The following is a 56,431-nucleotide window of genomic DNA, read 5'->3' on the forward strand; positions in this document are numbered from 1 at the left end:
CAGCCGATCACGGTGAACCTGCCCATGTTGGCGTTCGATGCCGAGGCGCCCGCTGGACGCTCTGCCGAGACGATGGTCAAGGAAAAGAGCCCCGGGGATCACGCCGGGGATCAGGTCGGCAATCACGTCGCCAAAGAGGCGATTTCCCGCGCAATACAACGTGACAATTACCGTTGGCGCCTGGCGGAAGGCAACGACTGTGGCGCAGCGCCGCCGCCCGGCTAACGATCGACGTGGTTGGCGTTCGCTGCCAGCGCGCGTGCATCCACTTCCCTGATACTCGAACAGCCGCACATGGCGAGGCCCTGATCCAGCTCTCGGCGCAGGATCGCCAGGCAGCGCTCGACGCCGGCTTCGCCCGCGTCGGCCAGTCCATACAGATAGGGGCGGCCGATATGCACGGCGTCGGCGCCCAGGGCCAGCGCCCGAAGGATGTCCAGGCCGCTGCGAATCCCTCCATCCAGATGCACCTCGAGACGCTCGCCCACCGCCGCCGCCACCTCGGGAAGCGCCGCGATGGTGGCCCTGGCGGCGTCCAGTTGGCGCCCCCCGTGATTCGACACCACCACGGCGTCGGCCCCCTGCTCGGCGGCCTGGCGCGCCGAGTCTGCGTCCAGTACACCCTTGACGACCAGCGCGCCTGGCCAGCGGGCGCGGACCCAGCCCAGATCACTCCACCCCAGTGAGGGATCGAGCTGGTCGTCGAGCCAACTGGCGAGTGAGGCGATGCCGTCCGGGGCCGAGAGCGGTCCGTCCAGATTGCCCAGGGCGAAACGACGGCTGCGCAGGTGGCGCCACCACCAGCCGGGGTGACGGCCCAGCCCCCAGGCGAGCTTGAGGGCGGTGGCCGGATCGGGCCTGACGTCGTGGCCGAGTCCCCGGTGGTGATCGGCCAGCAGCGGCATATCGATGGTCAGCACCAGTACACGGCAGCCGAGACTCAGGGCATCGTCCATCAGTCGCTCGCTGAGGGCACGATCCTTGAACACGAACAACTGAAACCAGGGTGGGCGCGGGCAGCCCCTGGCGATATGCGCAAGGGGGGCGTTGGACAGGGTGGCGGCGGTGTAGGGGACCCCGGCTCGCGCAGCGGCGCGTGCGGCCAGGCGTTCCCCGTCGGCCCAGGCCAGGCCGCCCAGGGCCACCGGCGAGAGCACCAGCGGCAGCGCGATATCTTCGCCCAGAATGCGAGTACCGAGGGTGCGCCGGCTGACGTCGGCCAGGCGCGGTGCCAGCGCCACTCGTGACATGGCCTGGAGGTTGGCGGCCAGCGCCTGCTCGGCGCCGGAGCCTCCTTCGATATAGTCGAAGACCAGCCGTGGGAGTCGCCGTCTCGCGCCTTGGCGAAGCGCCTCGATGGTGCTGCGGGTCATGGGGCCGACTCCGTTCAGCAGGCTGTTCCTTTGAGCATAGTCTAAGCGGGCTTCGGAGCCGGTTTCGATGGCGGGCTGGCGCGGACCCGGAGCGGGTTCGCGTTGATGGTAGGGGGCGGCGAAACGACACCGCCGCCCGAGGGGGCGGCGGCGCGTGGGTGCCGAACGAGGCGGCCGGGCTAGCCGAACAGACTGTCGGCGATACGAAAACCGGCGATCCAGGTGCCGGCGGCGGAGCCCAGGGTCGCCGTCAGAAACACCAGCAGGGTGCGCGAGACACGGTTCTTCCACCAGCCCTTCACCTGGGTAACGTCGTGACGCAGGGTGGAGAAGTCGCGCACCTTGGGCTTGCGCATGGCCAGTTCCACCCCGGCGGCGACGAAGCCCGCCCCGATGGTCGGATTGAGCGAGGTCAACGGGGCGGCGAACACCGTGGCGATCACCGTGACCGGGTGGGCCAGGGCCAACAGGGTGGCGCCCCCTGACAGCACGCCGTTGATCACGAACCATTCCGCCACCAGCTGCCAGCCGAGCTCGGTGTTGCGCGAAAAGCCGATGGCGAAGCCGGTCAGTACCAGGGCAGTGATCAGCCAGGGCAGCATCTTCCACACCTTCGACGGCGGCCGGGTGGCCTCCAGCGCGGCGATTTCCTCGGCCGGGTCCTCGGCAGGCGGGCCTTCCAGATGCTCGGCCATGCCCTTGAGGTGGCCGGCGCCGATCACCACCAGCACCCGCTTGAACTTGCCAGGTGGGCACTGCTGGGCCAGGCGCATCACCATGTAGCGATCGCGCTCGCTGATCAAGGGGGTGAACAGCGACTGAGACTCGGCGGCGAATTCGCTGAAGGTGGATTCCAGCACGTCGCCCTGCTTGAGCCGCTCGACCTCCTCGGCGGAGACTTCCTGGCGCGACAGCACGCTGCCGAGCAGGCCCGACAGCAGGCTGAAGCGCTGCCACCAGGGCACGTTCTGGTAGATCCGCTTGAGCGTCAGGCCCACGTCCCGGTCGATCAGCAGCAACGGAAGCTCGTGGCGCTGACTGGCCTCCAGGGCGGCGCGCATCTCGGCACCGGGCTCGATGCCGGACTGCTCGGCGATGCGCTGCTGGAAGGCGCCGAGGGCCAGGTTGGCGGCGACCATGCCGGCCTTGCCCTGACGAAAGATCTGGAACAGGTCCTGGTCACCCAGGGCGTCGGGATTGGCCAGGTTGCTGTGGCGGGCGTCGCACAGCTCGATGGCGACGGCGTCGAAGTCGCCGGAATCGATCAGGTCGCGCACCTCGTCGGCGCTCTCGGCGCTGACGTGGGCGGTGCCCAGCAGGGTAAAGGTGGTGTCGCCGACGCGGAGGTCACGTCGGGGGCCGCCTCGGGTCTCGGGCCGCTCGGCCAGCGCAATGTCGTCGATCTCGCTCATGGGGCTCGGGGCCTTGAGAATGTGAAGGATCGATTATCCATGAACGAGGAGGGCAGGCCAAACCCTGGCCTGCCCTCGAGCTGACATTGTCCGGCGTTCAGTCCTGATAGGCGCCAGCGGAATAGGTCAGTTCGTAGCTGTGCGAGTAGATCTCGAGGATGTTGCCGAACGGATCTTCCATGTAGATCATCCGGTAGGGCTTCTCGCCGGGATAGTACTCGCGCACCTTGGGCATGCGCTTCTTGCCGCCGGCGGCGACGATGCGCTCGGCCAGGCCCTCGACGTCGGGATCCTGGACGCAGAAGTGGAACACGCCGGTCTTCCAGTACTCGAAGTTGTTCTCCGGGTCCTCGTGGTTGGCGAACTCGAACAGCTCCACGCCGACCCGGTCACCGGTGGACAGGTGGGCGATACGGAAACTGCCCCAGCCAGGACCGAAGACGTCGGTGCACATCTCGCCGATGGCGGAGTCGTCTTCCTCGATGGTGGTCGGCGCCATGATCTGGTACCAGCCCAGCACCTGGGTGTAGAACGCCACCGCGGCCTCCACATCCGGCACCGAGATGCCGATATGGGAGAAGCTGCGGGGATAACTGTTTGAAGAGTTGGCGGGAGCGTCGTGGTTGGCGTTTGCCAAGGCGTCTTGCTGGCTCATGGAGTGTCACCTCTTGATGCAGGAATGATGAGCACAGTCTGGGCCGGGATCGCTATAATGAAAATCGACGCGACGTTATGGTGATGATAATAGATGCTTATGGCAAATCCGCTCTGGCTACGCTCGTTTCAGGCGTTGGTGGAGCAGGGCAACTTTACCCGCGCCGCCGAGCGCCTTGATCTGACCCAGGCGGCGGTCAGCCAGCATATCCAGCGCCTGGAGGCCGAGCTGGGACTGTTGTTCATTCGCCGGCCTCGGCGGCTCGAGCTGACCCCGGCAGGCCACGCCCTGCTGGACTATCTGAACGAACGTGAACGGGTCGATCAGCGCCTTACCCAGCGCCTGGCCGGTGATCTGGACGATCATGGCGAGATCAGCCTGATGACACCAGGGAGTATCGGGCTTGCGATCTACCCGCGTCTGCTGGCGTTGCAGAAGCGCGCGCCGGGGCTGGCGATTCGCCATCGCTTCGGTCCGACGCGGGAGATCGTCGAGGCCGTCATCGACGGCAAGGTGGAGATGGGGCTGGTGGGCGAGCGTCCCGACGACGCCAGTCTGACGGTCAGCGAGTTTGCCACCGAGGCGCTGGAACTGGTGGTACCGGCCGACACCCGTGTCGAGACGTTCGATGAGCTGATGGCGCTGGGCTTTATCGACCATCCGGATGGCAAGGCCCTGGCCACCCGTCTGCTCAGTCGGCGTTTTCCGGGCTCACCGGGCTACGCCCGCTGGCCGCGCAGCGGCTTTACCAATCAGATTGGCCTGATCCTGGCGCCGGTGGCCCAGGGGCTGGGCTTCAGCGTGTTGCCACGCTTTGCCCGGGAGGCCTTCGAGGACCAGCACGCCATCCGTGTGGTCGAGGGCGCCCCCGAGGTCAGCGATACCCTCTACCTGATCCAGCGCGCCGAGTGGCCACTGTCGGCCCGGGCACAGCGGGCGCTTTCGGTGATGCGAGAGGCGGTGGCGGGTGCAGCCACGGGGCTTTAGCAGCCGGCGCTGATGCCGCCGTCCTGCGAGTTACTTGCGCCAGAAGGCCGGGGTAAACAACACCAGAACGGTAAAGATCTCCAGGCGCCCCATCAGCATCGCCATCACCAGGATCCACTTGGCCATGGTCGGCATGTCACCGTAGTGCAGACTGGCCTCGCCCAGCGCCGGCCCCAGATTGTTGAGCGCCGAGCCCACGGTGGACCAGGCGGTGACCTGGTCGACCCCGGTGGCCATCACCCCCACCAGCATCAGGAAGAACAGCAGCACATAGGCCGAGAAGAAGCCCCACACCGCCTGGGCGATGCCGTCGGGTACGCTGACCTTGCCGATCTTGACCGCGATCACCGCATTGGGGTGGATCAGGCGCATGATCTCGCGCATGCCCTGCTTGATGATCAGGATGATGCGGATGACCTTCATGCCGCCGCCGGTGGAGCCGGAGCTGGCGCCGACGAAGGCGGCGATGAACAGCAAAAGCGGCAGGGCGCCGGGCCAGGCGGAGAAGTCGGCCACCGAAAAGCCGGCGGTGGTGGCTACCGAGACCACCTCAAAGATGCCGTGGCGAAGTCCCACGGTGGTCTCTTCGGTACCGGTCAGCCACAGCACCACCACGGTGATGCTGGCCAGCCCCGTCAGGTACAGCAACAGAAAGCGCGCCTCGGAGTCTTCCCAGTAGTGGCCGATACGGCGTTCGCGCCAGGCCAGGAAGTGCAGGCTGAAACTGAGCGCGGAGATCAGCATGAAGACGATACAGATGGCCTCGATCACCGCGCTGTCGAAGTAGCCGATGCTGGCGTCGTGGGTCGAGAAACCGCCGATGGCCACGGTGGAAAAGCTGTGGCCCAGGGCGTCGAACCAGTCCATCCCGGCGGCCATGTAGGCCAGCATGCACACCACCGTCAGGGTGGCGTAGATGTACCACAGTGCCTTGGCGGTCTCGGTGATCCGCGGGGTCAGCTTGGAATCCTTGAGCGGCCCTGGTATCTCGGTACGGTACAGCGCCATGCCGCCGACCCCCAGGGTCGGCAGGATCGCCACCGCCAGCACCACGATGCCCATGCCACCGAGCCACTGCAGCTGCTGACGGTAGTAGAGGATCGCCTCGGGCAGGAAGTCGATGCCGGTGATCACCGTGGCACCGGTGGTGGTCAGCCCCGAGAACGATTCGAACACCGCGTCGGTGAACGACAGTGCGGTGCTGCCGGTGAGCATCAGCGGCAGCGAACCGAACAGCCCCAGCACCGTCCAGAACATGGCGGCGATCAAAAAGCCGTCGCGGGTGCGCAATTCCCGCCGGGCACGACGATTGGGCAGGAACATCAGCGCGCCGGTCAGCACGGTGATGGCGATGGCGATCAGAAAGGCGTCCCAGGTGCCGTCGCCGAACAACAGCGAGATGGCGATGGGCGGCACCATGGTCAGGCTGAACATCATCAGCAGCAGCCCGAGAATGCGCAGGATCATCCTCAGGCTCATGGCGTCCTGCCTCCTGGCTGACAGCAACAGGCGGGGGACATGTCGGGACGGGTCGTCGTCTCAAGCCCGGTCGGCATCGGACTCATGCGGCGGCTCTCCTTGGTATGGCGGCAGGGGCGAGGGGCGCGCCCATCAGAAAAAGGTCAATCCGACCTGGAACAGGCGTTCGACGTCACGGATCTTGCGCTTGTCGACCACGAACAGGATGACGTGGTCACCGCTCTCCACTACTACGTCGTCGTGGGCGATCAGCACTTCCTTGCCGCGCACCACCGCGCCAATGGTGGAGCCACCGGGCAGGTCGATGTCGCCGATGGCACGACCGACCACCCGGGAGGACTGACTGTCGCCGTGGGCGATGGCCTCGATGGCCTCGGCGGCGCCGCGGCGCAGCGAGTGGACGTTGACGATGTCACCGCGGCGCACATGGGTCAGCAGGCTGCCGATGGTGGCCTGCTGGGGCGAGATGGCGATGTCGATCTCGCCGCCCTGGACCAGATCCACGTAGGCGGCGTTGTTGATCAGGGTGAGCACCTTCTTGGCACCCATGCGCTTGGCCAGCATCGACGACATGATGTTGACCTCGTCGTCGTTGGTCAGCGCGCAGAAGATGTCGCAGTCCTCGATGTTCTCCTCTTCCAGCAGGCGTTTGCTGGTCGCGCTGCCGTGCAGTACCACGGTGCGGTCGAGGCGTTCGGAGAGCTGGGTGCAGCGCTCGAGGCTGTGCTCGATCATCTTGACCTGGTGGCTGTGCTCGAGGTGCTCGGCCAGGCGCTCGCCGATGTTGCCGCCGCCGGCGATCACCACCCGGCGGAAGTCGCGATCCAGTCGCCTCAGCTCGCTCATCACCGCGCGGATATCGCGCCGGGCGGCGATGAAGAAGACCTCGTCGTCGGCCTCGATCACCGTGTCGCCACGCGGAATGATCGGACGGTTGCGCCGGTAGATGGCGGCCACCCGGGTGTCGACGCTGGGCATGTGACGGCGCAGGAAGCCGAGCTCCTGGCCGACCAGCGGACCGCCGTAGAAGGCCTTGACCGCCACCAGCTGGACCAGTCCACCGGCGAATTCCAGCACCTGCAGGGCGCCGGGGTGCTCGATCAGCCGGCGAATATGGTCGGTGACCACCTGCTCGGGGCTGATCAGTACGTCGATGGGCACCGCCTCGTGGGCGAACAGTCCCTTGCGCGCCAGGTAGGCGGTGGCGCGCACTCGGGCAATCTTGGTCGGGGTACGAAACAGGGTATGGGCGACCTGACAGGCGATCATGTTGACCTCGTCGGAGTTGGTCACCGCGATCAGCATGTCGGCGTCTTCGCAGCCGGCCTGGCGTAGCACCATGGGGTAGGAGGCCGCCCCGGAGACGGTGCGGATGTCGAGCCGGGTATGCAGCTCGCGCAGGCGCTCACCGTCGGTGTCCACCACCGTGATGTCGTTCTCCTCGCGGGCCAGGTGCTCCGCCAGGGTGCCGCCAACCTGGCCGGCGCCGAGAATGATGATCTTCATCGTCGTCGTGTCCGAAGAGGGGTTCAGAGCCTATGGTGCGTTGCAGCATTGAGCCAGCATACCCGAGCTCTGAACAGTACAACAGGGCGGGAGAGTCCCGCCCTGTGCTGAAAGGAAACACCGCAGGACTTGTGCAATGCAAGTCCCGTGGGTCTCCGGGTCGAATCAGCCTCGCAGCTCAGTCGAGGGTGAAGCCGACCTTGACCGTGACCTGCCAGTGGGCCACCCGGCCATTCTCGATATGGCCGCGGGTATCGGTCACCTCGAACCAGCGCAGGTCATGCACGGTTTCCGAGGCCTTGGTGATGGCCCGCTGTACCGCATCTTCGATGCTGGTTTCCGAGGAACCGGTCAACTCGATCTGCTTGTAGACGTGTTGGCTCATACAGACTCCCTGTTGGAGAAGCATAGGTCACGGGCGGCCAGGCCGACGTCCTGGTCGGACTAGCGGCCCGCCTTCACCAGTCTGGCATAGAAGAAGCCGTCATGGCTGTCGACCTTCGGTAACAGTTGGCGTCCGGCCCCGGAAACCTGGCCCCAGGCGATGCCGTCGGGCATCTGCTCGCTGGCGTCCGGGGTGCGCGCGAGAAAGTCGCGGATCTGGTCGCGATTCTCTTCCGGCAGCACCGAGCAGGTGGCGTAGAGCAAGGTGCCGCCGGGCTTGAGCAGCGGCCACAGATTGTCGAGCAACGCGCGCTGAAGCTGGGCCAGCTGGGCAATGTCGCTGGGCCGACGCAGGCGCTTGATGTCGGGATGACGGCGGATGACGCCACTGCCGGAGCAGGGGGCGTCGAGCAGGATGGCGTCGAACGGGGTGCCGTCCCACCAGTCACGCTCGGTGGCGTCGCCCTGGGCCAGGGTCGCCGACAGGCCCAGACGAGTCAGGGTGTCTTCCACCCGTGCCAGGCGCGCGGCATCGGAGTCGATGGCGTGCAGGTCGACGTCGAACAGCTCGAGCAGGTGAGCGGTCTTGCCACCGGGGGCGCAGCAGGCGTCGAGCACGCGCGCACCCGGCCGCGGTGCCACCACCGGGCCAAGCAGCACCGCAGCCAGTTGGGCGGCCTCGTCCTGGACACTGACGTGGCCCTGGGCGAAGCCGGGCAGGGCCTCCACGTCGCGGGCGGTCTCCAGCACCAGCCCGTCCGGGGCGTGGGCGCATAGCCTGGCGGAGATGCCGGCACCGTCGAGGATATCCAGGTACTGCTCGCGGTCGTTGTGGCGACGATTGACCCTCAGGGTCATCGGTCCCGGCTGGTTGTTGGCCTCGCAGATCGCCTGCCAGTCATCGGGCCAGGCCTGGCGCAGCGACTTGAGCCACCAGCGTGGGTGCAACAGCGCCACCGCCGGGTCACGGTCGACTTCGGCTTCCAGCGTCGACGACTCGCGCTGCAGCCGGCGCAGACAGCCGTTGAGCACCCGGGTGGCCCAGGCCTTGCCGAGTAGACGCGCGGCACCGGCGGTCTCGCCTACCGCCGCGTGGGCCGGGATGCGCAGGTACAGGAGTTGATAGGCGCCCAGCAGCAGCAGCGCCTGAATGTCGGCATCGCGACTCTTGAACGGTTTCTCGAGCAGCTGGGCGGCCAGTGCCTCGAGCCGTGGCAGGGTGCGGCAGACGCCGAAGCACATGGCCTTGAACAGGGCACGGTCGCGGGCCACCACCTGATGGTCGTCCAGGGTGGCCAGCGAGCCCTTGCCGGTGATCACCGGCACCAGCGCCTTGGCTGCGGCGGCGCGGACACAGTCACCCATGTCGCGTCGGGCGTTGGCGTGACGACGGCCATGGTGGGGTGGCTTGCGATCGCGTGGGGGTTGAGAATCGCTCATGCGGAGGTCTCCGGGAAAGGACGTCCCAGCAGCGTGCCCTGGGGAAAGCGTTCGGCCCTGGCGCGCAACAGCTCGGATACCGCCAGCGCCTTGCCGCCGGGCAGCTGGGCCCGGGTGATGCGAAGGCGCTCGCGGCCCTCGGCGCCACAGGCCACCAGCAGCTCGGAGTCGGCGCGGGTGATGGTGCCGGGCGACTCTGGTGCGCCGCCATCGGCCGGCTCGGCCAGGTGGATACGTAGACGCTCATCGCCCAGCGCGCACCAGGTCACCGGCCAGGGATTGAAGGCGCGCACCCGGGCGGCCAGGGTCGCGGCGGGCTGGGCGAAGTCCAGCTCGGCCTCGGCCTTGCTGAGCTTGGAGGCGTAGGTGACGCCCTGTTCGGGCTGCGGCGTGGCGGCAAGCTCACCGTCGGCAAGTCGGTCGAGGGCCTCGACCATGGCCTTGCCACCGATCTCGGCCAGGCGATCGTGCAATTCGCCGCCGGTGGTGGTGGGCAGGATCTCGGTGCGCCGGATGATCAGCATGTCGCCGGTATCGAGTCCCTCGTCCATCTGCATGATGGTGACGCCGCTCTCGTCATCGCCGGCCTCGATCGCCCGCTGAATCGGCGCTGCACCGCGCCAGCGCGGCAGCAGCGAGGCGTGGACGTTGAGGCAGCCCAGGCGCGGTGCCTCGAGTACCGGCAACGGCAGGATCAGGCCGTAGGCCACCACCACCATGACGTCGGCGTCCAGCGCGGCCAGGGCGCGCTGTTCGGCTTCGTCCCTGAGCCGCTCGGGCTGGTACACCGGCAGGCCGTGCTCCAGCGCCAGCGACTTGACCGGGCTTGGCGTCAGCTTGCGGCCGCGTCCGGCGGGGCGATCGGGTTGGGTATAGACGGCAATCACCTGGTGGTGACTGGCCAGCAGCGCCGAGAGACTCTCGGCGGCGAAGTCGGGCGTGCCAGCGAAGATCACGCGCAGCGATCGGGTCATGTTCAGGGCCTTGGCCGAAGAATGCGGGGACAATAGTAACGGAGACGGGCGAAACGACGAAGACCGACAACGTGATTCACGTTGTCGGTCTTCGTCGTAGGCGGTTGCGGGGCCGAGGCAATGGCTATTTCTGGGCCGAGATGGCGGCGGCCTGAGGGCTGCGCAGCGGCTCAGGCGCCCTGCATCTGGCGATGACGCTTCTGCATCTTCTTCATCACCCGGTCACGCTTGAGCGGTGACAGGTAGTCGACGAACAGCACGCCCTCGAGGTGGTCGAGCTCATGCTGGATGCAGTGGGCCAGCAGTCCGTCGGCTTCGAGCTCGTAGGGCTCGCCGTCGCGTCCCTGAGCCTTCAGCTTTACCCGCAGCGCGCGCGGCACCTCGGCGTAGTACTCGGGGATCGACAGGCAGCCTTCCTGCATCGGTTCCCGTTCGTCCCCCAGCGGGGTGACCTCGGGGTTGATCAGCACCAACGGGGTGGACTGATCTTCGCTGACGTCGATCACGATGACTCGGCGATGCACGTCCACCTGGGTGGCGGCGAGGCCGATACCCGGTGCGGCGTACATGGTCTCCAGCATGTCATCGACCAGCTGGCGGACCTCGTCATCGACGTTTTCGACGGGCACTGCCTTGTTGCGCAGCCGCTCGTCGGGAAACTCGAGAATAGGGAGTCTGGCCATGCTGTGGTACCACCGTTATTCGTTCGGTTCGTGTTGCCCATTCTAGGACGACGCCGGGGGTGACCCTAGTCGTTGGCGCCAATGAGCGTGATAGGTCGCTACTATAACATGCCAGAATCGCCGTCGCGCACCGCCTGGAGCCGAGACGGCGAAGACCGCCAAGGCGTGTCGCGCCTGCCTGCCTATACTGCCGGCACTCGGCCAGGGAGGGCTCTGTCATGGAACTTGGCTTCGCACGCTGGATGGCGTTGAACGCACTGCCTCAGGTGGGCCCACGACGGTTGGCTCGCCTGCGCCAGTTAAACCCTGACTGGCCCGGTGGCTGGCTGGCCCGGCTGCCGCCCGGGGCCGCGGCGGAACTGCGCTTGTGGCTGGATCATCCCAGACGCAGCCCGCTGACGGCGTTGATCGAGCAGGCCGAGGCGTGGCTGGCCGGCGAGGCCGGGGAGCTTCACGCCAGCCAAGCCAGCCAAGCCAGCCAAGGCTCACAAGCCGCCCAAGACGGCAGCAAAGAGCGCAGCGCTGCCAATGGAGGTCGCCTCCATGAGCGGGCCGAGGCGCGCCACCTGCTGCATCCCGATCATCCGCGCTGGCCGGCCCTGCTCGACCAGATCCCGGACCCGCCGGTGCTGCTGTGGGCGCTTGGCGATCTCGATGCCCTGATACCGCCGAGGCTTGCCCTGGTGGGGTCGCGGCGGCCCACCCGCGAAGGCTTGGTCAATGCGCGCAGTTTTGCGGTGGCGCTGGCGGAGGCCGGCTGGTGTCTGGTCAGCGGCATGGCGCTCGGCATCGACGGTGCCGCCCAGGCGGCGGCGCTGGATCTTGGGGGGCGCAGTATCGCGGTGCTGGCCGGCGGCGTCGACGTGGTCTATCCCGGCCAGCACGGCGCCCTGTATCGGCGCCTTCGCGACGACGGTGGTCTGCTGCTGGCGGAGTCTCCTCCCGGCACGCGGCCTCGCTCGGGGGATTTTCCCCGACGCAACCGCATCGTCACCGGGCTGTCCTGCGGTGTGCTGGTGGTGGAGGCCGCCGAACACAGCGGCTCGCTGGTCAGTGCCCGCCTGGCCGGCGAGCAGGGCCGCGAGGTATTGGCGCTACCCGGCTCCATCCACTCGCCCCAGGCCCGGGGCTGCCTGCGGCTGATCCGCGAGGGCGCCGCCCTGGTCAGACACCCCGACGACCTGTTCGAGGAACTGGCGTGCTGGGGGCCGCGACGCGCGACCCCGCAGTGCATTGCGGCTGGTGCCGCCGATGGTCATATAGATAGCCATGTAGATCGCCATGTAGATAGTCCTGTAGATAGCCCTGGCGATCATCCTGTCGATAGTCCTCTAGACAGCGCCTCCGAGCGCACCGGGGCAAGGCCCGCGCCTTCCCCGGGTCGCAAGCTGCTCGATCTGCTGAGCGCCACCCCGTTGGCGGTGGACGATCTGATGGGGCTGGCGGGATGCGATGTGGCCGCCTGCCAGCGTGAACTGACGCTGCTCGAGATCGCAGGACAGGCCGGGTTGGTGGCCGGCGGCTGGGTGCGCCTGGATGGGGGCAAGGGCTAGCCGCCCGATGACGAGGCCCGGCCGAACAGGGTGCCCATGGCCGTGGGGGAACGGGCGGATCGTCTACGTCGGCGGCGACAGCGGCGTGCGACGCAAGTCCCGACGCCGTGCTAGCATGGCGCAACGAGACTCCCTACCCTGATCTTTCGATTCGGTACCGATTCAGATAACGACCCCATGAGTGATTCCGATTCCGCCCTCGTGCCCGTCGTCGACGCCCTGCGTCGTGGCGGTGTCATTGCCTATCCCACCGAGGCCGTCTGGGGCCTGGGCTGCGATCCCGACAACGAAGAGGCGCTGACCCGGCTGTTGCGCCTGAAGCGCCGTGACCCGGCCAAGGGGGTGATCCTGATCGCCGCCACCATCGAGCAGTTTGCTCCCTGGCTCGAAGGATTGCCGGCCGACCTTCATGCGCCTCTTGTCGCCAGCTGGCCGGGCCCCAACACCTGGCTGGTGCCGGACAATGGTCGCACCCCGTCGCTGGTACGAGGCTGCCACGACAAGGTGGCGCTGAGGGTCAGCGATCATCCCGGTGTACAGGCGCTGTGTCGTGCCTTCGGCGGGCCGCTGGTGTCCACCTCGGCCAACCGGGCAGGAGAAGCGCCGGCCATGAGCGAAGCGGACATTCGGCGAATCTTCGGCAACGAGCTGGACGCGGTCGTGCCGGGAGAGCTGGGCGGCAATCCTCGCCCCAGCACCATCCGTGACCTGCTAAGCCGCGAGACCCTGCGCCACTGACATGGCTCTCGGCCCGGCCCTGGGCGCACCTTTTTACGCATCGCTTTTGTTCATCGTTTTTACTCATCGCTTTTTACTTAACAACAGGAGCAGACGTGTCCGAGCCCAATCTCGAAGAGGTCAAACGCTACCTGCTGGAATTGCAGGATCGCCTGTGCGAGGCCCTGGCCGAGGCCGACGGCGAAGGGCGCTTCCATGAAGACGACTGGGTGCGTGAGGAAGGCGGCGGCGGCCGTTCCCGGGTCATCGAGGAAGGCGCGCTGTTCGAAAAGGGCGGGGTCAATTTCTCCCACGTCCACGGCGCGACCCTGCCCCCGGCGGCCACCGCAGCACGACCGGAACTCGCCGGGCGCGGCTTTCAGGCGGTGGGGGTGTCCTGGGTGCTGCATCCGCGTAATCCCCACGTACCCACCAGCCACGGCAATGTGCGCTTCTTCATCGCCAGTGCCGAGGGCGAGGCGCCGGTATGGTGGTTCGGCGGCGGCTTCGATCTGACGCCCTACTACCCCCAGTTTGAAGACGCCTGTCACTGGCACCGGGTGGCCCATGAGCTGTGCCAGCCGTTCGGTGACGACGTCTACGACCGCTACAAGCGCTGGTGCGACGACTACTTTTTCCTCAAGCACCGAGGCGAGACCCGTGGTGTCGGCGGTCTGTTCTTCGATGACCTCAACGAGGGGGGCTTCGACCGCTGCTTCGCGTTTCAGCGCGCGGTAGGGGATGGCTTCCTGAACGCCTATCTGCCCATCGTGGAACGTCGTCGCGATACCTCCTGGGGCGAGCGCGAACGTGAATTCCAGCTGTATCGGCGAGGTCGCTACGTGGAATTCAACCTGGTCTGGGACCGTGGCACCCTGTTTGGCCTGCAGAGCGGCGGTCGCACCGAGTCCATCCTGATGTCGATGCCGCCGCTGGCGCGCTGGCAGTACGACTACCAGCCGCAGCCCGGCTCTCCCGAGGCGGCGCTGGATGCCTATCTGGTGCCCCGGGACTGGCTTGGTGAAGAGGCCTCGAGCCAAGCGCGATGACCGTCAGCGGTCACAATGCGGCATACGACAACGTCAAGAGCGAGGTTAACCGTCCGATGAACGATCGTTACTGTGTGTTCGGCAATCCGGTGGGGCATTCGAAATCGCCGGTGATCCACAGCACCTTTGCCGAGCAGACCGGTGAATCGCTGGAATACACCGCCATCGAGGCGCCACTGGAGGACTTCGGCGGAGCCTGGCGCGCCTTTGTTGCCGAGGGCGGGCGCGGCGCCAATGTGACGGTGCCGTTCAAGGAAGACGCCTACCGGCTGTGCGACAGCCTGAGCGAACAGGCGCAGCGGGCCGGGGCGGTCAACACCCTGACGCTCAAGGCCGATGGCAGCGTCGAGGGTCACAATACCGATGGTATTGGCCTGGTGGCGGACCTGGAGCGCCAGCAGGTAAGGCTTGAGGGTGCACGTATTCTGGTATTGGGTGCCGGAGGCGCGGTGCGCGGCGCGCTGGAAACGTTGCTGTCGCGACGTCCCGCCTCGCTGCGGCTGGCCAACCGCACCGCCGCCAAGGCCGAGGCGCTGGCGCGGGATTTCGCCGACCTGGGCCCCATCCAGGGCGGCGGCTACGACGCCGCTGACGAGCGCTATGACCTGGTCATCAACGGCACCAGCGCAAGCCTTGCCGGTGACCTGCCGCCGCTGCCGGAGGATCTCTTCAATGAGGGGGCTGTCGCCTACGACATGATGTACGGCGCCGAGCCGACGGTGTTTCTGGCCTGGTCGGCCGAGCGAGGGGCGAGCACCAGCGATGGTCTCGGCATGCTGGTGGAACAGGCGGCGGCGGCCTTTGAACGCTGGCGTGGCGTCACGCCGGATACCGGCCCACTGCATCGAAAGCTGCGGGCCGAGCTCGACGCCGCCTGAAGCCGCTTTCGCGGACACATCGGCAGCAACGACAACGGCGCCCCTGGCTCACTGCCATGGGGCGCCGTTGTCGTTGGGCGTCGATGTCGTCGATGTCGTCGGTCAGGAGCCGTCAGCCCCTGGTCGTCAGTCACCAGCCACGCGCCGCGTTTCAGCCGCGTCGACGGTAGAGCCCCAGCATGCACAGCCCCAGCCCGACCACCGACACCAGCAGGCCACCGTTGACCAGCCAGGGGCTGCGAACGATCCAGGGAACGAAGGGCGAAGGGGTGTCGCCACAGTGGCCGGCCAGGTAGTTCCAGTGGCCCTGGTCGACCAGTTCGCACTGGCGGATATCGCCGAGTTCCAGGAAGAACAGGGTCAACAACACCACAATGGGCACGACGAGCAGGATCAGGCCGAGCCTGGTGGAGGTGAGTTTCATGGCACCAACGAAGTGTGGAAGTGACGGGAGCCGAGGCCTCCAGGAATAGAGGCCTCCAGGAATAGAGGCCTCGGCGATAGATGCCCCCTTGTCAGCAGCCTGTTGACAGGCTGCAGGGCAGGGGCTGTTCTGGTTCAGGGCGCCTTGCAGCTGGGCGTCAGGCCACGGGCCTGGGCTTGCTCGTAGCGTGCCATGGCGTCGTTCATGCCCGCCTCGAGCCCGGCGATACGGTTGCCGTGTGCCGGGTGGGTGGACATCCACTCCGGCGGCTGGCCGCCGCCGGCGGCGCTCATGTTCTGCCACAGCTGGACGCTGGCGCGGGGATCGAAGCCGGCGTCGGCCATCAGCTGCAGACCGATGGTGTCGGCCTCGCTCTCGTGACTGCGCGAGAACGGCAGCAGGATGCCGTACTGGGCGCCCATGCCCATGGCCGCCATCAGCTGGTCGCTGCCGGTGACCCCCTGGGAGCCGAGGGCCGTACCGACCACCGACATGCCAAGCTGGGTCGCGCTTTCGGTGGAGGCGCGTTCGTTGGCGTGGTGGGCCAGCACGTGGCCGATCTCGTGGCCGATGACGGTGGCCAGCTGGTCCTGGTTGGTGGCGACGTCGAGCAGGCCGGTGTTGACCCCCACGTAGCCGCCCGGCAGGGCAAAGGCGTTGGCGTCCTCGGACTCGAACACCTTGACCTGCCAGTTCTGATTGCGCTGGTCTTCCGGCAGCGCCTGGACCACGTTGCGGGTCACGCACTGCACGTACTCGAGCTGGCGCCCGCTCACGGTGGGCAGCTCCTGCTGGTACTGGTCGAAGGCCTGGGCCCCCATCTGGCTGAGCTGCTGTTCGTCCAGCAACAGCATCTGGGAGCGACCAGTGGGTGAGGTGGAACAGGCAGCAACGGTAACCATCAGGGCGCAGGCGCCCACGGCCTTCATCCAGCGCATGGGGGGTCTCCTTGTCATGATCCGCCGGGGTCGAGCCCGAGCGTGTAGAATCGGTGGCAACTGGCCTCAAGATACCCGGACTGCTGGAAGGGTCAACAGCAAAGGTAGTGCACGGCCGGTCGCTAACCAGCGACAGACCCTGACCGGCGGCCATCATTCGTTACAAGGACACCTGCCCCGATGGACACTCAACTCGCCCAGCGTCTGCTGGCCCTTCTCGATCGCGTCGAACCCTGGCTGCCCGAGCCCCGCCCTGCGGTGGACTGGCGTCGTGACGTCGCTGCGCTGTGGCAGCGCCACGCCCTCGGCGGGCAACTGGTGCCGGTGCCGCCTCGGGATGCCCTGAGCCTGGACGACCTGGTCGGGGTGGAGCGCCAGAAGCGCGAGCTGCTGGCCAATACGCGGGCCTTTCTGCGTGGCCTGCCGGCCAATCACGCGCTGCTGTGGGGCTCTCGTGGCAGTGGCAAGTCGTCGATGGTGCGCGCGCTGCTCAACACCTTGGCTGACGAAGGTCTGCGGCTGATCCAGGTGGACCGCCACGACCTGGCCGGACTGCCGCTGCTGGTGGAGCAGTTGCGTCACGAACCGGCGCGCTTCGTGGTGTACTGCGATGATCTGTCCTTCGAAGGATCCGACGACGCCTACAAGGCGCTCAAGAGTGTCCTCGACGGCACCCTGACCGGCCCCCCGGAAAACGTGCTGATCTACGCCACCTCCAACCGGCGCCACCTGATGCCGGAGCATATGAGCGACAACCAGCAGAGCCACCTGACGCCGGACGGCGAGGAGTTGCACCACGGCGATGCGGTGGAGGAGAAGATCTCGCTGTCCGACCGCTTCGGGTTGTGGCTGGCGTTTCATCCGTTCAACCGGGAGACCTATCTCGATACCTGTCGCCACTGGGTCGAGCGCCTGGGCCAGCCGCAGGACTGGGATGACGAAGCGCCGGTGGCGGCCACCCGCTTTGCCACCATGAGAGGTGGACGCAGCGGCCGCTGTGCCTACCAGTTTGCGCTGGACTGGGTAGGGGCTCGTCGCCTGGCAGAGCAAGCCTGAGGCGCTGCCGCAGGCTTGCAGGCCAGGCTCAGCAGCGAGCGAGGCATGGTCTCGACATCCGGCAGCATGCGTGCACGAAAACGCCCGGTTCCTCTGGCGAGGGACCGGGCGTTTCGTTGTCGTTCAACACCAGGGGCGAAAGAGCGGCGAGTGACGCCGGTGACGCTTAGCGGCGGCTCTTGCGCGCCTCCTTGGTGCGCCCCAGTTCGCGCTTCTTGGCCTTTTCCTTGTCGGAGGCTTCGGCCAGTCGGTCGTAGGGGTTCTTGCCGGAGCGGAACTCGAAGCGCATCGGCGTGCCTCGGACCTTGAGCACCTTGCGGAAGGTGTTGGTCAGGTAGCGCTTGTAGGCTTCGGGCAGCTTGTCGGTCTGGTTGCCGTGGACCACGATGATCGGCGGGTTGCTGCCGCCCTGGTGGGCCATGCGCAGCTTGATCCGGCGGCCGTGGACCATCGGCGGCTGGTGCTGCTCGACGGCGTCCTGCAGCAGCGTGGTCAGACGGTTGGTCGACCAGTGGCTGTTGGCGGAGGCGAAGGCGCGCTCCAGCGACGGGTACAGGTCGCCCACGGCGGTGCCGTGCAAGGCCGAGATGAAGTGCAGCTCGGCGTAATCGGCGAAGCCCAGACGGCGCTTGATCTCGGCGCGCATCTTGTCCTTGGCCTCGCTTTCCAGGCCGTCCCACTTGTTGACCGCCAGTACCAGCGCGCGGCCAGAGGTCAGCACATAGTCGAGCAGGTGCAGATCCTGCTCCACCAGGCCGGTGCGGGCATCGAGCACCATGATCGCGACGTGGCACTCCTTGATCGCGTCCAGGGTCTTGATGATCGAGAACTTCTCGGCCACCTCGGTGACGTTCTTGCGCCGCCGGACGCCGGCGGTATCGACCAGTACGTAGGGCTTGCCGCGACGCTCGAAGGGGATCTCGATGGCGTCGCGGGTGGTGCCGGCTTCATCGAATACCACCACCCGGTCCTCGCCCAGCAGGCGGTTGACCAGGGTCGACTTGCCCACGTTGGGACGACCGATGACACCGATGCGGATACCCTTGCTGCCGGTGTCCGCGGGGATGTCCATGTCGCGCTCGGGGAACGGCGAGAGCACCTCGTCGATCAGCGCGGTGACATTACGGCCGTGGGCCGCTGCGATGGGCCGGGGATCGCCGAGACCGAGCTGCCAGAAGTCGGCCATGGCCGAGTGTTCCTCGAGGCCGTCGGTCTTGTTGACCACCAGCCAGGTCTTCTTCTGGTTGACCCGCAGGTGGTTGGCGATGGCCTCGTCGGCGACATTGAGGCCGGCACGCGCGTCCACCAGGAACAGCACGATGTCGGCTTCGTCGATGGCCTGCAGCGACTGTTCGGCCATGGCCGCGTCGATGCCTTCCTCGTCACCGCTGATGCCGCCGGTGTCGATGACGGTGTAGGCCTTGTTGCCGAGCATACCGTTGCCGTACTTGCGATCCCGGGTGAGGCCGGGGAAATCGGCCACCAGGGCGTCGCGAGAGCGGGTCAGGCGGTTGAACAGGGTCGACTTGCCCACATTGGGCCTGCCGACCAGTGCGATCACGGGGGTCATGGGCGGATGTCCAGAGCCTCCAGGCTTCCGTCATTGGCCAGGGCGTACACGCGCTTGCCGTCGGTGAGAGGGCGCACGCTGATGCCTGAGCCGTCGATATGGGTGCGGCCGACCAGGCGTCCGCTGCTGGCGTCGATAAAGTGCACATAGCCTTCGGCGTCGCCGAGCACGATGCGGCCGTCGGCGAAGGCAGGGGCGGTCACCGAGCGACCGTAGAGGTCCTCCAGGCGCCACAGCTCGTTGCCGCTGTTGGCGTCGAAGGCGATCAGGCGGCTGGCCTCGTCGACCACGTAAAGCGTCTCGCCCACCAGCACCGGGGTGTGGTAGCTGGACAACGGCGTCGACCACAGGGTCTCGCCGCTCTGGGCGTTGAGCGCCACCAGGCGACCATTGAAGCTGGTCACGAACAGGCGGCCGTCCGGAGTCAGCACCGGCTGGCCGGCCAGGTCGACCAGACGGTCGATGTCATTCATGCCGGTGGCCACGGCGATGGTGCGCTCGGAGATCTGCTGGCCCGAGCGGTTGTCGATGATCGACAGACGGCCGTTGGCAAAGCCGGCGAAGGTCACCTGATCGATGGCGGTGGGGGTGCCGGTGCTGCGCAGGGTCAGCGACGGCATATTGGCGCTGAACACCCACTGGCGGTCACCGGACAGGCGATCCAGGGCGGTCACGGTGCCGTCCACCGCCTGCACGATCAACAGCTGGGTGGTCGGCTGGGGCGCGGCCAGCACTTCGCTGGGCACACGGGTACGCCACTTGACCCGGCCATTGCGCTGGTCGAGGGCGACCACCTCGCCGTTGCGGGTGGCGAGGAACAGATCGCCGTCCACTGCGGTGATACCGCTGGAGATCGGTGATTCCAGTTCGGACTCCCACCGGGTGTCGCCGTTGGCGGTGTTGAACGCCTCGACCAGGCCTTCCTCGTCGGCGGCGAACAGGGTGGAACCGGCCAGGGCGGGTTCGATGGGGTAGGTGGCCTCACCCAGGCCTGCGCCCACGCCTTCGCTCCAGCGGGTTTCGACCCGGGTGGACTCGGCGAAGTCCTTGAGCTCCTTGGGCGGATACTGGGGCTCGGACTTGCTCGCGCAGCCGGTCAGCAGGGCGGTCAGGGTGACGGCGGTCGCCAGGGCGATCCGGGTTCGGTTAAACGGGGTCTTCATAGGGTGGCCTCCTGATCACCGAGGTCGTCGAGCTTGAGCGAGATACCGTAGAGCGGCTGACCGCTTTCTTCGGCCAGTGACTGGGCGCTCTGCCAGGCCTCGGCGGCCTGGTCGTGCTGGCCGGTGGCGTGGTAGATGTCGCCGCGCACGTTGTCGCGCTGGGCGGCCAGGGCCTCGGGGATGTCACCGTCGAGGGTGGCAAGGGCGGTCTCGTGGTTGCCCTCGGCGCTCTGCAGGCGCGCCAGGCGCAGGCGGGCGAGGCCGGTCAGGTAACCATCGTCGCTGCCCTCGATGAGGGTCTCCAGCGACTCGCGGGCGCCCTCGACATCGCCTGCGTCGACCTCCAGGCGGGCCTCGAGCAGCAGCGCAAGCTCGCTGTACAGGGTGCCGTCGTGGTCTTCCTGCAGGGTGTCGACCAGCCCCTGGGCCTGGGCCAGGGCCCCGTCGTCGAGGCTGTCGCGGCTGGCCAGGTCAAGAAGCTGCTGGTAGCTGCTGGAGGCGGCCACGGCCTGCCCCTGCTGGTAGTCCTGCCAGGCGTTCCAGCCGAACACGCCAGCGGCGGCCAGTACCGCACCGGCGAGCAGCGAGGTGCCGTTTTCCTTCCACCAGCGCTTGATCGCCTCAAGCTGTTCTTCTTCGGTTCTCAGCTCCGCCACGGGCGGTCTCCTTCTAATGGTCGTGCCGTCACTCGGACAGCAGGCTCGTCAGGGTGGTGGCCAAGGACGCTTGCTCGACCACGCGTTGTTCGCGGTCGTCACGCAGGAACTTGATCGCCACCTGGCCGTTTTCACGTTCGTTTTCGCCGATCAGCAGGGCGAGGCGGGCACCGCTGCGATCGGCCTTCTTGATGCGGCTCTTGAAGCTGCCGCCGCCACAGTGCAATTGCACGCCAAGGGCCGGCAGTTCATCGCGCAGGCGCTCGGCCAGGGCCATGGCGTCGCCGTCGGTGCTGGCGTCCATGCCCAGCACGTAGGCGTCGAGCGGGGCACGGGCCTCCTGCGGCACGATGTCCAGGGTCTCGAGCAGCAGGATCAGACGCTCGATGCCCATGGCGAAGCCCACCGCCGGGGTCGGCTTGCCGCCGAGTTGCTCGACCAGGCCGTCGTAGCGTCCGCCGGCGCACACGGTGCCCTGGCTGCCGAGGGCGTCGGTGGTCCACTCGAACACGGTGCGGCAGTAGTAGTCGAGACCGCGCACCAGGCGCGGGTTGATCACGTAGTCGATGCCGGCGGCGTCGAGTCGCGCGGTCAGCGTCTCGAAGTGCTCGCGGGACTCCTGATCCAGGTGATCCATCAGCTGGGGTGCCTGGCTCAGCATCTCGGCCATGGCCGGATTCTTCGAGTCGAGGATACGCAGCGGGTTGCTGGTCAGGCGGCGCAGCGAGTCCTCGTCGAGGACCTCGCGGTGCTGCTCGAAGTAGGCCACCAGGGTGTCGCGGTAGGCCGCGCGCGCCTCGTTGGAGCCCAGCGAATTGAGCTCCAGGGTGACGTGATCAAACAGGCCGAGCTGCTTCCACAGACGCGCCGACAGCAAGATGACTTCGGCGTCGATGTCCGGGCCTTCCAGGCCGTAGGTCTCGACCCCGACCTGATGGAACTGACGGTAGCGGCCCTTCTGCGGGCGCTCGTGGCGGAACATCGGGCCGGTGTACCACAGCCGCTGGGTCTGGTTGTACAGAAGGCCATGTTCCATCGCCGCGCGAACCGCGCTGGCGGTACCCTCGGGGCGCAGGGTCAGGCTGTCGCCGTTGCGGTCCTCGAAGGTGTACATCTCCTTCTCGACGATGTCGGTGACCTCGCCGATCGAGCGGGCGAACAGGGCCGTCTGCTCGACGATAGGGGTACGGATCTCGTTGTAGCCGTAGCGCCTCATCAGCGCCTGAACCTGGGACTCGAAGTACTGCCACACCGGCGAGGCGTCGGGCAACAGGTCATTCATGCCACGGATGGCCTGGATCTTCTTGCTCAAAACTTGCTCCTTGGTCTCGCCGTAGTCACGGCCCTCGCCCGGCCTCACCGGGCGAGAGCGTTACAGGCGAGCGATGACGTCGCGTTCTGTCGCTTCCTTCTCGGCGACCTTCTGGCGAATCAGCGCCTCGAGATCGTCGACCAGGTGGTCATTGCGCAGTTTGCTGGCGGGCTTGCCGTCGATGTAGACGAGGTTGGCCGGGGTGCCGCCGGTCAGACCCAGATCGGCTTCCTTGGCCTCGCCGGGGCCGTTGACCACGCAGCCGATGACGGCCACGTCCAGCGGCGTCATCACATCCTCGAGGCGCTCTTCGAGGGCGTTCATGGTGCTGATGACGTCGAAGTTCTGACGCGAACAGCTTGGGCAGGCGATGAAGTTGATACCCTTGGCCCGCAGGCGCAGGCTCTTGAGCATGTCAAAGCCGACCTTGACCTCTTCGACCGGATCCGCCGCCAGCGATACCCGGATGGTGTCGCCGATACCGTCCATCAGCAGCATGCCAAGGCCGATGGAGGACTTGACGGTGCCCGAACGCAGACCGCCTGCCTCGGTGATACCCAGGTGCAGCGGCTGCTCGATGCGTGAGGCCAGGTCACGGTAGGCGGCCACCGCCATGAACACGTCGGAGGCCTTGACGCTGACCTTGAAGTCGGGAAAGTCGAGGCGATCCAGGTGATCGATATGGCGCATCGCCGATTCGACCAGGGCCGCCGGCGTCGGTTCCCCGTACTTCTTCTGCAGGTCCTTCTCCAGCGAGCCGGCGTTGACGCCGATACGGATCGGGATACCGTTGTCACGGGCGGCGGAGACCACCGCCTGGACGCGGTCTTCACGGCCGATATTGCCGGGATTGATGCGCAGGCAGTCGACGCCGAGCTCAGCCACGCGCAGGGCGATGCGGTAGTCGAAGTGGATGTCGGCCACCAGCGGCACCTGGGTGCCCTGCTTGATGCGACCGAAGGCCTCGGCGGCGTCCATGGTCGGCACCGAGACGCGTACGATATCGGCGCCGGCCTGTTCGAGGGCACGAATCTGGCCAAGGGTGGCCTCGACGTCCAGGGTGTCGGTGTTGGTCATGCTCTGCACCGAGATGGGAGCGTCGCCCCCGACCGGTACCGAACCGACATGAATCTGGCGTGACTGGCGTCTTTTGATCGGTGAGTGCGAATGCATGGCGATCAATCACTCTCCCAGGGTAAAGCGGGCGACATTGTTTCTGCCGGCGCGCTGTTGCAGGTCGACGGTTTCTCCGCCCCACAACAACTCCACGCCGGTGGCGTTGCCGACAGTCATGCGGAAGGGCGGCTCGCCCTCCACGGTGGCTTCGGTGCCCGGGGACTGCAGGCCGACGAAGACACGGGTATTGGTGCTGTCGAAGATCTCGGTCCAGGACTGCTCGTTGAAGGTCAGCTTGAGGATACGACGGCTGTCGGCAGCCGGCGCGGCCTCGGCGGCGTCCTCATCCTCGGCGCCCTGGGCATCGTCGACGCTAGCTGTCTGCTCGTCGCTGGCGTCGTCGGCACCAGCGCTTGCAGCCTGGTCGGTGCTGTCGTTGGCGCTAGCGTCAGCGGGCTCGCTGGCTTCGGCGGCAGCCGCTTCGGTGGCCGCCACGGTGCTCGGCGTCGAGGCGCCAGGCTCGGCGCTGGCGCTTTCTGCAGCGCTGTCGGCGCTGGCCTGCTCGCCATCGACCAGTCCCATCTCGCTGTCCTCGGCGGGCAGCGGGGGCAGGTTGTCGTCGCCCTCGGTGCCCTCGTCGCTGACCGCGGCGTTGCCGTCGATGGTGTCCACCGAGACCGGGCCGTTGTCGCTGACCTCGGGCGGCTCGCTGCCACCACGGCTCTGCCACCACATCAGGGTCAGCCCGATCAGGCCGGCGATGACCACCAGGGTCATCAGCCGAAACAGCCAGGCGCCCAGGCGCGAGGGGGGCTTGTTGATGTACACCGGGGTGACCTTGCGCTCGACTTCCTCGTTGCCCATGCGCGCTTCATACAGCGCCATCACCCGGCCGACATCGACGCCGAGCAACTGGGCGTAGCTGCGCAGGTAGCCGCGTCGGTAGGTCACCACCGGCACTTCATCGTAGTTGTCGATCTCCAGCCCCTCGATCACGGCGGGACGGAGGTTGAGGGCTGCCCCGACTTCCTCGCGGGTCAGCCCCTGGCTCTCTCGTTCATGGCACAGCAAGGCGCCGGGAGAGGCGTCCCCGGAGGGCGTTTTGGACAAGGAGACCTCGGAGTCGGTGTACTGACTGTCGCTCATGGCTGAGCTTCCTTCATCGTGTAAACAGTGATCAAAGCGCGCGTGAAGGCTGGTCGGGTTCGGCCGATGTCCGGGCGCCGGTGTCGGCGTCTCCCAGGCTAGCGGCAAGCTGCCTGGCGGCGGTGGTCCATCCCGCCTGGCTCACGAAGCGATCCAGCTGTGATCGGGCGCGCATAAGGTTGCCCTGTGCGTATTCCAGTTCGGCGAGGGTCAAGTGGCTCGCGGGCAGGCTCGAGTCGATGCGTTGGGATCGCTCCAGCGCCGCCCTGGCCGTCTCGACCTCGCCGAGTTCCCACCGGCAGCGTCCCAGGTTGGCAAACAGCTGGGCCCGGTGGGCATAGTGTATATCGTGACTGGCCTGTTCAAGCTGCTCGCAGGCCTCACCGGTTTGCCCCCGATCATACAGGAAGGCGGCGTAATTGTTGCGTGCCCGGGTGAAGTTCGGGTCTTCATCGAGGGCGCGTCGAAAGAACTCGTCCGCCAGCGCCGCTTCCCCCTGGCGTTGGTGAATCAGTGCCAGGGCCTGCAGCGCGGCGGCGTCATCGGGATCGAGCGAGACGGCGCGATCGAGTGCCGCCGTGGCGCGAGGAAGGTTGCCCTGGCGCAGGTAGGCTTCGCCGAGGTTGCGATAGGCGACGGCGGGGGACTCGTCGGACTGGGGCACGGCGACGGCGCAGCCGGCAAGCGTCAGCGTCAGGGGGAGCGCGATGGCCAGTCCGATGACCAGGCCGCGCAGGCCGGCGCTTGAGCTGTCTGCCTGGCACGTCATGGCGTTGTCGTACTCCCGCTGCTTGGCCGTGGCGGGAAGGCGTCTGGCGACACCCGCCCGTGGGCAGGAAAAGGCCCGAATATCAAAGCGCCGTGCCGGAATGAAGTCAAGACGGCAGGGTCAGTCGGCGTCGATCTGGATCGACTGAATGTAGCGTTCGTGACGACGCGTACGATCCTTGACCCGTCCTACCAGCTGGCCGCAGGCGGCGTCGATGTCATCGCCCCGGGTCGAACGGATCGGCGCGGTATGACCCAGTTCGTAGAGCCAGCGCTGGAAGCGCATCACCTGGTTGCGGGAGGGCTTCTCGTAGCCGGAATGGGGGAAGGGGTTGAAAGGGATCAGGTTGATCTTGCAGGGCAGTTCCTTCAACAGCTCCGCCAGTTCACGGGCATGCTCCTGCTGGTCGTTGACGTCCTTGATCACCGTGTATTCGATGGTGACCTGGCGGGTGTCGTCGCACTTGGCCAGATAACGGTGGCAGGCGTCCAGCAGTGAGCGGATGTTGTACTTGCGGTTGAGCGGTACCAGTTCGGTGCGCAGCGCATCATTGGCGGCGTGCAGCGAGATCGCCAGGCTGACGTCGAGTTCGTCGCCCAGGCGGTCGAGCATCGGTACCACCCCGGAGGTGGACAGGGTGACACGGCGTTTCGACAGGCCGTAACCCTGATCGTCGAGCATCAGCTTCATCGCCGGCACGACGTTGTCGTAGTTCATCAAGGGTTCGCCCATGCCCATCATCACCACGTTGGTGACCGGACGATTGGCGCTGTCCTTGCGTGAGCCGCCACTGTTGGAGGCGACCCATACCTGGCCGATGATCTCGGCGCTGGTGAGGTTACGCTGAAAGCCTTGCTTGCCGGTGGAGCAGAAACTGCAGTCCAGCGAGCAGCCGACCTGGGATGACACACACAGGGTGCGGCGCTTGCCGTTGTCGGCGGGGATAAGCACGGTTTCGACGTAGCTGCCGTCCTCGACCTCCACTACCCACTTGCGCGTCCCGTCCTTGGAGGCGCCTTCATAGACGACCTTGGGACCGCGTACCTCGGCGGTTTCCTCGAGGCGTGCGCGCAGCGCCTTGGACAGGTTGGTCATGGCGGCGAAATCGTCGACGCCTTCGTGGTGAATCCATTTCATCACCTGGGCGGCACGGAACTTCTTCTCGCCGATGGAGAGGAAGAAGGCTTCCATCTCTTCTCGGGTCATGCCGAGCAGGTTGACGCGTTGGGGAGCAGCGGTGGTGGTCATGGCAGGTTCAGCGGGTCGGTGGGCAGAAAGGAGCGAACGGATGCCAGGGGCATCCGTTCACCGATGGGGCCGCAATCACGAGGGTCGGACCCCGACGCCCTTAGCGCGGGCAGATCTCGTCTGCGCCGAAGAAGTAGCTCACTTCGCGCTCGGCGGACTCGGGGGAGTCGGAGCCGTGGACGGCATTGGCGTCGATGGAGGAGGCGAAGTCGGCGCGGATGGTGCCGGCGTCGGCTTCCTTCGGGTTGGTGGCGCCCATCAGCTCGCGGTTCTTGGCGATAGCGTTGTCACCTTCCAGCACCTGCACCACGACCGGACCAGAGGTCATGAAGGACACCAGGTCGCCGAAGAAGGGGCGTTCCTTGTGCTCGGCGTAGAAGCCTTCGGCCTGCTCCTGGGACAGGTGAACCATCTTGGCGGCGACGACCTTCAGTTCGGCCTTCTCGAAGCGCGTGATGATCTCGCCGATGACATTCTTGGCGACGGCGTCGGGCTTGATGATGGACAGAGTGCGCTCTGTAGCCATGAAACTCTCCAGTAGTTGGGCCCAGGAAGTGGGCATGGATGCCAGGTAGATGGCGTCGCGCCGCCCCGGGGACCGGGGCGGCGCGACGCGGGAAAACGAAGCGATGCGGCGTGTTGCGCCGAAGAGCGCAGATTATAGCGTCCTCGTGGCGCCTTGAACACAATTGTTCGTCGCGGCGCCGGCGAGTCCTGCCGCTATCACGGCGAATTCAGACGGTAAAGCTCTCGCCACAGCCGCACTCGTCCTTGACGTTGGGATTGTTGAAGCGGAAGAACCGGTTCAGCCCCTCGTTGACGTAGTCGACCTCGCTGCCGTCGAGCATCTCGAGCGCTTCCGGGGCGACATAGACCCGAGCGTCGTGTTCCTCGAACAGGGCATCGTCGGCCTGGACGTCGTCGGCGAAGTCGAGGACGTAGCTGTAGCCGGAGCAGCCGCTGGGCTTGACCGAGACCCGCAGTCCAAGCCCCTGGCCTCGCTCGTCGAGCACGCGGCGGATCTGGTCGGCCGCGGCGGGGGTGATCTTCAGGTGTGCCATATCATTCTCCTGGGTCGGGCGCTGCCGCCTGGGCGGCAGTCACCGAAACTGTCTCTGTCGTGCGCTGCCTGTCGAAGGGTGATGTTCTCAAGGCATGTCTCAAGGCATGGCGCGGGGCTCAGGCCTCACGGCATGGCGCGCTGGCGCAGGCCAATCAGCGCGGTGCGCAGGGCCTGGCCTGCGCGGTCGATGTCGTCTTCGCTGGTGAAGCGTCCGATGCTCAGGCGCAGCGAGGCCAGCGCCAGGCGGCGCGGCACCCCGATGCCCTGGAGCACGTAGGACGGTTCGACGCTGGCCGAGTTGCACGCCGACCCGGTCGACAGGGCGATGTCGCGCAGCGCCATCAGCAGCGACTCGCCGTCGACGCCCTCGAAGCCGAGGTTGATGATGTTGGGCACCGAGGCCTCGAGGCGGGTGTTGCAGTGCACGCCGTCGAGATCGGCGATGGCCTCGAGCAGGCGATCCCGCAGGCTCTGGATACGTGCCTGATCGGCCTCGCCTTCGTTCGCCGCCAGCGCGAAGGCCTCGCCCATGCCGGCGATCTGGTGGGTCGCCAGGGTGCCGGAACGCATGCTGCGTTCGTGGCCGCCGCCGTGGATCAGCGCCTCGAGACGAAGATCGGGGCTACGCCGCACATAGAGCGCGCCGATGCCCTTGGGGCCATAGGCCTTGTGGCCGGACAGCGACATCATGTCGACCTTGCTTCGCCCCACGTCGAGGTCGATGCGGCCCACCGCCTGGGCCGCGTCGACGTGGATCATGGCGCCGTGGTCATGGGCCACCTCGGCCAGGGCGGCGATGTCATTGATGGTGCCGAGTTCGTTGTTCACCGCCATCAGCGATACCAGCACGGTGTCGGGGCGCATGGCCTCGGCCAGCTGGCCAGGGCTGACGCTTCCGTCGGCCTGGGGCGTCAGCCAGGTGACGTCAAAGCCCTCTCGCTCTGCCGCCTTGGCGGTATCGATGACCGCCTTGTGCTCGATGATGGAGGTGACCAGGTGGCGGCCCTTGTCGCGGTTGGCCCTGAGGAAGCCGGTAATGGCCAGATTGTCCGCCTCGGTGGCGCCGCTGGTCCAGACGATCTCTCGCGGGTCGGCATTGATCAGGTCGGCGACCTGGCGCCGGCCGTTTTCCACCGCCTGCTCGGCCAGCCAGCCGGGCATATGGCTGCGCGACGCCGGGTTGGCGAAGGTGCCCTCGAGGGTCAGATGCCGACTCATGACCTCGGCGACACGGGGGTCGACCGGGGTGGTAGCGGCGTAGTCGAGATAGACGGGTGAAGTCATGGCGATGTCATCGTTGGCGGGCAGAGGGGCGAAAGTCTAGCTCAGGGCGCCGAGGTCACAATGTCGTCGTTGTGCTGGCGACGGCGCTGACGCCCGGCGATCTCGGCGATCTCCTGGCGCTCGGCCAGCTCGCCCAGGGTGACGCCGTCGAGGAAGTCCTGGATGCGCTCGGACAGCTCGAACCACAGGTGATGGGTCAGGCAGGTGTCGCCCTTCTGGCAGTCGGACAGACCGCCACAGCGGGTGGTGTCCACCGACTCCTTGACCGCATCGATGACCCGGGCCACCGAGATGGACGCTGCCGGCTCCGCCAGCAGGTAGCCACCGCCTGGCCCGCGCACGCTGTCGACCAGGCCGGCGCGCCGCAGGCGGGCGAACAGCTGCTCGAGGTAGGACAGCGAGATCTGCTGACGCCGGGCGATGTCGGCCAGGCAGATCGGGCCCTGGTCGGCGTTGACCGCCATGTCGAGCATGGCGGTGACAGCGTAGCGTCCCTTGGTGGTCAGGCGCATGGGGCGAACCCTCGACGCCGACATGGGTCGGCGGTCCGGAAAGTGTGGGCGTGGTCGGTAGCCGACGACGCTTGGATCAAAGCGATATTATGGGAAAGACCGAGTGTCGTGGTCAACTATTGGCGGCGTGCCGTCGTCGCCTCGTCTTCCCGCTCGGCCCCGTGCTCGGCGTCATTGGCCGTCTCGCTGCCGCCGGCACTGTCCTTGTCGGTGGTGCCTGGGTCGGTGGTGTCTGGGTCGGAGGTGCCTGGGGCGGAGGTGCCTGGGTCGGAGGTGCCTGGCCCGACGTCTTCATTGCCGCTGGCGCTTTCGGTGCCGCTGGTGGCGGTGTCGGAGCCCAGGATATCGGCGTTGGCGTCACGCCCGATCACCGGCGCGCAGGCGCGGTCGACGTCTTCCAGTATCTCGGCAAAGTCCTCGTCGCGAATCTCCGGCATCTGGCCGTCGCGGTAGCTGTGGTCCAGTTGCCTCAGGGTCTTGCACATGCCGCTGATGCGTTCATCCACCGCGTGCATATGGTCGAGCATGGCCTGCATCGACTTGGCCACCGGGTCGGGCATGTCCTGGCTCATGCCGTAGGCGTCGAAGCCGAATTTCTGGCACATCGCCTCGCGACGGGCCGGGTCGACCTCGAGGCCCGGGTCGCTGTCCGGGTCGCGGCGCTGGACGATCTTGCCGGGGATGCCGACCACGGTGGCGCCGGCGGGCACCTCCTTGGTGACCACCGCGTTGGAGCCGACCTTGGCGCCAGCGCCGACGGTGAAGGGACCGAGAATCTTGGCGCCGGCACCAACGATCACGCCGTCCTCCAGGGTCGGGTGACGCTTGCCCTTGTTCCAGCTGGTGCCGCCCAGGGTCACGCCCTGGTAGAGGGTGACATCGTCGCCGACGATGGTGGTCTCGCCGATCACCACTCCCATGCCGTGGTCGATGAAGAAGCGCCGGCCGATGGTGGCGCCGGGGTGGATCTCGATGCCGGTGAACCAGCGGCCCAGCGTCGACAGGGTACGCGCGATCCATTTGAGATTGCGCTTCCACAGCTGGTGGGAGATCCGGTGCAGCAGCAATGCGTGAAGGCCAGGATAGTTGGTCAGGACTTCAAGAAAGTTGCGCGCCGCCGGATCCCTGGCAAATACGCTGTTGATGTCTTCGCGTAGGCGTTGAAACATGCGGCGGTCCCTGAGTCGGTCAAGAGAATCATAGTGGGGGCTGGTGGTGGGCCATTCAAGCCTGCCACCTGTCGAGTCAGTGATCTGGTTAAGCTCAGCGGCTCGAAGGTGGACGCCGTGTCGCTCCAGAGCCGCCGGCCTGGCGCTGATCCTGCTGTTGGTTCGGGCTAGTCCTGGGTCGGCTTCTGGCCCTGATGCGTGTCATGTTCTCGCTGTAATTCCGGCTCGCTACCCCGGGCGCCCAGCGCCTGGCCGCCTGCGGCCTTCTCGGTGGCGCTGAGGATGCCACGCAGGATGTTGAGCTCCATGCGTTCGGGGCGCGAGCGCAGGGTCACTCGGCGCAGCCTGGCCATCAATTGGCGAGGCTTCGCCGGGTCGTGGAAGCCGATGGTGATCAGCGCGCGTTCCAGATGAGCGAAATAGTGCTCCAGCTCCTCGTGGCTGGCCAGTGGCTGCGCTTCTTCCTCATCGTCCTGTGCCGGGCCTGGCTTATTCTGGGTCTGAGCCTGTGCCGGGCCTGGCTTATTCTGGGTCTGAGCCTGGGCCAGCCAGGCAAGGCGGCATTCGTAGGCCAGCACCTGCACCGCCGCGGCCAGGTTCAGCGAGCTGAAGTCGGGATTGGTGGGGATGTGGACGTGGGCGTGGCAGCGTTGCAGTTCGGCGTTGGACAGGCCGCTGTCCTCGCGGCCGAAGACCAGCGCGATCCGGGCCTCGGGCGTGGCCAGCTCGGCGGGCAGACGCTCGCCCAGCTCACGCGGGGTGATCATCGGCCAGGGCAAGGTGCGCGAGCGCGCGCTGGCTCCCACCACCAGGGTGCAGTCGGTGACCGCCTGCTCGAGGCTGTCGACCACCCGAGCGTCGTGGACCAGGGCATCTGCCCCGGAGGCGCGGGACACACTGTCGGCGGTGATGACCTCGCAGCGTGGTGCGACCAGGGCCAGATCGGCGAGTCCCATATTGTGCATGGCGCGGGCGGTGGCGCCGATATTGCCGGGGTGGCTGGTGCCGATGAGAACGATGCGAATGCGCTCGAGCATGGAAGATCCTGTAACGACGCGGCGGGTTGATGCGGTGGTTGGTGCAGTGGTCTATTCAATGACCGATGCGGTGACGTCTTCGGTCACCGATGCAATGGCGCTGATGGCGGACCGGTCGGCAGCGCCAGGGGCGCCAGTCTAGCATGGGTAGATGCGCGCTGGGGCGAAGTGCGTGGCATTCATGCCCGTGGTCTGCTAGGATTCGCGCCGAGTCAGTTACCCACGTCGACTCCGTTCTTTAACACCACCGACTCCCAAGGCCCGATCATGCATCCGATGGTCCAGTACGCCCTGCGCGCTGCCCGCAGCGCCGGCGAACAGTTTCTGCGCATTCGCGAACGAATCGAGAATGCCCACGACGAGCACAACCTCGACCGTCTACTCGAGGACACCGCTCGCAACGCCGAATCCCTGATTACCCGCCAGCTGACCCGCGGTTATCCCCAGCACGGGGTCGTCGGTCGCTACACGCCCCACCGTGCCGGTGAAGGCGAAGGCGCGGATATCCTGTGGCGCATCGAACCCTTCCACGGTTACTCGAACCTGAGTGTGGCGTCCCCTGAGTTCGCCCTGTCCGTGGTATGTCTGATCAAGGGCCGTCCGGAGCACGCGGTGGTGATCTGCCCCTTCAGCGATGACGAATACCTTGCCAGCCGTGGCCGTGGCGCCCAGCTCAATGGCAAGCGTCTGCGTGTGTCCAAGATCAAGAGCGCCGCTGGCGCCCGCCTGTCGCTGGGGCTTCCCGATACCTACCTGCGCTCGCGTTTTCTGCCGACCTACCTGACCCTGGTGCAGCAGCTCGGCCCCCAGGCCGAACAGCTTCAAGCCAGCGCCTGTGGCCTGCTCGACATGGCCCGTCTGGCCGCCGGTCGTGCCGACGCCGCCTTCGTGCTGGGAGTCGAGGAGCAGGACCTAGACATCGGTTCGCTGCTGCTCAAGGAGTCCGGTGCCCTGATCGGCACACCGGATGGCCAGCCCTCGGTGCGTATCGAAGGCGCCCTGATGGCCGCCAACCCGCGCCTGTTCAAGGCGCTGATCAAGCAGCTTGCGCCCCACGTGCACACGGCGCCCAGTCAGCCCGAAGAGGACTGATTCGGCACCGCTCGCGCGAGCGAGCGGTGATCGTGACGCCGTCACAGCAACGCCCCCGCGGCCTGGCCGCGGGGGCGTTGTCGTCTGTGGTGCCGGCCGATGGTCGCCGCCATGGCGCGGACTACGCCAGCGCCTTGGTCAGCGAGAACACGAAGCCGGAAAACTCCGCTCGCTGCATGTCCAGGTGGTGAAACATCACATCCGCCGCCGCTCCCTCACGCTTGTCGGCGATGGCCGAGACGATCTCGAGATGCTCCTCGGCCGACATGCTGCGCATGCCGGCGATGCGGTGGATGTGCCCGCGATAGGGCTCGATCTTGCGTCGGATATCGGTGATCTGGCCGGCCAGGGTCTCGTTGGCGGCCAGGCGATAGATCGCTTCGTGGAACGCCCTGTTGGCGCTGGTGTAACGTTCGGCGGTGATTGCTGCGGTGTCGATGGTTTCCTGGGCCGCCTGCAGCAATGGGGGAATGTCATCGGCGGTGCTCTGGCGCGCCGCTAGCCGGGCAGCGGAGGACTCCAGCAGCGCCAGCATCTCGAACATGTCGAGAATATCCTTGAGCGAATTGCGCCGGACGAAGGCGCCCTGGTTGGCACGGTGTTCGACCAGGCCCTCGGAGGTGAGCATCCGAATGACCTCACGGACGGGAGTGCGAGAGACCGCGAACTCGGCGGCCAGGTCGCGCTCGTTCAGTCGGTGTCCGGGCGGATAGCTGCCGCGCAGGATGCGATCCTCCAGCTGCTGGCGAATGTGTTCGGTGGTCCTGGTGGGCGATGCCATCGAGCGGTCCCTGCAGTAGACACGTGGACGGAGGGCGGCACCCGGACGTCGTCTTGCCGGATGCCGCGGTCGAGATTACTGGAGATAGCTGCGGTAGACCTCCACCAGCGCACCGGCGGACTCGCCGAACTCCTCGATATACGCCGACAGGTACTTGTCGCGAAGGCTGTCGGCAAGCGCCAGATCCTCCTCGCTGAAGGTGTACACCGTCTCGGCCTGTTCATCGACCGCCTGGCGAAGACGTTCGGACTCCTCGGTGAAGTTGGCGCTCGACCACTCGATGGTGGCCTCGACCGCCCGATGGAGTTCGTCGCGAGCGTCCTGGCTCAGTCCATTGTATTTGCGCAGGTTCATGATGAGCGGATAGGGCGTGCGCACCATCGAGCTCGCAAGCACCACCGGGGCGACCTCGGAGAGCCCGAGATTGACGTAGGAGGAATCGGTGGTGATCACGCCATCGACGCCGCCGGTCTGAAGCTGCAGAAACTGCTCGGCGGCACTCATGAACACCACCGTGGCGCCAAGGTCTTCGAGCGCCGGGTCGGTGTAGCCGCCCACGCCACGGATCTTGCGACCTTCGAGTTGGTCCAGACCGTCGATCGACTCGGCCAGGAACAGCGTGGTCTGCCCGGAGGAGTTGATGAACCCCAGCAGCTTGACCTGGGAGGCGGCAAAGGCTTCGCCCAGCGGTTCGAGCACGCGCGGGTCGTTGGCGAAGGCCAGCACGTCGGCGTCGTCCAGGGAGTCGGGCGGAAACGGCACGGTGAAGATCTTCATCATGCCCACGGTACCCACCACGTAGCCGCCGAACAGGCTGTACAGATCTACGGTGCCGCGTGCCGTGCCCATCAGACCGTCGCGTCCCTTGACCAGGGATTCCGAGGGGAAGACATCGATTTCGAGCAGTGTCGGGTCGAGCTGGTCGGCCAGGTACTGGGTGGTACGCCCGCGGAAGTCCTCGGCGGGAAAGTAGTGGCCCAGACGCAGGGTTTCCGCGGCCTGGGTCGTCGTCGTGGTGAGCAGTCCGGCGACCAGGGCCGTCGTCAGGGCGATGGCCAGGGTAGGGGACGGGGTGGCGGACGCGGATGCAATGAAGCGACGGCGGGAGAGGGAGTATTTCATCTTGTTGTCCTCTTGAGGAAGGTCCGGCGGAGCTCGGACGTAAGCTCGGTCGCAAGGGGCGGGACATCACTGGGTCAGCGACCGGTGACCAGTTCGGGAAATGCGCACAGGATGACGATGGATACGACGTAGAGGGCGATGAACGGCAGGGCGCCGCGCACCACCTGACTGATCCGGATGCCCTCGACACAGTCCCTGACCACGTAGAGGCACAGGCCGATGGGGGGGGTGATCACCGCGAAGCACATGTTGACCATCACCACCACGCCAAACCAGACGGGGTCGAAGCCGTAGGCGAGGATCGCAGGAAAGACGATGGGCACGGCGATGATGACCAACGAGATGGCATCGAGCAGGGTGCCGAGAACGAACAGCATCAGCATGACCAGCAGGAAGAAGGTCCAGGCGCCGAGTTCGGCCTCCACCACCACTCTGGCAAGCTGCTGGGGTAGCTGGGCGTTGCTCAGCGCATAGCTGAACAGCATCGCCGAGGCCAGGATGGCGAGCAGCATGCAACTGGTGCGGGTGGCCTTGATCAGCGCCGTGGTCAGGCTCTTTCGCGTCAGGCCCCTGCGTCCGAGGGCAATGATCAGTGCGCCGCCGACGCCAATGGCGGCCGCTTCGGTGGGGGTGGCGATACCGTGATAGATGCTGCCGATGACCACCACGATCAGGGCGATGACCGGGCCGGCCTGGAGCAGTGACCTGATCCAGCCCAGATCGTCGGCAAAACCGATCGTCGGCGCCCGTTTGCCTGACAGGCCCTGGACGACGCAGACGTAAGAGGCGAACAGCGCGGTGATCACCAGCCCCGGCACAATGGCGTGGGAAAACAGCTCGGCGATCGAGGTTTCGGTGACCACGCCATACATGATCAGCGGCAGGCTCGGAGGAATGATCATGCCGAGCCCCGAACTGGCGGCGACGGTGCCGGTGGCCATTTCGGGACTGTAGTGGCGCTTGAGCATCTCCGGGATGGCGACGCTGCCGATGACTGCCGCGACGCCGACGGCGGTGCCGCTGACCGCACCGAAGATCGCGCCGGCGACGATGGCACTGATAGCGATGCCGCCGGGCAGGCGTCCCAGCCACTTGTCGACGCTTTCGAACAGGTCGCGGCCCACCCCGGAAACGTTGACGATCTCGCTCATCAGCACGAACAGCGGTATGGCTACCAGTACGAACTCCGAGGTGGTGCCCCAGATGATGTCGGACATGGCCAGGCTGGCGGCCAGGCCACCCTGGTAGATGATGCCCACCAGGGCCGCGAGCCCCAGGGCGAAGGCCACGGGGACGCCAAGGATCAACAGGATGGCCAGACTCAGGGCGACGCTGAAAATCATCATGGCGTGGGTCCGTCCTCGTCGGTGGCGGGCGCCTTGAAGTGCGCCAGCTTCTGGTGGATCTGAGCGATCAGTTCCAGCACAAAGATCGCGGAGCCCGCCGGCATCAGCGACTGGGGCAGATACAGCGGTACCGCCAGGGTGGTCGAGGACCGCCAGTTGAGCTGATAGGACAGGAGAGCGAGTTCCAGGGTGGCCCAGAAGGCGAAGGCCGCGAACACCAGGGTGCAGCCGTCGACGACCAGCCCCAGACGGTTCTGGGCGGCGATCGACAGCCGTCCCTCCAGCAGCGACATGCGGGCATGACCGCCTTCCCGATAGACCCGGGCGATGGCCATGAACAGGATGCCGGAGACCAGATAGCCCGAGACCTCGGTGACCCAGACGGTGGGAGCCCCCAGCAGGTATCGACTGATGACCTCCCAGATGATCGAAGCGACCAGGAACACCATGATCAGCAGGGCGGCGAAAAAGCCGGCATCGCCCAGGGTGCGGCACAGCCGGAGGAAGGGATTCATGAGGCACCTTCGGCCGAGCGGCCAAGGTAGAGGGTTCGATGGTTGTCCCTGAGCTCGGCCTTGATCACCTTGCCCATGGTGTTGCGTGGCAGGTCGTCGGCGACCAGTACCCGCTTGGGAACCTTGTAGGCGGCCAGTACATCGCGCAGACGGCGGCGAATGGCATCTTCGTCCAGGGTGGCGCCGGCGGCCGCCACCACCACGGCGGTCACCGCTTCGCCGAAGTCGGCGTGGGGCAGCCCGATCACCGCGGATTCACTGACCTCCTCCATGGCGTCGAGCAGCGCTTCGACCTCGCCCGGGTAGACGTTGTACCCCCCGCTGATGATCACATCCTTGCTGCGACCGACGATGGTCAGGTAGCCATCCTCATCGATGCGGCCGTTGTCGCCGGTACGAAACCAGCCGTCAGGGGTGAACTCCTGGCGGGTCTTCTGTGGCTGCCGCCAGTAGCCCTTCATCACGGCAGGGCCTTTGATCTGGAGGTGTCCGACGTTGCCGCTGGCGAGCGGGGTGTCGTGGTCATCGGTGATCCTGAGTCTGACGCCCTCTATGGGGAGGCCCACCGAGCCGAGGCGCCGTTCGCCAACCACCGGGTTGGAGCTGATGATGGTGGCCTCGGTCATGCCGTAGCGCTCCAGGATGGTGTGCCCGGTCAAGGCGTGAAAGCGCCGGGCGGTGGCCTCGCTCAGGGGCGCGGAGCCCGAAACGAAAAGACGCATCCCCGAGGTGGCCGCGGCGCTGAGATCAGGGTGCTCCAGCAGCCGGCTGTAGTAGGTAGGGACGCCCATCATCACCGTGGCTTCGGGCAGCAGGTGAACCACGGTATCGGCATCGAAGCGCGGCAGCAGGTGCATGCGACTGCCGGACAGCAGCACGCAGTGGGTGGCGATGACCAGGCCGTGGGCATGAAACAGCGGCAGGGCGTGGATCAGCACGTCGCTTGAGCCGAACTCCCAGAGTCGGGTCAGCGCCCTGGCATTGCTGGCCAGGTTGGCGTGGGTGAGCATCGCCCCCTTGGGGCTGCCGGTGGTGCCGGAGGTGTAGAGAATCAGGGCGACGTCGTCGCCTCGACGAGGCTCGATACGATGGCGCTCGGCCTGCTCCGACGCGAGTGTCATCAAACTGCCCGAGCCGTCCGCCTCCAGGGTGAGCCGCTGGATACCGGGGTGGCGGTTCAAGGCTTCTTCGTTGGCGGCCATGCACGCGCAGGAAGCGACATAGAGCACCGGCGCGGCGTCACTCAGAAAATAGGCGATCTCGGTGGCGGTATAGGCGGTATTGAGTGGCAGATGGATGGCGCCCTGACGCAACACCGCCAGGTACAGCAGCAAGGCTTGCGGGGACTTGTCGACCTGGGCGGCGACGCGATCCCCCGGCCTGACACCGAGCGCTGTCAGGGCGCGGGCCAGGCGGGCACTCTGAGTCATGGCGTCGGCGTAGGACAGGGTGGTGGAAGGCTCGCTGTTGGCTCTGTTGGAAGCCCCGCTGGAGGCTCTGTTGGAAGCCCCGCGGGAGGCCCTGTTGAATGGCGCTGTGGTCAGCAGGGGTCCATGCCCCACCCGCTCGGCGACATCCTGAAACATCCGAAAGACGTTGCGGCAGCTGGCCTCAGTGTTCATCCCAGGCCTCCGGGGTGTCGATGATGCCAAGCGCGTGGAGGTGTTCGGCGCTGGCTTGTGGATGATCGCCTCTAGGCGTGATCAGCGCGGCCACCCGTGAGGGCAGGCTGCGAACGCGTCCTCTGGCGGTGAGTCTCACCTGGCTTGCGCAGGCGGAGAGGGCGAGATAGATGCCACCCGAGAGTTCACCATCGATCACCAGCTCAACGGCGGCACCCGAGCGCACTCGGTACTCGATGGAGCTGGCCAGGCGCACCAGCGCCAGGCTCTGTAGCCTGGCTTCATCGATGGCCCTCAGGCTGTGGCAGCTCCACTGACAGCGCAGTATCAACGAAAGCCCAGCGGGGAGGCGCTGGATTGCCTGAGCAAGGTCTGCAAGATCCCGATGATCCGGCGGGGCGCTTCCGTGGCAGGTGATCCAAGCGTGCTGCTCCTGCTGCGACCGGCTTACCCGAGCTGACGGCAAGGTGGCGACGGATTCAGTAGCGGAACCGACATTGAGGTCGATTCGACGTGACGAGGCGAGCCACCTGGCGATGTCGTTGCGCAGCGCTGTCGGTGTCCCGCTGGTGGCATGGCCGGCGGGGTCTCGCCTAAGTCGGGACACCGCCGAGATGATGGCGTCCACTCGGTGCTGGTGGAGATTGCGGGCATACAGCAGGCGAGGCCCGCTCATCGCCAGACGGTTGGCTGGCGTGTAGAGACGCTGGTCGGCGCACATGGCCACCAGGCTGGCACCGCCGAAGGTATTGTGCCCCAGCACCGCCAGGACCCCGGGGATGCGCTGGCGTCCGACCAGCAGGTCTCCTATCAGGGCTCGCAAGTCGCCCTGTACCGCCACGCCTTCGTCGACCTTGGCACCGGCGGAGTCGATCAGCATCATCAGCGGCAGGCGATGTTCGCTGGCCGTGGCGATGGCCTGGCGAAAGATCGCGGTTTCCCGCTTGCCGATGGCGCCTCTGGCACGCTCCGGTAGGGTGGTAACGGCGACCAGGCGAGTCCCTTCAAGCTCGATCACGGCACTCTGTGCTGCGGCCGGGGAGAGCGGATCCGACAGCGGAGTCTGGGGGGCGATGTCCTGAAGCAGATGAGAGGTCATGGTGTACGTCGCCTTCGGCATGCCTGGTGGGTTGTCTGGTATGCCATTTAAGGCTAGATGGCATGCCCTGGTGCGCCATACCTCCCAGGAGGTAGCGGCTATTCGGCCGCTGGAGGGGGCGATTCATGGTGGTTGGACGGGGGCATCGGATGGCCGCTGTGGAGAGCCGGTGCGGCTCTGGCCCCGCCAACGACGACGCCCCCGCGGCCTGGCCGCGGGGGCGTCATTCGTTGTTGGTGCAGTGAGTTCGGTGTGACCGTGGTCAGGGCGCCAGCGCGGCCACCACCTCTTCGACCTGGAGGCGGGTGCTGTCCAGGCCCTGGCCGGCCAGATACCAGAGTCGCGGCGAGCCGACGGCGATCGCCAGATCGTCACCGACGGCCTGCGTCAGCGCCTCGACATCGAGAGGCGTCTGGCCGATGGCGGCGCTGCGGTCCACCACCCACACCAGGTCGGGCTGGGTGGCGGCGATCTGCGCCGGCGTCAGCGGCGTGAAGGTACGCTCACCACGCGTCACGCTCTCGACGTTCTCGGGAAGTTCGGGCGAGGCCAGTCCCATCAGGTCATGCACGACGGCGTTGTGCTGGACGATAAGCTTTCCGTCGTTGTGGACGACCACCAGTACCTTGGGCGTCCCGCTGATCTCGGCCAATTGCTGATCGAGCGACTGGCGCAGGTCCGCAAGCGCCTGCTCACCCGCTTGCTGTGCATCGAACAGCGCAGCCAGATCGTCGACCCGATGTTCGAGCTGGTCCCAGGCGTCCTCGCCCTCGGTCGCCACGGCGTAGACCGGGGCAAGAGCTTCCAGATTTTCGCGTTCGGCTTCCAGACGCCCGCTGATCAGGATGGCATCGGGTGACAGTGACTCAAGGGCCTCCATGTCGGCGACCTTGAGGGTGCCCACGTCGGTGAAAGCGTCGTCGGCATAGTCGGACAGATAGTCGGGAAGCGTTGCCTGGGCGACACCGGCGATACGCTCGCGCTGCGCCAGGTTGTCGAGGATGTCCAGGGCCGCGTAGTCGAGGGCGACGACCCTTTCCGGCACCGGTTGCGCCCAGGCCTGGGCAGTGACGCTGAGCAGGGCGGCGATGGCGAGAGGCTTGTACATGCTTTCTTCATTGATAATCATTTTCAATGGAGATGTTATCGCAAATGCTCGGGCAAAGGGGGGAGCGTCGCCGTGCTACGTTGCGTTGCGTACTGGCGAACGCTCCCTGGCGCCGGGGTTCAGGAACCCTGGCTGGCCGGGTCGCCGGAGTCTGTCTTGGCTGACCTGCCTTGTCGACGCTGGGTCCAGCGCTGCTTGGCGTACTTGCGCATATTGGTGACGTTGTCGGTCTCGTCGACGATATCCTGGCCGAGCACCGTCTCGATCACGTCCTCCATGGTGATCAGGCCCACCCAGGTGCCGTGATCGTCATACACCACCGCCAGATGCTGACGATCCCTGAGCATCATGGTGAAGACGTGCTCGACGCTGTCGTCGGCCTGTACCGAGGGGGCGTCCTGCATGATCTCCTTCATGTCCACGGATTCATCCGCCTGGTAGGCGTCGGCCTTGTGCACATAGCCGATGGCCTGCTCGCCGCCGTCCATCACCGGAAAGCGGGTGAACGGCGAGCGCACCAGGTCCTGTTCGAACTGGGCCACGGTCATCGATGGGCGCACCGTGACGCACACGGTTCTTGGCGTCATCACCTTGCTGATCTTGATCTCGTGCAGGTTGAGGATGTTGGTGATGGTTCTGGCTTCGTCCTGGTCCAGTGCCTTCTCGTCCAGGCCGATGCGTGCCAGCGCCTTGATCTCGCCACGCATATCGGTGTCGGCGGCATTGCCGCCGATGCGCTGGGTGATCTGCTCGGACATCCAGATGAACGGCTTGAGAATCAGGATCAGGGTATTGAGGATAGGCGGTAGCCAAGGCGACAGCTGGCGCCAGAAGGTGGCGCCGATGGTCTTGGGAATGATCTCCGAGAGGATCAGGATGGCCAGCGTCATCACCGCCGAGGCGACGCCCAGCCAGGCCTCGCCGAAGACCACCGCGACCTGGGCGCCGACGCCGGTGGCGCCAACGGTGTGGGCGATGGTGTTGAGCGTCAGGATAGCCGCCAGCGGGCGATCGATATCCCGCTTGAGGGCGTTCAGCTTCTTGTGCAGCGGCTCGTTGGTCTCCTGGACCTGGGCGATATAGCTCGGTGTCAGCGACAGGATGGCCGCTTCCAGTACCGAACACAGGAAGGAGGCGCCGATGGACAGTACGGCAAAGGCGATCAGCAGGAACATGCGGCCTCGTCACGTTTTAATGGGGTGGATGACAAGCATGAAAGGGGGCGCTGGCCAGGGCAAGTGACGGCGGGCATTTTCTGGAAGGAAACGACCTATCTCGCGTTGCTGCATGGTTTTCGAAGTGAACTGAGAGGCCGCCGACAGCGGTGCCGGCTCGCCGTGATCGTGCACTGACCTCGGAAAGCAAGAGGCCCCGCCGTGGATGATCCACGACGGGGCCTCGAGGGGCAGTTGCGGTGATATCAGGGCAGCTGCTCTTCCTCGGCGTCTTCCTTCTTCTCCGGGATCAGGTCGCGGCGCTGAAGCTTGAGCTTGATCAGCAGGGCCGCCGCCACGTAGATCGACGAGAAGGTACCCACGCCGATACCGATCAGCAGGGCCACCGAGAAGTTGTGGATCATGTCGCCACCGAGCCAGGCCAGTGCCAGCAGTACCAGCAGGGTGGTGCCGGAGGTCGCCAGGGTGCGGGACAGGGTCTGGTTGATCGCCTCGTTGAAGATCGCCGGCATGTCGTCGATACGCGACTTGCGGATATTCTCGCGGATACGGTCATAGACCACGATGGTGTCGTTGAGCGAGTAGCCGATCACCGCCAGCACGGCGGCCAGCACCGTCAGGTCGAACTCCATCTGGAACAGCGAGAAGGCGCCGACCACGATGATCACGTCATGGACCAGTGCCAGCAGTGCGCCGATGGCGAACTTGTACTGGAAGCGGAAGGCCACGTAGAGCATGACCACGCCGAGGGCGACGAGCATGCCGAGACCGCTCTGGTCACGCAGTTGACCGCCGACCTGGGCACCGACGAATTCGGCACGCACCAGGTCCACCTGGGCGCCGCCCTGGGCCAGCAGGCCCACGACCTGGTCGCCGACGTTGGCCTCGAAGGTCTGCTGCAGACGAATCAACACCTCATTGGCGGCGCCGAAGGTCTGTACCGAGATGTCATTGAAGCCGGCTCCCTCGAGGGCGCCGCGCACGCTGTCCAGCGCCGGGGCGGTGGCGTAGCGGACTTCGACCAGGGTGCCGCCGGTGAAGTCGAGGCCCAGGGCCAGGCCCTGCACCACCAGCGACACCAGCGAGACCAGGATTAGGATCGCCGATATGGCAAAGGCGATCTTGCGCTGGCCCATGAAGTCGAGATTCAGGTTGGTGAGGCGTTTCATACCCTCTCCCCGTTGTGTGCAAGTGGACATGGGCTTAGATCCATAGCTTCTTCACCGGCTTGCCGCCGTAGATCAGATTGACCATGGCACGGGTCACCAGCAGGGCGGTGAACATCGAGGTCAGGATGCCCAGCGACAGGGTGACGGCGAAGCCCTTGACCGGGCCGGTACCGATGGAGAACAGGATCAATGCCACCAGCAGGGTGGTGATGTTGGCGTCGACGATGGAGCTGAAGGCGCGCTCGTAGCCGGCGTGGATCGCCTGCTGCACCGACAGTCCTGTGCGCAGCTCCTCACGAATACGCTCGAAGATCAGCACGTTGGCGTCGACCGCCATGCCCAGCGTCAATACGATACCGGCGATACCGGGCAGCGTCAGGGTGGCGCCGAGCATCGACATGGCGGCGACCAGCAGGGTCAGGTTCAACGCCAGGGCGATGTTGGCGATGACGCCGAACACCTTGTAGCGGATCAACATGAACAGCACGACCAGCAGCAGACCGATCTGTACCGAGAGCATGCCGCGCTCGATATTGTCGGCACCGAGGCTCGGGCCGATGGTGCGTTCCTGGGCGAAGTAGATCGGTGCCGCCAGAGAACCGGAGCGCAGCAGCAGTGCCAGCTCGCCGGCTTCGGTGGGCGATTCCAGCCCGGTGATGCGGAAGCTGTTGCCCAGCGCGCTCTGGATGGTGGCCAGGCTGATGATGCCGCGTTCGGTGTAGGGATCACGCACGGTCACCTGCTCACCGTCCTCCATCACCGTACGGTCACGGGTCTTGTGCTCGATGAACACCACCGCCATGTTGCGACCGATGTTGGTGCGGGTGGCGCGGTTCATCAGGGTGCCGCCGGTGCCATCCAGGTTGATGTTGACCTGGGGGCGACCGTTCTCATCGAAGCCGCGGCTGGCGCTGGACACGCTGTCGCCGGTGATGATGACGTCGCGCATCAGGTCGGCGGTGCGTCCGGGCTCGTTGCGGAAGGGCAGCGCCTCGGTCTCGTTGGACGGGGTGTCGGTGCGCGCCTCCAGGCGGAACTCCAGGTTGGCGGTGGCGCCGACGATACGCTTGGCGGCGGCGGTGTCCTGCACGCCGGGCAGCTCGACCACGATGCGATCCGGGCCCTGGCGCTGTACCAGCGGTTCGGCCACGCCGAGCTCGTTGACGCGGTTGCGCAGGGTGGTCAGGTTCTGGTTGATCGCGTAGTCCTGGATCTCGTCCACGGACGCGTCGGTCAGGGTCATCGCCAGGCTGGCGCCGCGTTCACGCTCGACGTCCTGGTACTGGAAGTCGGGGAACTCGCGGCGAATCAGCGTCTCGGCAGCGTCGCGGTCCTCGGCGTTCATGAAGTCCAGCGAGATGGTGCGGCCGTCGATCTCGGTGTTGCGGTAGCGGATGCGCTCTTCACGCAGGGTCTCGCGCATGGCGCTGGCGTTGACCTCGAGACGCTGATTGACCGCCGCTTCCATGTCCACTTCCAAAAGGAAGTGCACACCGCCACGCAGGTCCAGACCAAGGGTCATGGGCGAGGCCGCCAGCGAAGACAGCCACTCGGGGGTGGACTCTGCCAGGTTCAGCGCGACCACATAGTCATCGCCGAGCTGCTGGGCGATCAGGTCACGGGCGGGAATCTGGTCCTCGGCGTCGTTCAGCCGGATCAGCAGGCTGTTGGGCTCCTGTTCCACCATCTTGACGTCGATGTCCGCCTCGGCCAGGGCCTGTTCGAGGCTCTGCTGCTGGGACTGGCTGAAACTCAGCTCGCCACGATCACTGCTGATCTGGACCGCTGGGTCTTCGGGAAACAGATTGGGAAGGGAGTAGACCAGGCCGACAAGAAGTACCACCAGGATCAGCAGGTACTTCCATAAAGGGTAACGATTGAGCATCGGGGCTCTGCCCTCAGGTTGCTGACAAATAAGGGAAAGCCGGGGGCGCTCGAGAGGTGCTCCGGGGACTTTCCAAAGCGAAGGGTGCGGCTGCCTCGCCAACGCGCGACAGCCGACCGATCGGCTCCCCCCGCGTCAGCATGGGGCCCCCTTCGGCGCACAGGGCCGAAGGGGAATGACACCAATCAGATGGACTTGATAGTGCCCTTGGGCAGCACGGCGGCCACGGCGTTCTTCTGCACGCTGACTTCGGTGCCTTCGCTGATTTCCATGGCGAGGAACTCGCTGTCGTCGCTGACCCGGGTGATGCGGCCCATCAGACCACCGCCGATGACGATCTCGTCACCCTTGGACAGGCCAGCGATCAGCTGCTTGTGCTGCTTGGCGCGCTTGGCCTGGGGACGCCACAGCAGGAAGTAGAAGATCAGCACGAAGCCGACCAGCATCACGATCTGGGCGATACCACCACCGGCGGCAGCGCCAGCATCCTGGGCCAGGGCCGGGGAGATGAAGAAGTCCAACATGTACGACGGTCTCCTGAAGTCGTGGGGAAAAGGGAGTCAGACGGCCGGCGGCTGCCGACCGGGTCATCAATTCGGGGCGGGGGGAACCGGCAGGCCACGCCTGGCATAGAACCCTTCCACGAAGTCAGCCAATGTACCCGCTTCGATAGCACCGCGCAAACCGGCCATGACACGCTGATAGTGACGCAGATTATGGATCGTGTTGAGCATCGATCCGAGCATCTCGCCGCAGCGGTCCAGGTGGTGCAGATAGCCCCGCGAGAAGTTCTGACAGGTGTAGCAGTCGCAGTCATCTTCCAGCGGGCGGGTGTCGTGACGATGCTTGGCGTTGCGGATCTTGACCGTGCCCTCGGCGGTGAACAGGTGGCCGTTGCGGGCGTTGCGGGTGGGCATCACACAGTCGAACATGTCGACTCCGCGGCGTACCCCCTCGACCAGATCCTCGGGCTTGCCGACGCCCATCAGATAGCGCGGCTTGTCCGCCGGCATCCACTCGGGCAGATAGTCGAGCACCTTGATCATCTCTTCCTTGGGCTCGCCCACCGACAGCCCGCCGATGGCGTAGCCGTCGAAGCCGATGTCGCCGAGGCCCTTGAGCGAAGCCTCACGCAGATCCGGGTACATGCCGCCCTGGATAATGCCGAACAGCGCCGACGGTGAGTCGCCGTGGGCATCGCGAGAGCGCTGGGCCCAGCGCAGCGACATCTCCATCGAACGGCGCGCCTCGTCGTGGGTCGCCGGGTAAGGGGTGCACTCGTCGAAGATCATGACGATGTCGGAGCCCAGCGAGCGCTGCACCGCCATCGACTCTTCCGGTCCCATGAACACCTTGGAGCCGTCCACCGGCGAGCGGAAGTGCACGCCCTGCTCGGTGATCTTGCGCGTCTCGCCCAGCGAGAACACCTGGAAGCCGCCGGAGTCGGTGAGGATCGGCTTGTGCCACTGGGCGAAGTCGTGCAGGTCGCCGTGGGCCTCGATGACCTCGGTACCGGGACGCAGCCACAGGTGGAAGGTGTTGCCGAGGATGATCTCGGCGCCGATCTCTTCCACCGAGGCCGGGGTCATGCCCTTGACCGTGCCGTAGGTGCCCACCGGCATGAAGGTCGGGGTCTCGATGGTGCCGCGGGGAAAGGTGATGCGACCTCGGCGGGCCCGGCCGTCCTCGGCCAGCTTGTCGAAGCGCATGAAGCATTGCTCGCGCATGGGTCTCTCCGTGCCCCTTGGGGGCGTTGATTCGAGCCTGACGACGGTGGACCGCTCGGCCGAGCAGCCACCGCCTGGCAAATAGGGTCAGCGTACCGGCGTCAGCAGCATGGCGTCGCCGTAGCTGAAGAAGGCGTAGCGTTCCTTTACCGCCTCGCGGTAGGCCTTCATCACGGTGTCGTAGCCGGAGAAGGAAGACACCAGCATCAGCAAGGTCGATTCCGGCAGATGGAAGTTGGTGATCAGGGCGTCCACGCAGCGCCACTCGTAGCCCGGGTAGATAAAGATGTCGGTGTCGCCGGAGAAGGGCGTGATCTCGCCCGACTGGCTGGCGGTCTCCAGGCAGCGCACGCTGGTGGTGCCGACGGCGATGACCTTGTTGCCGCGAGCCTTGGCCGCGCGTACCTGGGCACAGGCTTCGTCACCCACCTCGATCCATTCACTGTGCATGTGGTGCTCGTGGATATTGTCGACGCGCACCGGCTGGAAGGTACCGGCGCCCACGTGCAGGGTCACGTAGGCGGACTCGACGCCCCGCTCGGCCAGCCGCTCGAGCAGCGGCTCGTCGAAGTGCAGCCCGGCGGTCGGCGCGGCCACCGCCCCGTCGCGCCGGGCGTAGACGGTCTGGTAGCGCTCGCGGTCGGACAGCTCGTCGTCGCGGGTGATGTACGGCGGCAGCGGCATATGGCCGTGGCGCTCCAGCAGCGCGATCATCGGGGTATCGCCGAGAAAGCGCAGCTCGAACAGGGCGTCGCGGCGGCCTTCGACCACCGCCTGGATGCCGCCCTCGAAGTGAAGCTCGGTGCCGGGCTTGGGCGACTTGCTCGAGCGCAGATGGACCAGCCCCCGATGGGCGTCCAGCGGCCGTTCGAGCAGCATTTCCACCTTGCCGCCGCTGGCCTTGTGGCCGTGCAGGCGGGCGGGGATCACGCGGGTGTCGTTGAACACCAGCAGGTCGCCGGGCTCGAGCAATTGCTCGAGGTCCGGAAAGCGGCGGTGGTCGAGGTGTCCGCTGGCGCCATCGACGCACAGCAGGCGGCAGTCGCTGCGAACGTCGGACGGGTAACGGGCGATCAGCTCTTCAGGGAGCTCGAAATGAAAGTCGGCGCGCTGCATGGGAATTCGCAAGTCGTCAGGCGGGATGAAGGATGCCAAAGGCGCACAAGGATACCGTTTCCTGACCGCCACGTCAGGAAACGGCGTCGATCTTCTGTCACGACCACGCCATGGGCGTCAGCCCGTGTCGGCCATCCGCGAAGCGGGCAGCGCAGTCGGGTCGACGACCAGGGGCCATCGGGGTGGCTACCACAGCAGCAGGATCAGGCCGTAGGCCATCAGCGTCACCACCACTGTACTGATCAGGTTGAGGGCAAAGCCGGCACGAATCATCGACTGGATCTTCATGTGACCGGTGCCGAAGACGATGGCGTTGGGCGGTGTGGCCACCGGCATCATGAAGGCGCAGCTGGCGGCGATGGCGGCCGGCACGGTGATCAGCATCACCGGCAGATCCAGCGACAGCGCCAGGGCGCCGAGCAGCGGCAGGAAGGCCGCCGCGGTGGCGGTGTTGGAGGTCACCTCGGTGAGGAAGATGATGACCAGCACCACGCCGCCGATGATCGCCAGCACCGGCAGGGCACCGAGGATCGACAGCTGGTTGGCGATCCACTCGGCCAGCCCCGACTTGCTGATTGCGCCGGCCAGCGCCAGGCCGCCGCCGAACAGCAGAAGGATGCCCCAGGGCAGCTTCACCGCGTCTTCCCACACCATCAGCGCCTCGCCGGAACGACGGCCGGAAGGAATCAGGAACAGCGCCATGCCGGCGACGATGGCGATGGTGGTGTCGGACAACCAGGAGGCGCCCATGTCATTGAGCAGCGGGCGCAGGATCCACAGCGCCGCCGCGGCCAGAAACAGCAGGCCGACACGGCGTTCGGCGGCACTCATCGGGCCCATCTCGGCGAGCTGGTCCTTGATCAGGTTGTCGCTGTCACCCTTGCCGACCTTCAGCGAGAAGCCGCCGCGGGACAGCCACCACCAGGTCAGCGACATCATCACCACACTGATCGGTACCCCGACCAGCATCCACTGGGCGAAGCCCAGGTCGATACCGCGGTCATCGGCAAGATAACCCGCCAGCAGAGCGTTGGGCGGCGTGCCGATCAATGTGGCCACGCCACCGATGCTGGCCGAATAGGCGATGCCCAGCAGCAGCGCGGTGGCAAAGCGGCGCAGCTCATCAGGGTCGGAATCCTCGAGCAGGCTCAGCACCGAGATGCCGATGGGCAGCATCATGATCGAGGTGGCGGTGTTGGACACCCACATGCTGAGAAAACCGGTGGCGATCATGAACCCGGCGATCTGGCGCTTGGGCTCGCTGCCGACGACCTTCAACACGTGCAGGGCGATACGCTTGTGCAGGTTCCAGGTCTGCATCGCGATACCGAGCAGGAAACCGCCAAGGAACAGATAGATGATCGGATTGGCGTAGCTGGCCGCGACCTCCTTGATGCTGCCGATGCCCACCGCCGGGGCCAGGACCAGGGGGATCAGCGAGGTCACCGGGATCGGGATCGCCTCGGTGGACCACCAGCTGGCCATCAGCAGTGCCATGCCGACGCAGCCCCAGGCGGCCTGTGACATGTCGCCGGGCGGGGGCAGCACCAGGGTGGCGATCAACAACAGCGGACCCAGCACCAGCCCGATGCGGCTGGCGATGGACGGATGGGGAACGGCTTCATTGCGAGTGTCAGCCATGGGCGACTCCATTCTGGGCTGGACGCGGGTCTCGTTGACCAGGGGCTTGGTTGACCTGGGGCAGGCGGAGCGCAGTCTACCAAGGTCTAACCCGAGCGGGCGAGCGTCAAGATATGGAGGAATGACCCACCTGCCGCCAGGGTGCCGAAACCGACGGCCGGTGGGGCTTTGGCTGACAACGGCCGAGGCCGATCCCAGGTCGGTGCTCGGCCGGATGCGGTGGGTGCCGCGCCCGACAGGGGCGGGAGTCGCCTCGACAACGGCGCCATCGGCCCCGACAGGCGCCACCGAGCGGCTCAGGGGAATTGACCTCTGGCGCCACCCACGTATAATCCTCGCCCGTTGCCGGTGTGGCGGAATTGGTAGACGCAGCGGATTCAAAATCCGCCGCTGGAAACAGTGTGTCGGTTCGAGTCCGACCACCGGCACCATTCCCAATGCAGTTCGTGTATTTCCTCCTTACGCTCGTTTTCCCCTATCTGCAGTTCCCTAGTTTCAGAGCCTGAACGCATGTCGCGATGGACGTCATGAGTCCATGCAACCGACTAAAGCCGACCAGTGGTTTGTGGCATCGAGATTTCGTCGAGTCGCATTGCTGTCGCTTGCCTCAGTGACCATGCTTTTTCTGGTTGGGGAAATGTCATTGAGTCCGGGGTATGACCGAAAGTCTTTCCTGCTGGATCGAGTCGAAAGTTGCTTTTTTTGAAGCGAAAAGGTGTCGGCAATTGGTTGTGGTGTACTGAACTTTTTGATGTGGTCATGAACTGAACGCCAGGATTCGTGGGTTCATTCAAACCGTCCTTCCCTAAGACGATCGCTAGCAAGTGCCACTTGAGATTTACTTATGGCTACTTTGGTTTGTTGGCTGAAGTTGGTCTAGGACAGGTGGTCCGTAGACCATCAATATGTTCATGAAGACCAGAAGGTATTTGCTGCCACATAGGGTCTAGAACGAAATCGATTCCTTCTCTGCGCGCTATCTTGGCTGCGGGGACGAAGTCCGCGTCACCAGCGATCAGCACTATCTGGTCGACCTGTTTCTTCAGGGTCAGGGAGGTCACGTCGACACCGATTCGCATATCAACGCCTTTCTGCCGTATGTCGATCTGAACATCGTCCTCGTCGATGTCATCGAACTTGATTTTCCCCTTCAGAAGCTCACGGATGACCTGTGGCTTGATGGTCCACTGGGCATCGTCCGATAGATGGCCAAGTCGCACCGCGAGCTTTCGCTTGCCGAGGAGTTCGGCGTGCAGTTCGGAGCGGAAGATTGCCTCATCGGTCTTCGAGAAATCGATCGCCATCTTGGTAATCGGATTGTGCATCTTCTTGGTCAAGGGAGGACAGTCGTAGTAGAAGATGCGATAGAGGTCGCGGCGAGGTCGCTTGGCCTTGCCGCCATTGCCGTCATGCAGGTGACTGACAGCCCAGCGGTGCAGGCAGTCAGCCGCCCGTTTCGCATCGTAGGCGTTCGCGGGCTCTATCCGGCGGAAGCGCTTGATGAAGTAGGCGCCGTCCACGAGTATCGCTGTTGGCACGTTCCGTTCTCCAGAAACAAAAACGCCCCAGGGCTCGGCTCATCCCGGGATGTATGGGATGGCTTACTGCCAGGGGCGTGGATGCCCGAATCATAGGATCGGGAGTGGTGAGTGTCAAGATCGCCTGAGCCGCGCCCTAGGCGTGTGGCGGCTCTGTCCGTAGTGGGTTAGAACTCGCCAGCTTGGCCGGAGCCTGGCCGACGAGCAACCTCCCGAGAGCATAGTGCTTTCAGGGGGGGCGACCTCAGAGAGTCAGCAGCATGAGACGATCCAGAGCTATCCGGGGACTTCACCCAGATCCAGGTCGGCTTGCCCAGCCTCCTCTACGTCCGCTTGCCGTTGCAGGTGCGGTAGCTTCTCCTGCCACTCTCGCAGGCTCGCTTACTTTGCGGCGTTCGAGCTCGAGGGGCTCTGTCCCGGTCGAATGCATCAGCATCTCCTACTGGAGTTGCAGCGCACGTGCACGGGAGGCGAGGGAGCGCTCGGCGATCCTGTTCGGGCAGCTCCGGGTTCGAGCAGTCGTCCCCGCGAGACTGTTTACAGTTAGGGTTACCTCCTCCCACCAGCACGCTGCAGCTGAGGGATATTGAAAGGCCCTCTCTTTACTGAGGTTGGGCCTTTCTTCGTTGTGTCCTTGTCCAAAGACCTGGTTCTCGCCTGTGCATTTCTTTCGCAGAACACAAGATACGGCAGCTTCCAAGACACAAGGCACAACATAGAGCTCTTTTCTGGCCCCATCAAGTGGATAACTCTGTGGATAGCTTGTGGCAGTCCGGGGACAAATCGCTTGGATAGCGATCTTCATCTAGGACATAGCTATACAGGTGATCGTAGCGATGCAGCCTTGTGGCTAAGATGTCCTAGTTCGCTACCCAATCAGGAGTGACACTTTAGTAAAATCTGTTTCTCTGGATTTCTTATAACCTATTTATTTTGTTAAAAATAATCCGCTGGAAACAGTGTGTCGGTTCGAGTCCGACCACCGGCACCATTCCCATCAAGTGCGTATCTCTCCCTTCTCGTGGCGTAGTATCTGCCAGTACCTAAGCGCGTTTGTGTAACGTGGCTGAATCATGTCCGACGTTGCCTGCACTGCGTCCGCAGTTCCCGTCAGGTTTCTCGTCTTTCCTTGCTGCCAAAGTCCCGATCGGGGCGCCGAAGCTGAGTCCAGCCGAGCCCATCATCGCTGACCCCGTTCCGCCGTCGCTGACACGGTGCGTATGCGGTTCAAGCTGTTGGCCTGGCTCTACACCCCCTCCACCTCGATACCGTGACGGGCGAGCCAACCCTTGCGCTGTTCATAGTCCGGCATGGCGCGTTCGAGGCGTCGCCAGAAGGCCTGCGTGTGGTGGGGCTCTCGTAGGTGGACCAATTCGTGCACGACCACGTACTCGGCGATATGGCGTGGCAGCAGGATGGTCTTCCAGTGAAAGTAGACCCGATTGCCCTTGCCGCAGGACCCCCAGCGGTAGCCCAGATCCTGCACCGTCACGCCGGCCGGCTCCACGCCCATCCGCCGAGCGTGCTCCTTCACCTTGGCAAGGAGCCAGGCGGTGGCGCGGGTGGTGTACCAGCGGATAAAGTGCTCGCGGGCGTCGGGCAGCGCATCCTGGCGTAGCTGAAAACGCCCGTTGACGAGCTTGAGAGGGGCGCTCTGGGCGTCCGTGGCCACCCGCTTGAGTCGGTAGCTTCGACCCAGGTACAGAAAGCCCTCGCCGTTGACGTATTCCTTCTGCGGCAGCCGGCGGCGCTGCTCCGCCTTCTGCGCCAACTTGCGGTAGATCCACAACCGCTTCTCGATCACGAAGTCGCGCAGCAGACGTTCATCGGTGCCGCTGGGCGCCGCAATGACCAGCTCGCCGTCGCGGTCCACGGTGATCTCCAGCGTCTTGCGGCGCGAACTCTCGCGCACCTCGAAGGTGAGATCGTCCACGGCCAGCTGCGTCATGCGTGTTCCAGCTTATGGTGGTTGCTGCGCGCCAGGTCGAAGAGCCGCTCGGCCGTGGCTTCGGCCTGATCCATCGAAACGAGGCTTCCCATCATCAGCTGACTGAACAGGTGCTGTTTGAGGCGCTCCTGGTCCGGGACATGGGAGGGCTTCCAGAAGTCGGGGATGGCGATCTCCTGCTGGATCGTGGCGACGATTTCCTCGGTGGCGTCGAGCAGTGTCTGGGCGGTGGAAGCGTTCACCTTTGCTACCTCCAGGCCAGCACTGGCGACCAACTCGCGCCAGAAGGGTTCGGCGTAGGCGGGCATCTCGGGGATCGCCTCACCATCGACGCTGGCGCCGTCACGCAGTTGCTGGATCAGCGTCTTGAGTGCCTCCACCTGCTCGGCCCACTGGCCATCGAGCTGGTCGAGCAGCTGCTCCAGGCGCTCGCTGAGGCGGCCGTATTTCACCGGGTCCTCGTCCAGATGCTTGCGCACGTGGGAGCGCACCGCGTGCTCCATCTCCGAGGCCTTGGCACGGTCGCCCACCTGGCGATTGAGGTGCTCGTCGAACTCGGCGTCGGTGAGCTGAACCGGCGGGATGCGGGGGTCGATGCCGAGCGAGATTACGTAGTCGTCGATCAGTTTTCGCACCTTGTTGCCGATGTCGCGGCCAAGCTCCGGGGTGTCCTTGTAGCGGTTGCGCGCCAGGGCGTGGATATAGGCGAGGCGCTTGGCGTCGTTGACGAACTCGAGTCCCTCAGGGCGTGGCAGCACCTCATCCAGGCCGCGATTGAACTCCTTGAGCTTGACCATGAACTCGGCGCGCACCCGCTCATCGGCCAGCGCCTGTAGCGCTTCCTCGACGTCGTCCAGGTCATCCACGCCCTGGGTCCGTAGCACGTCGATCACCCGCAGATGACGGTCGCGCAGCAGCGGGATCTCGTCCTTGAGACTCTGCAGGGCGCCCTCGATGTCTTCTTCGCTGTAGGCGGCCAGCGCTTCCTTGAGGTGATTGGCCACGCCGAAGTAGTCCACCACAATGCCGTGGGTCTTGCCGAAACCGGTCCGATTGACGCGAGCGATGGCCTGCAGCAGCTCCGCCTCTCGCAGTGAGCGATCCAGGTACATCACGCCCTCAATGGGGGCGTCAAAGCCGGTCAACAGCATGCTTTTTACGATCAGGAAAGCCAGTGAATCATGCTTGGCGGGGTCCTTGGGCGCTTCACCCGTGAGCGGTGGCAGCGGCTTCTTGAAGCGCTTGATGTGGTTCTCGACGGCGGTGCGATCGCTCCATCTGGCCCAGGCCGAGTCATCGTTGTTGCCGCTACTGAAGACCACGGCGAACTCCAGCTCTCGCAGCACCTGGCGGTAGCGCCAGGCCTGGATCGCGGCCTTGACTCGCAAGGGCCGGCTCAAGAGTTGGGTATCGTCCAGCGCCTTGTCCTCGGGAGAAAGCGCCATGGCTTCCTCAAGAAGCTCAACCTTGGCCCGCTCGAGAGCCTCGAAGTAGCGCAGCGCCGCCCGGCGACTGTAGGCCACCAGTTGGGCCTTGTAGCCGTTGGGCAGGATGTGGGTGACGTAGTGGCGCAGGATGTCCCTTGCCTTCTCCAGGACCAGTTGAGGTGCCTCGAAGATCTGTCCCTTGGTGGCGTACTTCTTCTTGATCGCCTCCAGCTCTTCCTTGCTATGGGCGCGGAACAAGTCTTCGAACAGGCCGTCAAGGCTGGCGCCGTCCTTGATTGCCCCTTTGGCGGTGCGTCCTTCGTAGAGGATAGGTACCGTGGCACCGTCCTGCTCCGCCTCCTTGATGGTGTAGCGGTCGATGTACTCGCCGAAGATGTCGTGGGTGCGCTTCTTGTCGCCCATGATGATGGGCGTGCCGGTGAAGCCGATGCGTGCGGCGTTGGGCAGGGCGCGCATCATATTGGCGTGCAGGTCGCCGGCCTGGGTGCGGTGGGCTTCGTCCACTAGGATCAGGATGTCCTCGCTGGTATTGAGTACCTCGAAGGGCTCGCTGAGGGAGGGTTTCCTCGGGGCGCCGACGCTCGTCGAGGCCTCCCGTTCGGCGGCATCTTGCCGACCGCTGTCCAGCCCTGGTGAGGCGCAGGTGTAGACCTTAGAGGGCTGTTCATCCTCGCCATCGGGTTCGTCGTCCGAGTCCCGGTACTTCTGGATGGTGCCAAACACCAGGCCCGGGCCGTCGCGTGCCAGCAGCTTCTGGAGCCGGGCGGTGTTGCCGGCCTTGTCGACGCTCTCGCCGGTGAGTTCCGCCGTCTCGGACAGTTGCTTCTGCAGGTCCTTGCGATCGGTGATTACCACCACCTTGAAGCGGCGCAGCATCGGGTCAGTGCGCAGCTTGCGCACCAGAAAGACCATGGAGAGGCTCTTGCCGCTGCCCTGAGTGTGCCAGACAATGCCGCCGCGGCGGTCGGATTCACCGTCCTGGCGGCGCGTCTTGCCATGTTTTAGTCGCTCCACGGCGCGGGTCATGCCGCGAAACTGCTGATAGCGGCACACCAGTTTGATTTCCTGCCCACCCACCTGCATGAACAGGGTGTAGTGACGCACGATATCGAGCAGGCTGGCCTTGGTCAGCATACCGGCAACCAGGCGCTGCTGAGCGGAGAGATCCGCCACCCCGAGATCGATGGCCACCTCCGCCTCGCGCTGTGGCGTCACCGTCTTCCAGCTCAGATAGTGGGTGAAGCGGGCGCCAATGGTGCCCACCCGCGCCTCATCGAAGTTGCTGGCGACCAGAAACTGGCTGGTGGCGAACAGCGCCGGTGCCCCCTCGTGCTCCTCGACTTCATTTTCCACAAAACGCTGGTCGTGATAGCGGCGCAGCTGGTCTACCGCCTGGCTGAGCCCCTCCGGTACGGTGCGGCTCTTGCATTCCACCACCACCAGCGGGATGCCGTTGACGAACAGCACCAGGTCCGGGATCACGTGCCCCTTGGCCGAGTCGTGGCCGGGCGGGCACTTCACCTTGAACTGATTGACCACGGTGAAGACGTTGTTGAGGGGCTCGTCCCAGTCGATCACGTGCAGGGTCTGGCCTCGGCCACCGTCCCAGTCCTCGAGTCCCTCGACGGCCAGGCCGTTCAGCAGCAGCTCGGTTCCAAGCTTGTTGGCCTCCAGCACCTTGCTGGCCGGTAGGCGGGTGATCGCTGCGACTGCCTGATCCAGACGCGCCTCGTCGAGCCAAGGCTCGCCATTGCGCAGATTGATTCTCCGCAGGCGCTCACGCAGCACTGGCTCCATGACCACCTGGGCGAAGCTTTCGCGGTGGGTGACGGCCGGATCATCCAGCGATCCGACCAGGTGCTGCCAACCCTGGCTCACCAGTTGGTCGATGAAGGGCTTCTCTACGTCCGTGTATTCGGGTCCTGCCATGCGTTACCCCTGTTTGACCATCGCCTTCAGCCGTGGGCGGAAGGCGTTGACGAAGTGGTTGAGCTGCTGCGCCAGCCAGGCACGGCACTCGTTGTCGTTGGTGAATTCGCCAAGTCGTGCGTAACAGGCGAAACCGAGCCGCTCAGGGTCATCCTGAAGGCGTTCCTGGGTGCCGCCAGGCAGTTCGGCGAGGATCTGTGCGCGCTCTTCGTTCAGCGTATCGAGTATTTCCGGAAGCTCTGACTTCTTTCCTGCGAGGAACACGCCGCAGATGTCCTCTCCCATGGAGCGATAGGCGGTGAGCCAGAGGCCTGGGTGGGGAAGAGGAACGCGGATATGGTTGCGGGGGCGATAGACCGGAGGCTCCTGCTCGGGATCATCGAAGCTTAAGCGGGTGAGGGACTCCCACCAGGTGCGCTCATCGGTCACCGAAGCAGATTCGCTGCCACTCTCGGCCCCGTCGTCGTCGGTGATGTCACGCAGCACGCGGCTGTCGCCAGTCTGGACATGAACGAAGGTTCGCTCGATGGTTTCCGTCTTGGCGACCACACGAGGCTGTATCGCCAAGCCCTGGTCGCCGAACTCGTAAAGCGCCACCTCGACGAGCCCGAAGCTGA

50 protein-coding genes, 1 tRNA gene and 1 pseudogene (2 of these 52 cut by a window edge) are annotated in these 56,431 nt (G+C 65.5%); 9 read left to right on the top strand and 43 right to left on the bottom strand.

Annotation, left to right across the window (positions count from 1 at the left end; genetic code table 11):
* Positions 1–225, top strand: the end of a protein-coding gene (locus tag C9F12_RS07930) for a carboxypeptidase-like regulatory domain-containing protein (protein ID WP_108448508.1). 378 nt of this gene lie to the left of the window's left edge; the window shows 225 of its 603 coding nt (coding positions 379–603); its start codon lies off the left edge, out of view; the stop codon is at positions 223–225.
* On the opposite strand, the gene C9F12_RS07935 is transcribed toward C9F12_RS07930, so the two are convergent.
* The 3 genes from C9F12_RS07935 to C9F12_RS07945 all read right to left on the bottom strand — a co-directional run bounded on the left by C9F12_RS07935 (position 222) and on the right by C9F12_RS07945 (position 3,440).
* Positions 222–1,373 carry an alpha-hydroxy acid oxidase gene (locus C9F12_RS07935; RefSeq protein WP_108448509.1) on the bottom strand — a complete coding sequence of 384 codons (1,152 nt, stop codon included), beginning with the start codon at positions 1,371–1,373 and terminating at the stop codon, positions 222–224. The two genes, C9F12_RS07930 and C9F12_RS07935, sit on opposite strands and share 4 nt — an antisense overlap.
* 179 nt (positions 1,374–1,552) lie before the next feature.
* A complete protein-coding gene (locus C9F12_RS07940; protein ID WP_045995236.1) occupies positions 1,553–2,785 on the bottom strand; it encodes a TraB/GumN family protein in 1,233 nt (410 codons plus the stop codon).
* A 97-nt stretch (positions 2,786–2,882) separates the two neighbouring features.
* On the bottom strand, positions 2,883–3,440 hold the full coding sequence (locus C9F12_RS07945) for a lactoylglutathione lyase family protein (RefSeq protein ID WP_108448510.1): 558 nt from the start codon (positions 3,438–3,440) through the stop codon (positions 2,883–2,885).
* 99 nt (positions 3,441–3,539) lie between these two features.
* Here C9F12_RS07945 and C9F12_RS07950 point away from each other — a divergent pair, with 99 nt between their 5' ends.
* Complete coding sequence (locus C9F12_RS07950; protein ID WP_108448549.1) at positions 3,540–4,427, top strand: LysR family transcriptional regulator; 888 nt, start codon at positions 3,540–3,542, stop codon at positions 4,425–4,427.
* Positions 4,428–4,457: 30 nt separating this feature from the next.
* Here C9F12_RS07950 and C9F12_RS07955 read toward each other — a convergent pair whose 3' ends face one another.
* The 6 genes from C9F12_RS07955 to def all read right to left on the bottom strand — a co-directional run bounded on the left by C9F12_RS07955 (position 4,458) and on the right by def (position 10,893).
* Entirely contained in the window at positions 4,458–5,906 is a 1,449-nt protein-coding gene (locus C9F12_RS07955) for a TrkH family potassium uptake protein (protein WP_108448511.1), read from the bottom strand.
* Between the two features lie 132 nt (positions 5,907–6,038).
* Positions 6,039–7,412, bottom strand: a complete 1,374-nt coding sequence (gene trkA / locus C9F12_RS07960; RefSeq protein ID WP_045995220.1) for a Trk system potassium transporter TrkA — start codon at positions 7,410–7,412, stop codon at positions 6,039–6,041.
* Positions 7,413–7,590: 178 nt separating this feature from the next.
* Positions 7,591–7,797, bottom strand: coding sequence for a dodecin (locus C9F12_RS07965; RefSeq protein WP_045995219.1), 207 nt, complete (start codon positions 7,795–7,797; stop codon positions 7,591–7,593).
* 59 nt (positions 7,798–7,856) lie between these two features.
* A complete protein-coding gene (gene rsmB, locus C9F12_RS07970) occupies positions 7,857–9,161 on the bottom strand; it encodes a 16S rRNA (cytosine(967)-C(5))-methyltransferase RsmB (RefSeq protein WP_045995222.1) in 1,305 nt (434 codons plus the stop codon).
* A 71-nt stretch (positions 9,162–9,232) separates the two neighbouring features.
* Positions 9,233–10,210: a methionyl-tRNA formyltransferase gene (gene fmt, locus C9F12_RS07975; RefSeq protein ID WP_108448512.1), complete on the bottom strand. Its 978-nt coding sequence runs from the start codon at positions 10,208–10,210 to the stop codon at positions 9,233–9,235.
* Between the two features lie 170 nt (positions 10,211–10,380).
* Positions 10,381–10,893: a peptide deformylase gene (def, locus tag C9F12_RS07980; RefSeq protein ID WP_045992735.1), complete on the bottom strand. Its 513-nt coding sequence runs from the start codon at positions 10,891–10,893 to the stop codon at positions 10,381–10,383.
* 218 nt (positions 10,894–11,111) lie between these two features.
* Here def and dprA point away from each other — a divergent pair, with 218 nt between their 5' ends.
* From dprA to aroE, 4 genes are all read left to right on the top strand, one after another.
* Positions 11,112–12,446: a DNA-processing protein DprA gene (gene dprA, locus C9F12_RS07985; RefSeq protein WP_240184201.1), complete on the top strand. Its 1,335-nt coding sequence runs from the start codon at positions 11,112–11,114 to the stop codon at positions 12,444–12,446.
* A gap of 177 nt (positions 12,447–12,623) precedes the next feature.
* The gene (locus C9F12_RS07990; RefSeq protein WP_108448513.1) at positions 12,624–13,184 is read left to right on the top strand and encodes a Sua5/YciO/YrdC/YwlC family protein; all 561 of its coding nucleotides are present in this window, start codon (positions 12,624–12,626) and stop codon (positions 13,182–13,184) included.
* A gap of 95 nt (positions 13,185–13,279) precedes the next feature.
* The gene (hemF, locus tag C9F12_RS07995; protein ID WP_108448514.1) at positions 13,280–14,212 is read left to right on the top strand and encodes an oxygen-dependent coproporphyrinogen oxidase; all 933 of its coding nucleotides are present in this window, start codon (positions 13,280–13,282) and stop codon (positions 14,210–14,212) included.
* Positions 14,213–14,268: 56 nt separating this feature from the next.
* Positions 14,269–15,090, top strand: coding sequence for a shikimate dehydrogenase (gene aroE, locus C9F12_RS08000; RefSeq protein WP_108448551.1), 822 nt, complete (start codon positions 14,269–14,271; stop codon positions 15,088–15,090).
* Between the two features lie 151 nt (positions 15,091–15,241).
* Here aroE and C9F12_RS08005 read toward each other — a convergent pair whose 3' ends face one another.
* Together C9F12_RS08005 and C9F12_RS08010 are read right to left on the bottom strand one after the other, a co-directional pair.
* A complete protein-coding gene (locus tag C9F12_RS08005; RefSeq protein ID WP_108448515.1) occupies positions 15,242–15,514 on the bottom strand; it encodes a hypothetical protein in 273 nt (90 codons plus the stop codon).
* Positions 15,515–15,648: 134 nt separating this feature from the next.
* Entirely contained in the window at positions 15,649–16,452 is an 804-nt protein-coding gene (locus C9F12_RS08010; RefSeq protein ID WP_108131243.1) for a M48 family metallopeptidase, read from the bottom strand.
* 180 nt (positions 16,453–16,632) lie between these two features.
* Between C9F12_RS08010 and C9F12_RS08015 the strand changes: the two genes are divergently transcribed.
* Positions 16,633–17,508: an ATP-binding protein gene (locus C9F12_RS08015; protein ID WP_045992741.1), complete on the top strand. Its 876-nt coding sequence runs from the start codon at positions 16,633–16,635 to the stop codon at positions 17,506–17,508.
* A 166-nt stretch (positions 17,509–17,674) separates the two neighbouring features.
* On the opposite strand, the gene der is transcribed toward C9F12_RS08015, so the two are convergent.
* From der to C9F12_RS08085, 14 genes and pseudogenes are all read right to left on the bottom strand, one after another.
* Positions 17,675–19,078 carry a ribosome biogenesis GTPase Der gene (der, locus tag C9F12_RS08020; RefSeq protein WP_045992742.1) on the bottom strand — a complete coding sequence of 468 codons (1,404 nt, stop codon included), beginning with the start codon at positions 19,076–19,078 and terminating at the stop codon, positions 17,675–17,677.
* The gene (bamB, locus tag C9F12_RS08025; RefSeq protein WP_108131244.1) at positions 19,075–20,241 is read right to left on the bottom strand and encodes an outer membrane protein assembly factor BamB; all 1,167 of its coding nucleotides are present in this window, start codon (positions 20,239–20,241) and stop codon (positions 19,075–19,077) included. Before bamB ends, der begins: the two co-directional genes overlap by 4 nt.
* Positions 20,238–20,897: a tetratricopeptide repeat protein gene (locus C9F12_RS08030; RefSeq protein ID WP_045992744.1), complete on the bottom strand. Its 660-nt coding sequence runs from the start codon at positions 20,895–20,897 to the stop codon at positions 20,238–20,240. Before C9F12_RS08030 ends, bamB begins: the two co-directional genes overlap by 4 nt.
* Before the next feature lie 28 nt (positions 20,898–20,925).
* Positions 20,926–22,209 (bottom strand): histidine--tRNA ligase, encoded by a 1,284-nt coding sequence (gene hisS / locus C9F12_RS08035; RefSeq protein ID WP_108448516.1) that lies wholly within the window; start codon positions 22,207–22,209, stop codon positions 20,926–20,928.
* A gap of 60 nt (positions 22,210–22,269) precedes the next feature.
* Positions 22,270–23,382 (bottom strand): flavodoxin-dependent (E)-4-hydroxy-3-methylbut-2-enyl-diphosphate synthase, encoded by a 1,113-nt coding sequence (gene ispG, locus C9F12_RS08040; protein ID WP_045992780.1) that lies wholly within the window; start codon positions 23,380–23,382, stop codon positions 22,270–22,272.
* A 9-nt stretch (positions 23,383–23,391) separates the two neighbouring features.
* Positions 23,392–24,471: a helix-turn-helix domain-containing protein gene (locus C9F12_RS08045; RefSeq protein WP_108448517.1), complete on the bottom strand. Its 1,080-nt coding sequence runs from the start codon at positions 24,469–24,471 to the stop codon at positions 23,392–23,394.
* A gap of 31 nt (positions 24,472–24,502) precedes the next feature.
* A complete protein-coding gene (pilW, locus tag C9F12_RS08050; protein ID WP_052704343.1) occupies positions 24,503–25,240 on the bottom strand; it encodes a type IV pilus biogenesis/stability protein PilW in 738 nt (245 codons plus the stop codon).
* A gap of 120 nt (positions 25,241–25,360) precedes the next feature.
* Positions 25,361–26,488 (bottom strand): 23S rRNA (adenine(2503)-C(2))-methyltransferase RlmN, encoded by a 1,128-nt coding sequence (gene rlmN, locus C9F12_RS08055; protein WP_108448518.1) that lies wholly within the window; start codon positions 26,486–26,488, stop codon positions 25,361–25,363.
* A 100-nt stretch (positions 26,489–26,588) separates the two neighbouring features.
* On the bottom strand, positions 26,589–27,014 hold the full coding sequence (ndk, locus tag C9F12_RS08060) for a nucleoside-diphosphate kinase (RefSeq protein WP_045992747.1): 426 nt from the start codon (positions 27,012–27,014) through the stop codon (positions 26,589–26,591).
* A 208-nt stretch (positions 27,015–27,222) separates the two neighbouring features.
* Positions 27,223–27,549, bottom strand: coding sequence for an iron-sulfur cluster assembly accessory protein (locus C9F12_RS08065; RefSeq protein WP_045992748.1), 327 nt, complete (start codon positions 27,547–27,549; stop codon positions 27,223–27,225).
* A gap of 125 nt (positions 27,550–27,674) precedes the next feature.
* Complete coding sequence (locus C9F12_RS08070; protein ID WP_045992749.1) at positions 27,675–28,835, bottom strand: aminotransferase class V-fold PLP-dependent enzyme; 1,161 nt, start codon at positions 28,833–28,835, stop codon at positions 27,675–27,677.
* A 41-nt stretch (positions 28,836–28,876) separates the two neighbouring features.
* Positions 28,877–29,347 (bottom strand): Rrf2 family transcriptional regulator, encoded by a 471-nt coding sequence (locus tag C9F12_RS08075; protein WP_045992750.1) that lies wholly within the window; start codon positions 29,345–29,347, stop codon positions 28,877–28,879.
* Between the two features lie 371 nt (positions 29,348–29,718).
* Positions 29,719–30,516 (bottom strand): annotated as a pseudogene (gene cysE, locus C9F12_RS08080) (serine O-acetyltransferase); the annotation flags it as partial.
* Positions 30,517–30,683: 167 nt separating this feature from the next.
* Positions 30,684–31,553, bottom strand: coding sequence for an RNA methyltransferase (locus C9F12_RS08085; protein WP_108448519.1), 870 nt, complete (start codon positions 31,551–31,553; stop codon positions 30,684–30,686).
* 267 nt (positions 31,554–31,820) lie between these two features.
* Here C9F12_RS08085 and C9F12_RS08090 point away from each other — a divergent pair, with 267 nt between their 5' ends.
* Positions 31,821–32,645: an inositol monophosphatase family protein gene (locus C9F12_RS08090; RefSeq protein WP_045992751.1), complete on the top strand. Its 825-nt coding sequence runs from the start codon at positions 31,821–31,823 to the stop codon at positions 32,643–32,645.
* 121 nt (positions 32,646–32,766) lie between these two features.
* Here the strand turns inward: C9F12_RS08090 and C9F12_RS08095 are convergent, their stop codons facing one another.
* From C9F12_RS08095 to C9F12_RS08160, 14 genes are all read right to left on the bottom strand, one after another.
* Entirely contained in the window at positions 32,767–33,426 is a 660-nt protein-coding gene (locus C9F12_RS08095) for a GntR family transcriptional regulator (protein ID WP_045992752.1), read from the bottom strand.
* Positions 33,427–33,501: 75 nt separating this feature from the next.
* Entirely contained in the window at positions 33,502–34,548 is a 1,047-nt protein-coding gene (gene dctP / locus C9F12_RS08100) for a TRAP transporter substrate-binding protein DctP (RefSeq protein ID WP_108448520.1), read from the bottom strand.
* A gap of 74 nt (positions 34,549–34,622) precedes the next feature.
* Positions 34,623–35,894, bottom strand: a complete 1,272-nt coding sequence (locus C9F12_RS08105; RefSeq protein WP_108448521.1) for a TRAP transporter large permease subunit — start codon at positions 35,892–35,894, stop codon at positions 34,623–34,625.
* Positions 35,891–36,409 carry a TRAP transporter small permease gene (locus C9F12_RS08110; RefSeq protein WP_045992755.1) on the bottom strand — a complete coding sequence of 173 codons (519 nt, stop codon included), beginning with the start codon at positions 36,407–36,409 and terminating at the stop codon, positions 35,891–35,893. The genes C9F12_RS08105 and C9F12_RS08110 overlap by 4 nt, the downstream gene beginning before the upstream one ends.
* Positions 36,406–38,031 carry an AMP-binding protein gene (locus C9F12_RS08115; protein WP_240184202.1) on the bottom strand — a complete coding sequence of 542 codons (1,626 nt, stop codon included), beginning with the start codon at positions 38,029–38,031 and terminating at the stop codon, positions 36,406–36,408. The genes C9F12_RS08110 and C9F12_RS08115 overlap by 4 nt, the downstream gene beginning before the upstream one ends.
* Positions 38,021–39,130 (bottom strand): hypothetical protein, encoded by a 1,110-nt coding sequence (locus C9F12_RS08120; protein WP_108448522.1) that lies wholly within the window; start codon positions 39,128–39,130, stop codon positions 38,021–38,023. Before C9F12_RS08120 ends, C9F12_RS08115 begins: the two co-directional genes overlap by 11 nt.
* Before the next feature lie 262 nt (positions 39,131–39,392).
* Positions 39,393–40,238: an ABC transporter substrate-binding protein gene (locus C9F12_RS08125; protein WP_162816414.1), complete on the bottom strand. Its 846-nt coding sequence runs from the start codon at positions 40,236–40,238 to the stop codon at positions 39,393–39,395.
* A gap of 119 nt (positions 40,239–40,357) precedes the next feature.
* Positions 40,358–41,413, bottom strand: coding sequence for a CNNM domain-containing protein (locus C9F12_RS08130; protein WP_108448524.1), 1,056 nt, complete (start codon positions 41,411–41,413; stop codon positions 40,358–40,360).
* 245 nt (positions 41,414–41,658) lie between these two features.
* Entirely contained in the window at positions 41,659–42,582 is a 924-nt protein-coding gene (gene secF / locus C9F12_RS08135; protein ID WP_045992759.1) for a protein translocase subunit SecF, read from the bottom strand.
* 34 nt (positions 42,583–42,616) lie between these two features.
* Entirely contained in the window at positions 42,617–44,467 is a 1,851-nt protein-coding gene (secD, locus tag C9F12_RS08140; RefSeq protein WP_108448525.1) for a protein translocase subunit SecD, read from the bottom strand.
* A 185-nt stretch (positions 44,468–44,652) separates the two neighbouring features.
* The gene (gene yajC / locus C9F12_RS08145) at positions 44,653–44,991 is read right to left on the bottom strand and encodes a preprotein translocase subunit YajC (RefSeq protein WP_045992761.1); all 339 of its coding nucleotides are present in this window, start codon (positions 44,989–44,991) and stop codon (positions 44,653–44,655) included.
* Between the two features lie 66 nt (positions 44,992–45,057).
* Complete coding sequence (gene tgt / locus C9F12_RS08150) at positions 45,058–46,194, bottom strand: tRNA guanosine(34) transglycosylase Tgt (protein WP_045992762.1); 1,137 nt, start codon at positions 46,192–46,194, stop codon at positions 45,058–45,060.
* 87 nt (positions 46,195–46,281) lie between these two features.
* Positions 46,282–47,310, bottom strand: a complete 1,029-nt coding sequence (gene queA / locus C9F12_RS08155) for a tRNA preQ1(34) S-adenosylmethionine ribosyltransferase-isomerase QueA (RefSeq protein WP_108448526.1) — start codon at positions 47,308–47,310, stop codon at positions 46,282–46,284.
* Positions 47,311–47,496: 186 nt separating this feature from the next.
* Positions 47,497–48,951 carry a DASS family sodium-coupled anion symporter gene (locus C9F12_RS08160; RefSeq protein WP_108448527.1) on the bottom strand — a complete coding sequence of 485 codons (1,455 nt, stop codon included), beginning with the start codon at positions 48,949–48,951 and terminating at the stop codon, positions 47,497–47,499.
* A 344-nt stretch (positions 48,952–49,295) separates the two neighbouring features.
* Between C9F12_RS08160 and C9F12_RS08165 the strand changes: the two genes are divergently transcribed.
* Positions 49,296–49,382: transfer RNA gene (locus tag C9F12_RS08165), tRNA-Leu, on the top strand.
* A 417-nt stretch (positions 49,383–49,799) separates the two neighbouring features.
* Here C9F12_RS08165 and C9F12_RS08170 read toward each other — a convergent pair.
* The 4 genes from C9F12_RS08170 to C9F12_RS08185 all read right to left on the bottom strand — a co-directional run.
* Entirely contained in the window at positions 49,800–50,489 is a 690-nt protein-coding gene (locus tag C9F12_RS08170; protein ID WP_108448528.1) for an NYN domain-containing protein, read from the bottom strand.
* Between the two features lie 1,246 nt (positions 50,490–51,735).
* The gene (locus C9F12_RS08175; protein WP_108448529.1) at positions 51,736–52,437 is read right to left on the bottom strand and encodes a SprT family zinc-dependent metalloprotease; all 702 of its coding nucleotides are present in this window, start codon (positions 52,435–52,437) and stop codon (positions 51,736–51,738) included.
* Positions 52,434–55,814, bottom strand: coding sequence for a type I restriction endonuclease subunit R (locus tag C9F12_RS08180; protein ID WP_108448530.1), 3,381 nt, complete (start codon positions 55,812–55,814; stop codon positions 52,434–52,436). Before C9F12_RS08180 ends, C9F12_RS08175 begins: the two co-directional genes overlap by 4 nt.
* A gap of 3 nt (positions 55,815–55,817) precedes the next feature.
* Positions 55,818–56,431 carry the 3' portion of a hypothetical protein gene (locus tag C9F12_RS08185; protein ID WP_045992768.1) on the bottom strand. 574 nt of this gene lie beyond the right edge of the window, so the window shows 614 of its 1,188 coding nt (coding positions 575–1,188); the start codon falls outside the window, past its right edge — the gene reads right to left on this strand; its stop codon occupies positions 55,818–55,820.

Source organism: Halomonas sp. BN3-1, from assembly GCF_003056325.1.
In the GTDB taxonomy this organism is placed as follows: Bacteria; Pseudomonadota; Gammaproteobacteria; order Pseudomonadales; family Halomonadaceae; genus Halomonas; species Halomonas litopenaei.

Excerpts from the sequence above, each read along its gene's own strand:
- C9F12_RS07935 (WP_108448509.1), bottom strand. The coding sequence starts at position 1,373 with ATGACCCGCAGCACCATCGAGGCGCTTCGCCAAGGCGCGAGACGGCGA.
- C9F12_RS07940 (WP_045995236.1), bottom strand. The coding sequence starts at position 2,785 with ATGAGCGAGATCGACGACATTGCGCTGGCCGAGCGGCCCGAGACCCGA.
- C9F12_RS07945 (WP_108448510.1), bottom strand. The coding sequence starts at position 3,440 with ATGAGCCAGCAAGACGCCTTGGCAAACGCCAACCACGACGCTCCCGCC.
- C9F12_RS07950 (WP_108448549.1), top strand. The coding sequence starts at position 3,540 with ATGGCAAATCCGCTCTGGCTACGCTCGTTTCAGGCGTTGGTGGAGCAG.
- C9F12_RS07955 (WP_108448511.1), bottom strand. The coding sequence starts at position 5,906 with ATGAGCCTGAGGATGATCCTGCGCATTCTCGGGCTGCTGCTGATGATG.
- trkA (WP_045995220.1), bottom strand. The coding sequence starts at position 7,412 with ATGAAGATCATCATTCTCGGCGCCGGCCAGGTTGGCGGCACCCTGGCG.
- C9F12_RS07965 (WP_045995219.1), bottom strand. The coding sequence starts at position 7,797 with ATGAGCCAACACGTCTACAAGCAGATCGAGTTGACCGGTTCCTCGGAA.
- rsmB (WP_045995222.1), bottom strand. The coding sequence starts at position 9,161 with ATGGGTGACTGTGTCCGCGCCGCCGCAGCCAAGGCGCTGGTGCCGGTG.
- fmt (WP_108448512.1), bottom strand. The coding sequence starts at position 10,210 with ATGACCCGATCGCTGCGCGTGATCTTCGCTGGCACGCCCGACTTCGCC.
- def (WP_045992735.1), bottom strand. The coding sequence starts at position 10,893 with ATGGCCAGACTCCCTATTCTCGAGTTTCCCGACGAGCGGCTGCGCAAC.
- dprA (WP_240184201.1), top strand. The coding sequence starts at position 11,112 with ATGGAACTTGGCTTCGCACGCTGGATGGCGTTGAACGCACTGCCTCAG.
- C9F12_RS07990 (WP_108448513.1), top strand. The coding sequence starts at position 12,624 with ATGAGTGATTCCGATTCCGCCCTCGTGCCCGTCGTCGACGCCCTGCGT.
- aroE (WP_108448551.1), top strand. The coding sequence starts at position 14,269 with ATGAACGATCGTTACTGTGTGTTCGGCAATCCGGTGGGGCATTCGAAA.
- C9F12_RS08005 (WP_108448515.1), bottom strand. The coding sequence starts at position 15,514 with ATGAAACTCACCTCCACCAGGCTCGGCCTGATCCTGCTCGTCGTGCCC.
- C9F12_RS08010 (WP_108131243.1), bottom strand. The coding sequence starts at position 16,452 with ATGCGCTGGATGAAGGCCGTGGGCGCCTGCGCCCTGATGGTTACCGTT.
- C9F12_RS08015 (WP_045992741.1), top strand. The coding sequence starts at position 16,633 with ATGGACACTCAACTCGCCCAGCGTCTGCTGGCCCTTCTCGATCGCGTC.
- der (WP_045992742.1), bottom strand. The coding sequence starts at position 19,078 with ATGACCCCCGTGATCGCACTGGTCGGCAGGCCCAATGTGGGCAAGTCG.
- bamB (WP_108131244.1), bottom strand. The coding sequence starts at position 20,241 with ATGAAGACCCCGTTTAACCGAACCCGGATCGCCCTGGCGACCGCCGTC.
- ispG (WP_045992780.1), bottom strand. The coding sequence starts at position 23,382 with ATGCATTCGCACTCACCGATCAAAAGACGCCAGTCACGCCAGATTCAT.
- C9F12_RS08045 (WP_108448517.1), bottom strand. The coding sequence starts at position 24,471 with ATGAGCGACAGTCAGTACACCGACTCCGAGGTCTCCTTGTCCAAAACG.
- pilW (WP_052704343.1), bottom strand. The coding sequence starts at position 25,240 with ATGACGTGCCAGGCAGACAGCTCAAGCGCCGGCCTGCGCGGCCTGGTC.
- rlmN (WP_108448518.1), bottom strand. The coding sequence starts at position 26,488 with ATGACCACCACCGCTGCTCCCCAACGCGTCAACCTGCTCGGCATGACC.
- ndk (WP_045992747.1), bottom strand. The coding sequence starts at position 27,014 with ATGGCTACAGAGCGCACTCTGTCCATCATCAAGCCCGACGCCGTCGCC.
- C9F12_RS08065 (WP_045992748.1), bottom strand. The coding sequence starts at position 27,549 with ATGGCACACCTGAAGATCACCCCCGCCGCGGCCGACCAGATCCGCCGC.
- C9F12_RS08070 (WP_045992749.1), bottom strand. The coding sequence starts at position 28,835 with ATGACTTCACCCGTCTATCTCGACTACGCCGCTACCACCCCGGTCGAC.
- C9F12_RS08075 (WP_045992750.1), bottom strand. The coding sequence starts at position 29,347 with ATGCGCCTGACCACCAAGGGACGCTACGCTGTCACCGCCATGCTCGAC.
- C9F12_RS08085 (WP_108448519.1), bottom strand. The coding sequence starts at position 31,553 with ATGCTCGAGCGCATTCGCATCGTTCTCATCGGCACCAGCCACCCCGGC.
- C9F12_RS08090 (WP_045992751.1), top strand. The coding sequence starts at position 31,821 with ATGCATCCGATGGTCCAGTACGCCCTGCGCGCTGCCCGCAGCGCCGGC.
- C9F12_RS08095 (WP_045992752.1), bottom strand. The coding sequence starts at position 33,426 with ATGGCATCGCCCACCAGGACCACCGAACACATTCGCCAGCAGCTGGAG.
- dctP (WP_108448520.1), bottom strand. The coding sequence starts at position 34,548 with ATGAAATACTCCCTCTCCCGCCGTCGCTTCATTGCATCCGCGTCCGCC.
- C9F12_RS08105 (WP_108448521.1), bottom strand. The coding sequence starts at position 35,894 with ATGATGATTTTCAGCGTCGCCCTGAGTCTGGCCATCCTGTTGATCCTT.
- C9F12_RS08110 (WP_045992755.1), bottom strand. The coding sequence starts at position 36,409 with ATGAATCCCTTCCTCCGGCTGTGCCGCACCCTGGGCGATGCCGGCTTT.
- C9F12_RS08115 (WP_240184202.1), bottom strand. The coding sequence starts at position 38,031 with ATGAACACTGAGGCCAGCTGCCGCAACGTCTTTCGGATGTTTCAGGAT.
- C9F12_RS08120 (WP_108448522.1), bottom strand. The coding sequence starts at position 39,130 with ATGACCTCTCATCTGCTTCAGGACATCGCCCCCCAGACTCCGCTGTCG.
- C9F12_RS08125 (WP_162816414.1), bottom strand. The coding sequence starts at position 40,238 with ATGTACAAGCCTCTCGCCATCGCCGCCCTGCTCAGCGTCACTGCCCAG.
- C9F12_RS08130 (WP_108448524.1), bottom strand. The coding sequence starts at position 41,413 with ATGTTCCTGCTGATCGCCTTTGCCGTACTGTCCATCGGCGCCTCCTTC.
- secF (WP_045992759.1), bottom strand. The coding sequence starts at position 42,582 with ATGAAACGCCTCACCAACCTGAATCTCGACTTCATGGGCCAGCGCAAG.
- secD (WP_108448525.1), bottom strand. The coding sequence starts at position 44,467 with ATGCTCAATCGTTACCCTTTATGGAAGTACCTGCTGATCCTGGTGGTA.
- yajC (WP_045992761.1), bottom strand. The coding sequence starts at position 44,991 with ATGTTGGACTTCTTCATCTCCCCGGCCCTGGCCCAGGATGCTGGCGCT.
- tgt (WP_045992762.1), bottom strand. The coding sequence starts at position 46,194 with ATGCGCGAGCAATGCTTCATGCGCTTCGACAAGCTGGCCGAGGACGGC.
- queA (WP_108448526.1), bottom strand. The coding sequence starts at position 47,310 with ATGCAGCGCGCCGACTTTCATTTCGAGCTCCCTGAAGAGCTGATCGCC.
- C9F12_RS08160 (WP_108448527.1), bottom strand. The coding sequence starts at position 48,951 with ATGGCTGACACTCGCAATGAAGCCGTTCCCCATCCGTCCATCGCCAGC.
- C9F12_RS08175 (WP_108448529.1), bottom strand. The coding sequence starts at position 52,437 with ATGACGCAGCTGGCCGTGGACGATCTCACCTTCGAGGTGCGCGAGAGT.
- C9F12_RS08180 (WP_108448530.1), bottom strand. The coding sequence starts at position 55,814 with ATGGCAGGACCCGAATACACGGACGTAGAGAAGCCCTTCATCGACCAA.